Source organism: Leptospira borgpetersenii serovar Javanica, from assembly GCF_003046425.1.
Lineage (GTDB): Bacteria > Spirochaetota > Leptospiria > Leptospirales > Leptospiraceae > Leptospira > Leptospira borgpetersenii.
On sequence record NZ_QAJG01000019.1, the window covers coordinates 1 to 57,671 of the forward strand.

At 40.8% G+C, this 57,671-nt stretch carries 50 protein-coding genes, 1 tRNA gene and 4 pseudogenes (1 of these 55 running past the window's edge); 38 read left to right on the forward strand and 17 right to left on the reverse strand.

The annotated features are described in order from the left end of the window. The first annotated feature begins 839 nt into the window (after window positions 1-839). The gene (locus CLV95_RS13875) at window positions 840-1,124 is read left to right on the forward strand and encodes a type II toxin-antitoxin system RelE/ParE family toxin (protein ID WP_002726857.1); all 285 of its coding nucleotides are present in this window, start codon (window positions 840-842) and stop codon (window positions 1,122-1,124) included. Window positions 1,125-1,133: 9 nt separating this feature from the next. After that, the gene (locus CLV95_RS13880; protein ID WP_002736063.1) at window positions 1,134-1,475 is read left to right on the forward strand and encodes a HigA family addiction module antitoxin; all 342 of its coding nucleotides are present in this window, start codon (window positions 1,134-1,136) and stop codon (window positions 1,473-1,475) included. Between the two features lie 689 nt (window positions 1,476-2,164). Here the strand turns inward: CLV95_RS13880 and CLV95_RS13890 are convergent. The 5 genes from CLV95_RS13890 to CLV95_RS13910 are packed head-to-tail and all read right to left on the reverse strand — an operon-like array spanning window position 2,165 to window position 7,841. Then, window positions 2,165-3,289, reverse strand: coding sequence for a glycosyltransferase family protein (locus tag CLV95_RS13890; protein WP_002735933.1), 1,125 nt, complete (start codon window positions 3,287-3,289; stop codon window positions 2,165-2,167). Beyond that, window positions 3,286-4,119, reverse strand: a complete 834-nt coding sequence (locus CLV95_RS13895; RefSeq protein WP_002726838.1) for a TrmH family RNA methyltransferase — start codon at window positions 4,117-4,119, stop codon at window positions 3,286-3,288. Before CLV95_RS13895 ends, CLV95_RS13890 begins: the two co-directional genes overlap by 4 nt. Continuing rightward, entirely contained in the window at window positions 4,116-5,048 is a 933-nt protein-coding gene (locus tag CLV95_RS13900) for a class I SAM-dependent methyltransferase (RefSeq protein WP_016561383.1), read from the reverse strand. The genes CLV95_RS13895 and CLV95_RS13900 overlap by 4 nt, the downstream gene beginning before the upstream one ends. Continuing rightward, a complete protein-coding gene (locus CLV95_RS13905) occupies window positions 5,005-6,513 on the reverse strand; it encodes a class I SAM-dependent rRNA methyltransferase (RefSeq protein ID WP_026054067.1) in 1,509 nt (502 codons plus the stop codon). The genes CLV95_RS13900 and CLV95_RS13905 overlap by 44 nt, the downstream gene beginning before the upstream one ends. Window positions 6,514-6,551: 38 nt before the next feature. Next, a complete protein-coding gene (locus CLV95_RS13910; protein ID WP_002726840.1) occupies window positions 6,552-7,841 on the reverse strand; it encodes a citrate synthase in 1,290 nt (429 codons plus the stop codon). Window positions 7,842-8,146: 305 nt separating this feature from the next. Here CLV95_RS13910 and CLV95_RS13915 point away from each other — a divergent pair, with 305 nt between their 5' ends. After that, a complete protein-coding gene (locus CLV95_RS13915; RefSeq protein WP_002736030.1) occupies window positions 8,147-8,272 on the forward strand; it encodes a PF13711 domain protein in 126 nt (41 codons plus the stop codon). A gap of 42 nt (window positions 8,273-8,314) precedes the next feature. Here CLV95_RS13915 and CLV95_RS13920 read toward each other — a convergent pair whose 3' ends face one another. Further along, window positions 8,315-10,567, reverse strand: coding sequence for a lytic transglycosylase domain-containing protein (locus tag CLV95_RS13920; RefSeq protein ID WP_002726855.1), 2,253 nt, complete (start codon window positions 10,565-10,567; stop codon window positions 8,315-8,317). Between the two features lie 57 nt (window positions 10,568-10,624). Here CLV95_RS13920 and CLV95_RS13925 point away from each other — a divergent pair, with 57 nt between their 5' ends. The 8 genes from CLV95_RS13925 to CLV95_RS18945 all read left to right on the forward strand — a co-directional run bounded on the left by CLV95_RS13925 (window position 10,625) and on the right by CLV95_RS18945 (window position 16,926). Next, complete coding sequence (locus CLV95_RS13925) at window positions 10,625-11,929, forward strand: hypothetical protein (RefSeq protein WP_002735977.1); 1,305 nt, start codon at window positions 10,625-10,627, stop codon at window positions 11,927-11,929. 279 nt (window positions 11,930-12,208) lie between these two features. Then, window positions 12,209-12,520, forward strand: coding sequence for a hypothetical protein (locus CLV95_RS13930; protein WP_002736604.1), 312 nt, complete (start codon window positions 12,209-12,211; stop codon window positions 12,518-12,520). 665 nt (window positions 12,521-13,185) lie between these two features. Continuing rightward, window positions 13,186-13,953 (forward strand): hypothetical protein, encoded by a 768-nt coding sequence (locus CLV95_RS13935; protein WP_107694988.1) that lies wholly within the window; start codon window positions 13,186-13,188, stop codon window positions 13,951-13,953. A 113-nt stretch (window positions 13,954-14,066) separates the two neighbouring features. Continuing rightward, window positions 14,067-14,507, forward strand: coding sequence for a bactofilin family protein (locus CLV95_RS13940; protein ID WP_001229815.1), 441 nt, complete (start codon window positions 14,067-14,069; stop codon window positions 14,505-14,507). Between the two features lie 59 nt (window positions 14,508-14,566). After that, the gene (locus tag CLV95_RS13945; protein WP_002735971.1) at window positions 14,567-15,517 is read left to right on the forward strand and encodes a PdxA family dehydrogenase; all 951 of its coding nucleotides are present in this window, start codon (window positions 14,567-14,569) and stop codon (window positions 15,515-15,517) included. 22 nt (window positions 15,518-15,539) lie between these two features. After that, complete coding sequence (locus tag CLV95_RS13950) at window positions 15,540-15,983, forward strand: hypothetical protein (protein WP_002728240.1); 444 nt, start codon at window positions 15,540-15,542, stop codon at window positions 15,981-15,983. Window positions 15,984-16,002: 19 nt separating this feature from the next. After that, entirely contained in the window at window positions 16,003-16,503 is a 501-nt protein-coding gene (locus CLV95_RS13955; RefSeq protein WP_002728247.1) for a tetratricopeptide repeat protein, read from the forward strand. A 246-nt stretch (window positions 16,504-16,749) separates the two neighbouring features. Next, window positions 16,750-16,926: a hypothetical protein gene (locus CLV95_RS18945; protein WP_016749053.1), complete on the forward strand. Its 177-nt coding sequence runs from the start codon at window positions 16,750-16,752 to the stop codon at window positions 16,924-16,926. 63 nt (window positions 16,927-16,989) lie between these two features. On the opposite strand, the gene CLV95_RS13960 is transcribed toward CLV95_RS18945, so the two are convergent. Next, window positions 16,990-17,061: transfer RNA gene (locus CLV95_RS13960), tRNA-Arg, on the reverse strand. Between the two features lie 133 nt (window positions 17,062-17,194). Between CLV95_RS13960 and CLV95_RS13965 the strand changes: the two genes are divergently transcribed. Then, window positions 17,195-17,581 (forward strand): LIC10421/LIC12816 family protein, encoded by a 387-nt coding sequence (locus tag CLV95_RS13965; protein ID WP_002728259.1) that lies wholly within the window; start codon window positions 17,195-17,197, stop codon window positions 17,579-17,581. A 183-nt stretch (window positions 17,582-17,764) separates the two neighbouring features. Here the strand turns inward: CLV95_RS13965 and tmk are convergent, their stop codons facing one another. Further along, window positions 17,765-18,382 (reverse strand): dTMP kinase, encoded by a 618-nt coding sequence (tmk, locus tag CLV95_RS13970; protein WP_002735931.1) that lies wholly within the window; start codon window positions 18,380-18,382, stop codon window positions 17,765-17,767. 60 nt (window positions 18,383-18,442) lie between these two features. Between tmk and CLV95_RS13975 the strand changes: the two genes are divergently transcribed. The 6 genes from CLV95_RS13975 to CLV95_RS14000 all read left to right on the forward strand — a co-directional run bounded on the left by CLV95_RS13975 (window position 18,443) and on the right by CLV95_RS14000 (window position 23,233). Then, window positions 18,443-19,129: a trypsin-like peptidase domain-containing protein gene (locus CLV95_RS13975; RefSeq protein ID WP_002728223.1), complete on the forward strand. Its 687-nt coding sequence runs from the start codon at window positions 18,443-18,445 to the stop codon at window positions 19,127-19,129. Between the two features lie 218 nt (window positions 19,130-19,347). Beyond that, complete coding sequence (locus CLV95_RS13980) at window positions 19,348-20,514, forward strand: S1C family serine protease (protein ID WP_002728292.1); 1,167 nt, start codon at window positions 19,348-19,350, stop codon at window positions 20,512-20,514. Further along, window positions 20,515-21,540, forward strand: a complete 1,026-nt coding sequence (ruvB, locus tag CLV95_RS13985; protein WP_002728286.1) for a Holliday junction branch migration DNA helicase RuvB — start codon at window positions 20,515-20,517, stop codon at window positions 21,538-21,540. Beyond that, on the forward strand, window positions 21,515-22,432 hold the full coding sequence (locus CLV95_RS13990) for an energy transducer TonB (protein ID WP_002735942.1): 918 nt from the start codon (window positions 21,515-21,517) through the stop codon (window positions 22,430-22,432). Before ruvB ends, CLV95_RS13990 begins: the two co-directional genes overlap by 26 nt. Before the next feature lie 55 nt (window positions 22,433-22,487). Then, window positions 22,488-22,784 (forward strand): type II toxin-antitoxin system Phd/YefM family antitoxin, encoded by a 297-nt coding sequence (locus tag CLV95_RS13995; protein WP_002736032.1) that lies wholly within the window; start codon window positions 22,488-22,490, stop codon window positions 22,782-22,784. Window positions 22,785-22,795: 11 nt separating this feature from the next. Further along, window positions 22,796-23,233 (forward strand): PIN domain-containing protein, encoded by a 438-nt coding sequence (locus tag CLV95_RS14000; protein WP_002736005.1) that lies wholly within the window; start codon window positions 22,796-22,798, stop codon window positions 23,231-23,233. 13 nt (window positions 23,234-23,246) lie between these two features. Here the strand turns inward: CLV95_RS14000 and CLV95_RS14005 are convergent, their stop codons facing one another. From CLV95_RS14005 to CLV95_RS14020, 4 genes are all read right to left on the reverse strand, one after another. Beyond that, complete coding sequence (locus CLV95_RS14005; RefSeq protein ID WP_002735997.1) at window positions 23,247-25,073, reverse strand: sensor histidine kinase; 1,827 nt, start codon at window positions 25,071-25,073, stop codon at window positions 23,247-23,249. After that, the gene (locus CLV95_RS14010) at window positions 25,074-25,775 is read right to left on the reverse strand and encodes a response regulator (RefSeq protein WP_002736594.1); all 702 of its coding nucleotides are present in this window, start codon (window positions 25,773-25,775) and stop codon (window positions 25,074-25,076) included. It abuts the gene before it with no gap. 278 nt (window positions 25,776-26,053) lie between these two features. Next, window positions 26,054-26,461 carry an LIC12806 family lipoprotein gene (locus CLV95_RS14015; protein WP_002728276.1) on the reverse strand — a complete coding sequence of 136 codons (408 nt, stop codon included), beginning with the start codon at window positions 26,459-26,461 and terminating at the stop codon, window positions 26,054-26,056. A gap of 15 nt (window positions 26,462-26,476) precedes the next feature. Next, entirely contained in the window at window positions 26,477-27,475 is a 999-nt protein-coding gene (locus CLV95_RS14020) for a hypothetical protein (protein ID WP_002736051.1), read from the reverse strand. Between the two features lie 97 nt (window positions 27,476-27,572). Between CLV95_RS14020 and CLV95_RS14025 the strand changes: the two genes are divergently transcribed. The 6 genes from CLV95_RS14025 (at window position 27,573) to CLV95_RS14055 (ending at window position 35,908) form a co-directional block, all read left to right on the forward strand. Beyond that, window positions 27,573-27,773 carry a hypothetical protein gene (locus tag CLV95_RS14025; RefSeq protein WP_002728274.1) on the forward strand — a complete coding sequence of 67 codons (201 nt, stop codon included), beginning with the start codon at window positions 27,573-27,575 and terminating at the stop codon, window positions 27,771-27,773. Next, window positions 27,770-28,339: a hypothetical protein gene (locus CLV95_RS14030; RefSeq protein ID WP_002728280.1), complete on the forward strand. Its 570-nt coding sequence runs from the start codon at window positions 27,770-27,772 to the stop codon at window positions 28,337-28,339. Before CLV95_RS14025 ends, CLV95_RS14030 begins: the two co-directional genes overlap by 4 nt. Window positions 28,340-28,343: 4 nt before the next feature. After that, the gene (locus CLV95_RS14035; protein ID WP_002728288.1) at window positions 28,344-28,988 is read left to right on the forward strand and encodes an RsmD family RNA methyltransferase; all 645 of its coding nucleotides are present in this window, start codon (window positions 28,344-28,346) and stop codon (window positions 28,986-28,988) included. A 135-nt stretch (window positions 28,989-29,123) separates the two neighbouring features. After that, window positions 29,124-31,577, forward strand: coding sequence for a sulfatase family protein (locus tag CLV95_RS14040; RefSeq protein WP_002735941.1), 2,454 nt, complete (start codon window positions 29,124-29,126; stop codon window positions 31,575-31,577). Window positions 31,578-31,618: 41 nt separating this feature from the next. Then, window positions 31,619-34,939: a carbamoyl-phosphate synthase large subunit gene (gene carB / locus CLV95_RS14045; protein ID WP_002728238.1), complete on the forward strand. Its 3,321-nt coding sequence runs from the start codon at window positions 31,619-31,621 to the stop codon at window positions 34,937-34,939. A gap of 396 nt (window positions 34,940-35,335) precedes the next feature. After that, window positions 35,336-35,908, forward strand: coding sequence for a DUF1564 domain-containing protein (locus tag CLV95_RS14055; protein WP_016749056.1), 573 nt, complete (start codon window positions 35,336-35,338; stop codon window positions 35,906-35,908). Window positions 35,909-36,770: 862 nt separating this feature from the next. Here the strand turns inward: CLV95_RS14055 and CLV95_RS14060 are convergent. Beyond that, the gene (locus tag CLV95_RS14060) at window positions 36,771-37,445 is read right to left on the reverse strand and encodes a hypothetical protein (protein ID WP_002735965.1); all 675 of its coding nucleotides are present in this window, start codon (window positions 37,443-37,445) and stop codon (window positions 36,771-36,773) included. Window positions 37,446-37,498: 53 nt separating this feature from the next. On the opposite strand from CLV95_RS14060, the gene lp30 reads away from it, so the two are divergent. The 8 genes and pseudogenes from lp30 to CLV95_RS14100 all read left to right on the forward strand — a co-directional run bounded on the left by lp30 (window position 37,499) and on the right by CLV95_RS14100 (window position 48,600). Beyond that, window positions 37,499-38,341 carry a plasminogen-binding receptor Lp30 gene (gene lp30, locus CLV95_RS14065; protein ID WP_002736046.1) on the forward strand — a complete coding sequence of 281 codons (843 nt, stop codon included), beginning with the start codon at window positions 37,499-37,501 and terminating at the stop codon, window positions 38,339-38,341. A gap of 595 nt (window positions 38,342-38,936) precedes the next feature. Further along, entirely contained in the window at window positions 38,937-39,488 is a 552-nt protein-coding gene (locus CLV95_RS14070; RefSeq protein ID WP_107694990.1) for a thioredoxin family protein, read from the forward strand. Window positions 39,489-39,492: 4 nt separating this feature from the next. Then, on the forward strand, window positions 39,493-40,752 hold the full coding sequence (locus CLV95_RS14075; protein WP_002728231.1) for a hypothetical protein: 1,260 nt from the start codon (window positions 39,493-39,495) through the stop codon (window positions 40,750-40,752). Between the two features lie 476 nt (window positions 40,753-41,228). Further along, a pseudogene (locus CLV95_RS14080) lies at window positions 41,229-41,938 on the forward strand (hypothetical protein). Between the two features lie 732 nt (window positions 41,939-42,670). Beyond that, window positions 42,671-44,194, forward strand: coding sequence for a flagellar hook-length control protein FliK (locus CLV95_RS14085; protein WP_107694992.1), 1,524 nt, complete (start codon window positions 42,671-42,673; stop codon window positions 44,192-44,194). Window positions 44,195-44,209: 15 nt separating this feature from the next. Beyond that, a complete protein-coding gene (locus CLV95_RS14090; RefSeq protein ID WP_016749057.1) occupies window positions 44,210-45,025 on the forward strand; it encodes a flagellar hook capping FlgD N-terminal domain-containing protein in 816 nt (271 codons plus the stop codon). A 36-nt stretch (window positions 45,026-45,061) separates the two neighbouring features. Then, complete coding sequence (gene flgE, locus CLV95_RS14095) at window positions 45,062-46,456, forward strand: flagellar hook protein FlgE (protein WP_002735986.1); 1,395 nt, start codon at window positions 45,062-45,064, stop codon at window positions 46,454-46,456. A 161-nt stretch (window positions 46,457-46,617) separates the two neighbouring features. After that, window positions 46,618-48,600 (forward strand): GAF and HD-GYP domain-containing protein, encoded by a 1,983-nt coding sequence (locus CLV95_RS14100; protein ID WP_016762568.1) that lies wholly within the window; start codon window positions 46,618-46,620, stop codon window positions 48,598-48,600. A gap of 659 nt (window positions 48,601-49,259) precedes the next feature. On the opposite strand, the gene murD is transcribed toward CLV95_RS14100, so the two are convergent. Then, window positions 49,260-50,648: a UDP-N-acetylmuramoyl-L-alanine--D-glutamate ligase gene (murD, locus tag CLV95_RS14105; RefSeq protein WP_002728282.1), complete on the reverse strand. Its 1,389-nt coding sequence runs from the start codon at window positions 50,646-50,648 to the stop codon at window positions 49,260-49,262. 78 nt (window positions 50,649-50,726) lie between these two features. On the opposite strand from murD, the gene CLV95_RS14110 reads away from it, so the two are divergent. The 3 genes and pseudogenes from CLV95_RS14110 (at window position 50,727) to CLV95_RS19435 (ending at window position 52,924) form a co-directional block, all read left to right on the forward strand. Next, window positions 50,727-51,059, forward strand: coding sequence for an STAS domain-containing protein (locus CLV95_RS14110; protein WP_002556323.1), 333 nt, complete (start codon window positions 50,727-50,729; stop codon window positions 51,057-51,059). Window positions 51,060-51,066: 7 nt separating this feature from the next. After that, a complete protein-coding gene (locus CLV95_RS14115) occupies window positions 51,067-51,825 on the forward strand; it encodes an indole-3-glycerol-phosphate synthase (RefSeq protein ID WP_002728266.1) in 759 nt (252 codons plus the stop codon). 184 nt (window positions 51,826-52,009) lie between these two features. Beyond that, window positions 52,010-52,924: pseudogene (locus CLV95_RS19435) on the forward strand (Rpn family recombination-promoting nuclease/putative transposase). 128 nt (window positions 52,925-53,052) lie between these two features. Here CLV95_RS19435 and CLV95_RS14130 read toward each other — a convergent pair. Continuing rightward, the gene (locus tag CLV95_RS14130; protein ID WP_002735913.1) at window positions 53,053-53,727 is read right to left on the reverse strand and encodes a hypothetical protein; all 675 of its coding nucleotides are present in this window, start codon (window positions 53,725-53,727) and stop codon (window positions 53,053-53,055) included. Window positions 53,728-53,892: 165 nt separating this feature from the next. Here CLV95_RS14130 and rlmN point away from each other — a divergent pair, with 165 nt between their 5' ends. The 3 genes from rlmN to CLV95_RS14145 are packed head-to-tail and all read left to right on the forward strand — an operon-like array spanning window position 53,893 to window position 57,012. Then, window positions 53,893-54,948, forward strand: a complete 1,056-nt coding sequence (gene rlmN / locus CLV95_RS14135; protein ID WP_026053945.1) for a dual-specificity RNA methyltransferase RlmN — start codon at window positions 53,893-53,895, stop codon at window positions 54,946-54,948. Between the two features lie 30 nt (window positions 54,949-54,978). After that, a complete protein-coding gene (locus tag CLV95_RS14140) occupies window positions 54,979-55,263 on the forward strand; it encodes a Cys-rich protein (protein ID WP_016749058.1) in 285 nt (94 codons plus the stop codon). A gap of 12 nt (window positions 55,264-55,275) precedes the next feature. After that, a complete protein-coding gene (locus tag CLV95_RS14145; protein ID WP_002727019.1) occupies window positions 55,276-57,012 on the forward strand; it encodes an ArnT family glycosyltransferase in 1,737 nt (578 codons plus the stop codon). Between the two features lie 237 nt (window positions 57,013-57,249). On the opposite strand, the pseudogene CLV95_RS20125 reads toward CLV95_RS14145, so the two are convergent. Both CLV95_RS20125 and CLV95_RS19440 read right to left on the reverse strand, forming a co-directional pair. Further along, window positions 57,250-57,373, reverse strand: a pseudogene (locus tag CLV95_RS20125) (IS481 family transposase); the annotation flags it as partial. 135 nt (window positions 57,374-57,508) lie between these two features. After that, window positions 57,509-57,671, reverse strand: a pseudogene (locus CLV95_RS19440) (hypothetical protein) (its annotated part continues 135 nt past the right edge of the window); the annotation flags it as partial.

Genomic DNA, 57,671 nt, shown 5'->3' on the forward strand with positions numbered 1-57,671 from the left:
ATAAGTAAAAGCTATCTCAAAAATATCTTAGAACGATTGAAATCGGCGTTTTAAGCAAAGATAAAGTATTTTTGAGATAACTTCTCATGTTTCATTCAATGATTGAATTCGTTAGAGAAGATGTACGATAAAGGAAAAATACTTGTTGGCGAGAGTGTTGAAGCAAATTTGAATTTCAAATTTGACCTTCGTTTTTAGACTAAGAACAGCTCCCGATGTATAGATTATCCTGCGGTATCCAACCCGCGAATATCAGTCTGATCAATCGTCGCGAATGCTTTTCTCTAACGAGTTAAATTATTGGGTGATTAAAAAAAATGCGAAAAAATATTTACTGCTCCGGATGGGGGCGCCATATCAGAGCCAGTCTTAAAACTGTCTTCTGTGGGAGCGGCATTGCCGCGACTCTGTCCTCAGTCCTCTGAATGTGAGAGTTCCCACAGAAACCGTCGTATTGAAGGTTTTTCCTGTCGTTTAAAATTGTAATAGTTCTTACATTCCTAAGGTTTTGAGATGGGTTCTTAGTTCTAATATAGGAGAAGTTCTGCGGTTTATTGCTGCATTCGGAATCGCTAATGCAACCTTCACTTCGGCTTTGCACGTTAGCTTGTCGTTTCTGTTCGCGGACCGCTTGTTAAGGCTCGTTCGTGCCGATCCTTGCGAGCGTTAAGCGCGCTTCTGGGCCGCGGCGACGTCGATACTTGGTCGTTAGACGCCATGAGTTTGGCGACTTTTCTTTGTTTATTTCCGGACGTCCGTTCGGGATTAGTAGAACTTGGATTTTATTAATTTTTATCGTAAAATCGCTTGACTATACTAATCAATATGGTAAGTATAGATTGGTGATAAGGTCTTTTAAAGCTAAGGAGACTCGGGAAATTTGGGAAGGTCGTTTTTCAAAAAAATATCCGCCTGATATCCAAAAGAAAGCACAGATGAAGCTTGGAATGATCAACAACGTTGTGGATGTGATGGAGCTTCAAGTTCCTCCTGGAAATCGACTTCATAAATTATCGGGAGACAGAGATGGGCAGTATTCGATTTCGATTAACTCGCAATGGCGAATCTGTTTTAATTTTGAAAACAATCATGCATTCAACGTCGAAATAACTGATTATCATTAGGAGAAAGAGATGGTAAGTAAAAAGCTATTGAATGTTCATCCTGGTGAGGTTTTGCAGGAAGAATTCTTAGAGCCGATGGGTATTTCTGGCTATAGATTATCTAAGGAAACAGGCATTCCTGAATCGAAGATTTCGGATATTATCCATGGAAAAAGAAACATTACCGCTAGTATCTCTATAAAATTCGGGAAGTTTTTTGATTTGAATCCGCATTTTTGGATTGGTCTTCAGAATGATTACGATATTCGAGAAGAGCAGCACAAATTAGCAAAAGTTCTCAAAAGTATGAAATCTTATAAAGATTTTTATAAGGATCAAGACGGTAAAAAAGTGAAGCTTAATGTTTTGTAGCAGCGCCGGCTTATAGGCGCCTAACTATGATTAATCGCTTTATTCTGAATCGTTAATGCAATCTTCATTCCGGCTTTGCACATTCGGTTTTTGCAAGACGTTTGTTAAGGCTCGTTCGTGCCGATCCCTGCGAGCATTAAGCGTGCTTCTGGACCGCGGCAACGTCGATGAAGCTCTTTCGCTTTTTGTTTATCCGCGTTTTGTCAAATGTGTTTCTTAAAGTCGGGCGTAGGAGCAGTACATTTACGTTTTCTTGATCTATCGGTTACACATCGGTGTAACATACTTGAAACTAAAGTTTGATCGGGAATTCCGATTTCCAATACTTTCATTTTTCATAGCTTTAACGTGAGCTTGGTATAAGAAAGTTTGGACGAATCGCTTGCGAACTGAAATACTTTCGTAAAAAGTGTTTCACCGAATTTTTCAAACTAAAATGTTGTTTTATGGATTGCATCATAATAATCGCTTTCGCATTTGTTAACTCACGTTACTCTCGCGATTCTGATATTCATTTTTGGAATTTGTCCCAAAACCTTAAAAGTAATCAGCACAATCATTTTATAAGTTCGTAATAAAACGTGGGAATTCCCGCAGATTGATGATTTATAGATTTTCTAACGGGATTGTATCGTTGGAACACTCTGGTAGGAGTTCCAACATCTGAGGTTTTAGGACAAGTTCTTATTCTAAATCAACTTCAAAAAAACGGAGACTGCGTGTTTTACATCTTCTCTTCCATCCCTTTGAAAAAGAGACGAAGGTTTTCCTTTCCAAGAGAGAACGTTTGCGATCGATGGGTCGAATCGAAATGAGAATAATTCTTCGTTAGAGATATATGCGGAGGGAATTTCTTCGTTCAAATTTTTACGAAGATAAGGAACTTCGGGAAAGTTTCCGCGATCCGTGTAAAGAAGTGGAGTTTTCGCATAAACGGATTCACTCATGATTCCGTAACCCGGTTTGGTGATCACGTAGTCGCAAGCGGTTAAAAGATCCGGATAATGAATTCCGGAAAGTTGGACGATTCCGGTTTTTTGTTTTTTAGGAATTTGTGTTAAATCGAAATCAGTTCCCGAAAGGACGATCGTGTATTTTTCCGGATCGAATCGTTCCCAGTGAAACCGGGAAGTTTCCACACCGTACGCACCGAACGAAAAGAGGAGATGAGTTTTATCTTTGGGAAGTTGGAAAAGTTCCTTTGCGGCTTCTTTATTCAAGTACGGTTTTCTTCCTACGAGTCCGATTTGTTTTTGTTCGGCCAAGGAAGGCGCAGGGCAGGCGAAAGGAAGAAGTAAGCCGAACGTGGCATGGTAGTATTCCTCGTAGAGTATTTTTGCGGTTCGTTCAAAGACCGGAGATTCTTTTGCATAACCGGAATAGATGAAATCCCAAGTGAAATTCCCCACGAATAAGGAAGGAATTTTGATCTTGTCCGCAACCATAAAGGGTAGTGAGGCCGAATCGGAGACGATCAATTCTGTCTCGAAATCAAGACAGGATTCAATTTCTGAAATTTGAATATACTGTTTCTGTAAATCGAATTCCTTAAGTTTTTTTTCTGTAGCTCGGATATCGATGGAAAGGGAATCCTTCTGAATCATTCCCACGTCCACGTCTTTTTTGCGGACGCATAGACGTTCGAGATTTTTGGAATCCTCTTCCGAAAGAGAAAGTGTGGTTAAAAATTTTTCCCGAACGGTTACGAGATCGATTTCCAAATCGGGAAAACTACGGAGAAGATGGAGAATGATTTCCATGGATCGGCTAATATGACCAAATCCGTGGCCGCTTACGTAATATGTAATTTTCATTTTTCGAAACCCTGTCGAATGACTTCGTACATTAAGATTCCTGCAGACATTGCGAGATTGAGAGAATCCGCTTCCCCGAGCATTGGAAGAGAAAGATATTCGTCGGAATGATTTCTTACGTAAGAAGAAAGTCCGTATTGTTCCGATCCAAAGACGAGAGCGATCTTCCCTTTGAGGTCCGCGTCAAAATAAAATTTTTTTGCCTCCGGTGTTACGGCTAATGTTCTGTAATGATTTTTCTTCAAAATCCCGTAGATCGTTTCGATTTCTCCGAGATAAACGTCCAGAGTGAACAAAGCTCCGGTGGAAGCGCGGATCACGTTCGGATTGAACAAATCCAACTTTGGGTCGGATACGATTACCGTATGGAACCCCGCGCCTTCCGCGGTTCGAAGGATCGTTCCGAGATTTCCCGGTTTTTCCACACCTTCGATGACTAAAATCGGTTTCAATTTTTTGAATGTTTCTGATTTTTTCTCAAAGAAATCCAGTCCTATCGGAAAAAAGTGTGCAGTTGCGATAAGTCCGTCCGGTCTATCTCTATAGGAAATTTTTTCGAAGACCTTTTTTGGAACTTTGATGTTTTTAACTCCGATCGAACGGATGAGAGAAAATTCATTTTCACCAAGGAAACATTCGGGAGAATAGAGTACGTTTTGAAACCGAACCTTGCCCGATTTTTGCGCCCTGGAAATTTCACGGTACCCTTCGATAAAAAAAAGACCCGAAGTTTCCCTGTGTTTTTTTTCTTTGAGATTGGAAATATGTTTCAGTTTCTCGTTCGAAAAACTGGTGATCTCTAAAAACGAGATTTCTTTTTCTTCGTTCAAAGCGACAGTCTCTCTGAAGCATAGATACAATTCGAACCGGCGGGATAAAGTCTTCCGCTTCCTTCCGGAATGGAAAGTTCTCCAAGATAAAAACGACCTTTGTTGCGGATTCTTCCTTCTAAAATTCTTTGAAGGGCTAACGGGCTAAAGCCCGTGGAGTGACAGGTAAGAACAATAAAATCCGGTTTGTTTCCGCAGAGCCGCATAAGAAGATCCATGAGTTCAGGAAGGTCTTTTTCGATCTTAAAAACTTCCCCGCTCGCACCTCTTCCGAATGTGGGAGGATCCAAAATAAAGCCGCGATAATCTTTGCCTCTTTTGATTTCCCGTTTTAAAAACTTCAAAACGTCTTCCACCATCCAACGGACCTTTTTATCCGCTAGACCAGAAACGCTTGCGTTGTCCCGAGCCCAGTCTACCATTCCTTTGGAGGAATCCAGATGACAAACCGAAGCTCCTCCGTCTAATACTGCCAAGGTGGAAATTCCGGAATACGCGAAGAGATTCAACACTTCCTCTTCCTTTTTTAGTCCGGAGGAAAGCTGTTGGATTTTCCTCCAGTTTTCCAGCTGCTCGGCGAAAATTCCCAAGTGTCCAAAAGGAGTGAATTTTATTTTAATAGAATATTCTAAAATTTGAATGTAAAATTCTTCGTCTACTTTTTTGCGCCAGTTCCAGGTCCCGCCACCCTTGTCCGAACGGACGTATTCTCCGTCGGCGTTTCCCCATAAATTTGGCTTTGTTGGGGGCCAGGCAGAAACGGGAGAAGGGCGAATGATTGTATAAGGACCGATTTGTTCGAGTTTTTGAAAGTCCCCGGAATCGAGTAGTTTATAGGAACCTGCTTTGTGGCTTTGCGAGGGGTGTTCCGGCTTTTTTAGCGAGTTAGTTTTTGATCGCTGAGGTTCGATTTTTTTTGCAGTTTTCATAGATATGCACCTTAAAATAATTTCCTTCCGGAAAATTCTTTCTTATCGGATGATCCGCTTCCGGTTTTAAACTCGTAAAGCGTTCAAACGTCCAGCCTTTTGCTTTTAGAATATCCTGAGCGAGTGATTCCAATTCTTTCGACCGAATTCTACCGGAACAAGAACAAAGAATGATCGTTCCCGCTGTTTCCAAAGATGCAAGACAACTTCCGAACAGATAAGAATAGGATCTGAATGCGTTTTTTCTCGATTTTGCGTCCGGCGTGAGATTGGGTGGATCGATTACGATCAGCCCAAATGTTTTGTTTCTTAAAATGTCTTCCAATTCTTGAAAAAGATTTTTCTGGATGAAACTATGTTTACAACAACTTGTATTTTTTTTTAAACTCAAAACTCTTTGAAAAGAATCCAGAGCCTGTTTCGAACCGTCCACTGAAAGAACGGAAGTTGCCCCAGCAACTTCCATACAAATCGATGTGAGTCCAGTGTGGGAAAAAAGATGAAGGCAGTTTTTATCTTTGCTGAGTTTTTTGTTTTCGAGGAGAAATTTGCGTAGGTTCCTAAGATCTAAAAAGATTCCTCCCTTTTGTCCCGGAAGTTCAACCGGAAATCGGATGCCGTAAAGTTGGATCGTTTCTCGGATTCGAAGCGTTTTTTTTTCGGATTTATCATTTCGTTTAACGGAGTTCCGGTTGTTTTTTGTCGGGTCGATTTTCATCTTGATCGGTTCGCACTTTCCTCTCCAAAGCCTCTCTCCGATCCGTTTAGTCGTATCGGATAAATTCGATTTTAATAATACAGCATTTTCTGATGTTGGCGGAAAATCCGATAAAACCGGATCCCGTAAGGGTTCTGAAAAATCGGTTTTGAGATTTGGCGTGAAAGGGGTGAAACTTTGGGGAGAATTAGGTATTCCAAATTCCGAAGAAAGGTAAGTTGTCGATATCTCTCCGGAATTGTGTCTTCGAAGAACGAATTTGTCGTCTCCGATCTTTTCGGCGGGATCGAATAAAATCCGTTTTGGTTGTGGTTCTCCTAATTTAGGATTTTTGCATATATCGTAGAGATTCCAAACGAGCCATCGTCCATACCCAAGCAAGGAGGATGAATAAATCCGAACGACCCAGGTTGAGTTTAATCGATCGATGGTGACTCCCGGAAAGAAGTCGTTCTCTCCGTGTAAAATTCTATATGCGTTAGTGGTTTTTCTAAGCTCGTTTCTTTTTTGTAGGGCGTGGATTAAACTTTCTCGAATCTTTTCCTTGGAAAAGGAAGGTGAAAATTGTATCACCCGAATCGCGACGAGGCCTATGTTCGAATAAATTCCGGTTGCTACCGGTAAATTCTCCGTAGAGAAAAGGCTCAACCACTGTCCGTTGACAAAAGAGGAAGTTGCCGAAGAAAGATTTCCGCTAAAGATCCAGGGATGTTTACGTCGGATGGAAAGTTCGCTTTTCCGGTTCAGCTGGTATCTGCGAAACCGGAAGTTTGTCATAGGAAGGTTCAGGTTTTTTTCTTGGCCTCTTTATAGGAAGTTTCGGTGGCACCTGTGTAGATCTGTCTTGGACGACCGATTTTCATATCGGTCGATTCAATCATTTCCTTCCACTGAGCGATCCAACCGGGAAGGCGACCCATCGCGAACATCACCGTGAACATGTTCACGGGGATTCCAAGTGCGCGATAGATGATTCCGGAATAGAAGTCTACGTTCGGATAGAGTTTTCTTTCCACGAAGTAAGGATCGTGAAGGGCGGTTTCTTCGAGTTCTTTAGCAATATCTAATAAAGAATCTTGAACTCCGAGCCTTTTTAATACGGAGTCGCAAGCCTTTTTGATAATCTTTGCCCTTGGATCAAAATTCTTATAAACCCTGTGGCCAAATCCGGAAAGACGAAAAGAATCGTTTTTATCCTTCGCTTTTTCCACGATCTTTTTAACCGGCAGGCCGCTTGCTTGAATCTCTTGGAGCATTTCCAATACTTCTTGGTTTGCTCCACCATGTCTTGGCCCCCAGAGAGCGCAGATGCCCGCGGATATCGCACCGTATAAATTTGCAAGAGAGGAACCCACCAAACGCACCGTAGACGTAGAACAGTTTTGTTCGTGATCGGCGTGAAGGATCAATAATAAGTTAAGCGCCTTTACGATTTCTGGATCGATTTTGTAGTCTTCGCTAGGGACGGAGAACATCATGTTCATGAAGTTCGCGCAATAGTCGAGACTGTTTAAAGGATGGATCGTAGGTTGTCCGATCGATTTTTTATAGGCGAATGCGGCGATTGTAGGGAATTTTGCGAGAAGACGGATCATGGAAATATGTCTGTGTTCCGCGTTTTCGGGATCATAAGAATCCTGATAGTAAGTGGAAAGAGAGCCAATCATAGAGGACATGATTGCCATCGGATGGCCATCTTTCGGGAATCCGTTGTAGAGACGTTTGAGATCCTCGTGAATGAGAGTGTGCATCGTAAGCTCGTCGTTCCACGTCTTTAGCTCCGTGTCCGACGGAAGTTTTCCGTAAATCAATAAATAGGCCACTTCGGTAAATGTGGAACTTTCCGCAAGTTGTTCGATTGGAATTCCTCTGTACCTTAATATGCCGAGTTCTCCGTCGAGAAAAGTCACCGCGCTAGTACAGGCTCCTGTGTTTAGGTATCCGTTGTCCAGGGTTACATATCCTGTCTGTTGACGAAGTTTTGAAATATCGATTGCTTTTTCGTTTTCGGTACCTACGATGATCGGGAGTTCGTATTCCTTCCCGTTGATTTTCAGAATTGCTACCTCTGCCATGTTTTTCTCCTAAAAGTATGTTTGTTGTTTTTACCAAGTTATCAATCGTTCAAAAATTGCGCTCTAAATCGTTTCAGATTCCTATCCTATTCCTTCCGTTAGATAGACAATCTAAAAAATCAGAATGCCCCAAGAACTTGATTGAAGATTTTGTTTTCATTTTAGAATTTTGTAATGCTATACAAATGAATAGCATTCGGTTGTAAAGAATTTGATAGGATATAAAATCGAAATATGCCGAGGGTGTTTGAGATTAACGGATACGAATTCTTCTTTTTGCAAACGAAGGAAATCCTAGGAAACCGTTGCATATTCACGTTCGCAAAGTGGAAAGAGTTGTAAAATTTTGGATTCAACCCGAAATGCTCTTAGATGAAAACTGTGGTTTTTGTTCTCAAAGAAGAGTCTACGCTGGATTCAAGAAGAAATAGAAAAGAATCAAGTGTTGATACAAGCAAAATGAAATGATTTCTTCAAAGATTCTTATACTTCCGTAAATTCTGATAATTGTAATAGTTCGAACTGACAATTCTACAGTAGTCTCTCGGTTCTTTGATCGGGAGTTCTTCCAAGAAATGATTGAAGTCTCCGCGGTAATGGTTTCGTTTCCATTTACGGAGATTTCCCGGCCCGCCGTTATAAGCGATCGAAGCCCATTGAAGACTGTTTCCGTTGGAGGCGACGAGATAGCGTAAAAATCTCGCGCCCATTTCGATGGAAACTTCCGGATCAAACAGGGAATAGGAATCGAGATTCATTCTTTTAGCGATTTCTTTTCCTGTCGGCCCCATGATCTGCATCAGCCCTCGCGCATTCGAAATCGAAGTTGCATTCTCTTTAAAAAAAGATTCCTGACGCATGATCGCATAGACGATGTCCTCTTCGATTCCGACGTTTTGAGAAACGGAAGTTACGAGTCCTCTATGTGGTCTCGGGTAAATTCTTGCGGCGAGTTTGGATGGAAGAAGGATGACATCGTCGCTGAGTTTTTCTTTTTTCATCAGGGATCTTGTGTAAAAGACGGTCAAGTAAGGAGTTCCGGTTTGTTCTCCGAGAGCCGCGAGAATTTCTTCCTTTTCGTTTTCTCCGATTCCTTGTCGGACTTTGTACTTTTGAACTAAGGAAAGCGCGTAAGCCATCTCTCCGACTTCCAGGTATTCCTTTGCCGATTGCAGATAACGGTTCCCTCGAATTGTGGAATGAGCGCCGTCGATCCTAACGTTCAATTGAAATGCCGCGGCTTGCGTTGCAAAGTCCAAATCCTTTCCCAGAATTTTTCCTGAAAGTTCCGGAATTCCCGCGGTTAAAGAAAGATACTCGAAGAGATTGTCCTTGTTCCAAGTCGGATTGGAAGGAAGCGGAAAAGAGGAAATTTCCTCCTGGAATTCCTCTCTGATAACGCGAGTGTAGTAGGAGCCCGGGATATATCTGTAATAAGACTTAAGCCAGGAATTCAGTTCTTCGGTTCTTCCGTTTTGTTTTAAGAAACGAAGATACCAATATACGAGTCTTCCTTTGACGGGAAGATCCGGAATTTTACGGAGGGCGTCCTTCCAGTAAGCATCCCCCAAAAAATGTTTGTGACCTCCGGTCAGAAGATCGATAAGTTCGTCTTGTCGGATTAAATTTGTGGGGCTTTTTTCGAGAGAGTCTATTAGATTTCTGAAATATAAATTCTTGTTTCCCCGTTTTTTATAAGCCCTTGCGTAACTGTAAAGAACCTCTTCGTTTTTTTCAGGATTCACGTCGTTTAATAAATTCAAAGCCTTACCGGAAAGATTCCGGTTTGTGAGTTCTCTCGATATTTCGGCCGTAAAATACGGATTGGACTTTGCGAGATTCACATTTCTTTTAAAGAAGTCGGGGAGAACTTCCGGTTCGAGGGTTATGAGAGCTCTTGCGGTGTTACGAAACGCTTCTCCTTTGGAAAAGGAAACTTTTTTAAGATCTTTCGATAAGATTAGATGTTTCCTTTCGGAAGAATCCAAATGCGGGAGAAACAAGGCCGCCCGTTCCGGAGTCAAGGAAGTATAAAAGGAGTTTCCTTTCCAAATTTGAAGATCCACTTGGATAAATTTTTTGACGGAGGAAAAAACGGAGGAATCTTCCAGAATCGAATAGAAGATGGCCTCGGCTTTTTCTGTGTCCCCGGATTTATAAAGAGATTTCGCATAACGGTATAAGATCATCGGGGAAAAAATCTCCGACTTTTCCCGGTCGGAAAAACTTTTGACGAATTCCAAACATTCTTGGATCATACCGGCTTCGTAATAGATTCTGAAAATTTCCGAGATCGCGTTTTGACTTAAAGGATCGTTTTCTCTGGGAAATTTTTTTAAAAGATCGATTAATTCCCCCCTTCCCAAAATTTTTCTGTGTGCACTTTCCTCATAGAGTTTCCAGAGAGACAGTTTTGTAATAGCAGAGGTAGAGGGTAGCGGGGAATGGAGAATTTCCAGAAGATCTTGTCTTCCGGGCGAGAGCACGATTTTTCCTTTAAGAAGAGAAACCAGGTAAGCGAATTTTTTATCCCGACTTCCATTCGGATGTTCTTCATGGTATCGGATTAACGCGTAGGTCTCAGATTCCGTACCCGGGTGCCTTTCCCGAAAAATGCGGTGGATTTTTTGAAGACTGTAAGATTTGATCAGATATTTGAGATCATCGTTTGCGTAAAGGTTGCCGAAAATGAATAAGAGTAGGCTGGTTAGGGCTAATTTTTTCATTCGTATTCTTTACTTACCTTTTCGGCCTAAGGATTCAATCGCAAAAAGGAAATTCCCATGCAAATCCTGGAAAAAGAAAAAACGGACCGTCTCTGGCCGGAAATCACATTGTCTTCTTATTCGGAGCAGTTTCTCATCAGGAAAAAAAAGCCAAAGGGCCCGATTTCCCGTAATTCGGAAATCATCAGACTTAAATCCAAAATTTTGGAATATTTTTCCGGAGCCTTAAACAGGATCCATTCTCCTTTCCATAATCTGAGAATCGACCTATTCGGCGAGTTTCGTTTTCAAACCGACGTTACCTCTCCTTTCGAAGAGGAAGGACTTTCCGAGCGGGAAAAAAATCTTCTCAAGATTTTTTTCGAGGAGCTTTTGGATAAGGCGCTTGAGGAACACCAAGCCGATCCCGAGGTTTTTCAGATTCTGGAATCTTTTCTATTACACGAGCAAAAACTGGACGAATATCTGGAATTAATCGGTGTCTATGACGAGGATCTTCCGTTTATCGAGGAAGCAAAACAATTCTTAGCGCTTATGGGAAAAATTGAATATTCAACTTCTTTAAAGAATAAAGAGATTTCCCGTTTTCAGAAATATGGGGCTTTGTGGAAATTTGGAGGCCTCCAGCTTGAAGATAGGGAGATGATCTACGATCTTGTTGTGACGGGCGAAGAGCCCGGTTTATTAGGACTTGCGTGGCTCCTTTTCAAACACGAGACCACTGGTTTTCGAACCGTTTTTCCGATTGAGAGAAGGATCCTTACCCTGATCGAAACGTTTAGCTCCGAAGAAAAAGAATCCTTTTTCAAAACTTATTCTTCCCGTCACGGTTATCTGGAGAATTATTTCGTTCTGAGGAGAATTCATCCGATAGAATACAGAAAAGCCTGGCTTGAAGGAGAAAAAAGAAAGAACGGCAGGTCGGTTTTATTGGGCTCTTTACAGGATAAGATTTTAGAAGGTCAAAACGAGTCCTTGGAGAAACGTTATGCGATCTTGAAGCAAAATCATCTTGTTTATACTTTGAGTCCTTTCGAACTTTTGATTCTTTTGAATTCCACCGAATCCTCGAACGTTCAAAAGGAAATCGAAGGTGTGGAAAAACGACTTCCGGATTCTTATTTAACGAGAAGGGCCAAGGCGGTTCTTTATTTTTTCAAAAAGAACTTCGAGGAATTTTTGAAGTCACTTGAATATTGCGGTCGTTTCCGATTTTCTCCGGAGATGCTTTATCTTCAAGGTTCGGCTCTTGTCGAAATTGGTAGAACCGGAGAAGGAATCGGACTTTTAGAAAGTCTTTTGATGAAGTTTCCCGATGCCGATTATCTCCGTTTGGTTTTAGAGCGTTATAAGAAGAATTGAAGTTTTACGTATTTATTTTGTCCGATTTTTGATTTTATTACTCCGACGTATGAAGAAGAATACCGTAATAAGTTCGTTTCAACAGTTGGAATTCTTCTTCAAAAAAGCCGACATCCCGGATCGGTATGATTTTATGAGGACTTCTATATTTTTTCGAAATGTGATATTCTTGAATTGACGAAATCAAGAAGGCCGGTAGAGGAAACGAAAGCATAACGCGCTCCCGACGGGTCGCTGGACAGATTCTTATAGTTGAGATACGAAAAGAGTGAAGTTATAATGAAAAAAATCACACCGTTTTTAATTTTGTCGTGTTCGTTGTTGTTTGCGAAGGACTCAAAGATCGAAACGTCGTCCGGACAAAAAAAATCGAATCCCTCCGTCTTGGAAATTTTAATCCAATTGAAATCGATGGAAGGAAATCTTAAAAAATTGGATTTGCATCAAATCGGGAATTTGGATCGTTTGAAAGAATCTTTAGCATATAAGAGTGGAAAAGCGGTTAAGGAATATATGAAGTATCATGCTGACGATTTTTATTATTACGAATCTGCCGCGCGGTTTTTTATAAACAATTTAACGCGAATATGAGTTTGCTTCATAGAGGTGCTCGAAAAGAAGAAGTTTTAGGATTTTTAAAAACCGTTTACAAATAGGATCGATTGGCTGAGGCCGAAAACTATTTGTTCGATCCGGAGTCGATTCCAATTGCATCTAAAAACACGGTTTATGGAAAATACTTCTGCACGGAATATACAAAGTATTTATTTTACAAAGTGAACTGTAAAAAACGATCCACGAAGCATCTGGACAGGATTGCGGTCCTTAGCCGGAATATGAAGAAGAACTGAATCGTATGTTGAAAAAATATAAAGTCGAAGACGTTTTGCCCTTGGAAACAAATTGCGAATGTGTAGGTTGTTAAAAACACAAATCCGTAGGCGTCTGTAGAATTAGAATTTCTTGACAGCTTGAAAGAATCAGCTTACTTCTACTATGAATCCTAACAAGTTTTAGGGAAAGTCATAAAACTCCGGACGGAAAAAAAGAAAATGTGAAGTATGATTTTGGAATGGAAAATTTACACTCTACGAGCGGCTTACAATTTGCAATGACTCTTGAAGGTAATAAAGATGACATTCGAAGTTCATTGTGCTACTGAGAGGAATTTACGCATAAAAAAGTGGAATTTAACGAATGTAAAGATCGCTGGACTCAGTAGAATGACATAGTTGGGATATAGGGACGAAATTAAAATGGCAATCAGTCACGAACAAATTCTTGAACTGCAAAAATACCAAAAGATGATCCTCCAATTAGAAAAAATCGCAAAAGAATCTCAGAACGACGAACAACGATATCGAGTTTCCAGGGATCTGGAAAAATACAAAACGAAGATGAAGGATATTTCTCCCGAAGGGATTCCGGACAATCTCGACATGACCGCGGAACAGATCAAACGATACAAGGAGAACCCGAATGAGGCCGGAAGGGTTCTGGCAAAGTATCCGATCATGAAAATTTCTCCGAATTCGAATGATCCCGAAGTCAATCAGATTGGAACTTGGATCAACGTAATGGACCGGGAATATCTGCCCGTGTTAAACGAAACTCACGTCCGTTTCGACTTTTCACATACGAACGAAAAAGACGGGGTCGTAAAATATATGGAGAACATTCGAAGGAACGTTAAGGTCCCCACAGAAACGATAGAAGAATTTCACGCTGCGGAAAAACAGGAATTCAGAGAACAGCTGAGTAGGATGAAAAACAAGCAGACCCGGATTTTTATTGCGGAAGCATTTGAAATGTTTCAAAAATTCAACGAATTTTTAAGTAAAGTAACCAGGGAGGCCAAGGAAGTCGGAGGAGTTATCATGAACTTGGAAGATTCGATCCGATTTAACCCTAGATTCGAAAGAGCCACCGAATTGGAGGGAAAGAGTATTATGGATGCTCTTAAGGAATTCCAGGAATTTACTTCCGAGGTTTTAGATAGAATCAACGTTCCCAATATTCGTTGATTTTTCGTCCTCTTTGTCAATTTTCAAAATGAAGCTTTGAAAAATCCTTTTCCGATTGATGGTATCTGCATATTTAGTGAATTTAACTCCCTCCGAAAAGGATACACAGGCGCATGGCACTCGTTAAAAATTCATCCGAAGTTACGAACTCCACGATCGGAGAAAATTCCTACTTCAGCGGCAAATTTTTTATCAATGGATCTCTTAAGATTGACGGAAAATTCGAAGGTAAATCCTTACAGGCTGAACAACTTTATATCGGCGTTACAGGCAAGGTAAAAACTAATATCACGGCGGCCAGTGTTATCATCGAAGGAATCGTAATTGGAAACATTACTGCAAGAAACAGGGTAATGCTCCTTCCTACTTCTAAAATTCTCGGAGATATCCGCACACCAGAATTGATCATTCAGAACGGAGTCATCCTTGAGGGACGTTGTATGATTTCGAATGATCTCAAACATTCCGCGAAAGATCTAATTGACCTTGAGTATTCTAAAGATTCTCTCAGCGTCGAAAAAATCTTCGGAAAACAATCTGGAGCGAGAGAATAATTCGAAAGGTTTTCCTTTCGGAAAAAAATTTCCGGAATAAAAGCCGATTTCCCGAAACAGTGAAGCGGATCTTGATTACGGAAGGCGATCCTTGTGGAATCGGTCCAGAAATTTTCGTTCGTTCCCTTTTTCTTTTAAGAAAAATCTCCAAAATAAGACCGATCGTTTACTTTCATTCGGGTAAGTTTCCTCTCCCGAAAGAATTCGTTTCGATTTCTTCTTCCTCCGAAATCCTAAAAAAGGGTTTGTTTGCGATTGGCCACGATTCTCTTTCCAAAAAAGAAGTCTCTTCTTTGAAATCCGGTAGACCTTCCGCTTTGTCGGGAAAATCTGCGTTAGCGGCTCTTTTACTCTCGATAGAGTTTCAAAAAGAAGGCGGAGGGGATTTGATTACTCTTCCCCTCAGCAAAGAATGGGTGATTGCGTCCGGTGTTTCCACGTTTCGAGGTCATACGGAATTTTTAGCGGAGGCCTATCGGACAAAAACGTTTATGCTTATGTCCGGAAACGATCTTCAGGTACTTCCTCTCACGACTCATATTCCTCTTGTAAAAGTTCCCGAGTTTTTGAAAGAGATCGATCTGAAATCGCTTGCAAATTCTATTCTTTCCTGCGAGAAAATCGATCTCCAAAAACCGATCGCATTTCTCGGCTTGAATCCGCATGCAGGGGAAGGTGGTAAAATCGGTAAAGAGGAGGAAGAAATTCTAGTACCGATGATTCGATCCTTAAAAAGGCAAGGTTTGAAAGTGGAAGGGCCTCTTTCCGCCGATTCTGTATTCGGCGAGTCCGCACGAAAAAAATTCGGTCTGCATCTTGCTTGTTATCACGACCAGGGTTTGATTCCTTTCAAAATGTGGGAAGGAAAAAAGGGCGTGAATCTAACTTTGGGTCTCCCGTTTATCCGAGTTTCACCGGATCACGGAACGGCCTTTGACATTGCCGGGAAAGGGCTTGCAGATTCGACGAGCTTTATGGAATGTCTGAATCGGATTTTACAATATTCATGAATCGTATTACAACCGAGGTTTTATGCCGGGACTTTTAGAACAGATTGTATTTCCGATTTTTCTTTTTTGGTTCTGCGGACTGACTCTACTTTTGTTTCGTTCCGATTTCGAGTTCGTCTGGAAGATCATTTTTGTTTTCGTTTTTATCTTTTATTTCTTTCAATACTTTCCTGAGTTAAAAACGAGTTATGAGCGTTTGACCGTCGGTTATCCTGTGGAAATTATTTCTTGGATTTACGGGATCGGAAAAGGTTTCTATTTCTTTCTGTTGTTTCTTTGGCCCATCGCTTTATTTCGAATCTTTTATTCTGCTTCTCCCCATGCAAGTAAGTCCCTTGTAAAGGCTCTTGTGAGTGTGACTTTGATTTACTGGTGTGGCTTTATTCTATATAACAATTTTTCTCCGGAGATAGACGGCTTTTTAAATACGACCTTTCTGAAATTCTTGAATTTTTCTGTGAAATAAATCCCGTCTAAAGTGTAGAATGAATCCACTTTATTTACAATCTTTTGGAGAATCCGAAGATGCGAAGAAGCATTTTTTGACTGCCTACGAGTATCAAACCAAGGGAAATCTCAAACTGGCTTCCAAACATTATAGAATGTCCATCGCAGCAAAACCTACGGCGGAAGCTTGGACGTTTTTGGGTTGGTCTTATTCCCTTGCCGGTAAATTGGATCGTGCGATTGAGTTCTGTAAAATCGCGATCGAAACGGACCCTACATTAGGAAATCCTTATAATGATATCGGGGTTTATCTGCTTCAACAAAAACGTTTCGAGGAGGCGCTTCCTTGGTTTGAAAGGGCGAAGTTCGCTCCTCGTTACGAGGTTCCCGTATATCCGTACTTCAACGCAGGTTCTTGTTTAGAAATTTTAGGCCATATTGAACTCGCTCGTTTGGAATACGAAAAAGCCATTCAAATTCAGCCGAATTATCCTCCGGCAAACTTCGCTCTAAAACGGATTTACATTCGTTATAACTGACAATGTAAAGTCCGAATTCTTGCCGGGAAACTCAGCAGGTTTCTCCCTTAACTCAATAGCGTTCCCTATCATAACGTTACCCACAAATATTTGGATCTCAATATAAATCTGTCGGAATTCCGACAAATCCACTGTAAAACTTACACCTGCAAATGATTTATAGAGAGCGTTGCATGAGTTTTCCCTAATTTTGGGAGGAGGAAAGAAAGGCTTGGAGGACTTTCCACTATCGGAAAATCATACTTCTTGCAAGTAAAAAGCCTCATTCTTGTCGGAACACTTGAAAAAATGTGCGTTTTTGATCCTTCCTATTCCAAAACCCTATCTCAACTTGTGGGTAAGGTTATGCTTCCTATGGGTCCTCTATCGGGCAGAACCAATCTGTTCCTCGGAAGCATTTCTTCGCTTCTTACGGAAGCTTGAAATGCTTTACCAAAGCTCGCTTCGAGTCCCGGTAGATCAAACGGTGGAAATGGAATATTGCAGTGTACCTACCGGGACTCGAACCCGGACCCCAGGCTCCGGAGGCCTGTACTCTATCCGTTGAGCTATAGGTACGTTTATAAGTGAGTCTTTTGAAAAGGTTTGGGATGTCAAATGTAAATCCTGAAGAGGGTTTGGTAAAGGAAAGTCCTTGAAAAATGAATCGTATAAGAAATCGTTCTCCTAAAAATTAAAAATAGAGGTAAAGATGAAGGTTTCGTTTCTGAATTTATGGGAAGGACTTTGTTTTCGGAGGGTCGTTTCCATTTTTGTATTGGTTTGGGTATGCGGAATTTTAACGCCGATTTTTTCGGTCAGCGAAGAGGAGGAAGCGAGGCTTTTGGAAAAGGCTCTCGTAGAAAGTGCGGTGACGCCGGGACAAAAACAAGCGATCGCGAATTATCTCAAGGCGACTGCGGTAGCCAAAAGAGCGAGAGCAAATGAACTCAGAGAATTGGCGAAACTTTCCAGAGGAGAGAAATTTCTTCAGGCCAGGGTTCGCAAAGAGAAACTTTTTAAAATGGCGGATTCTCTGGATCGCCAAGCAAATCGTCATGAAACCACTCTCAAGGAATTTCAAATCGAAAGTCACTGATATTGTATATCAATGAAAACTGGTAAATTTTGATAGTCGTTTAAAAATGTAGTCTCTGGCAATTTAAATTCAATACTATGAGATTGTTTGCAATTGACTGCTATCAAGAAGCCCTTAAAAATTACGTTCACCAAACGACGGTTTTACGCTGAAATTGGATTGGGTGATGCTTTCTTTCGGATTTTATAGGAGTTTTCTATTGAAGTTTCTTAAAAAAATTTCCAGACATTCCTGAACGATTTCGTCCGGGCCTTTTACGCCGTCTATTCGGATCGTTTCTTTTGGAAGAATTCTATCGTAGGCGGAACGAATTTTTTCAAGTTGAGCTAACGTTTCGAATCTTTCTTTATTTTCTTTTCTTTGACTTAGTCTTTCGAGTGCGATTGCTGGATTAAGATCTAGATAAAATAGAAGATCCGGGATTTTAAAGTTTTTCTTTAGATTTTTTTCGATGATTGTTTCGGGAAGAAGATCGTCGCCGCTTTGATAAGCGGCGGTGGAATACATATAACGATCCAGTAAGACGTTTTTTCCGGATTCTAAGGAAGGAAGGATGTTTTGTCTTAAAGATTCTTCTCTATCGTTTAAAAAGGCATCGATTTGTTCTTTTCTTTCAAGATCGATTTCCCCTCTTAAGAATTTTCGAAGATACTTTCCAGTTTCAAAGTTTGTGGGTTCGGTAAAGTTTACGGAAGGAATTCCCCGTTCTGTAAGTTTTTCGGTTAAAGATTTGCAAAGAGTTGATTTACCGCTTCCATCGATTCCTTCAAAAACTACAAAGATTGGTTTTTCGATCTTCATTTTTACGGTTCCGATTCAATTCTTGACAAAGAGAGATTTATACGAAATCATTTTATCTACATGGATTCTTTGGGAAATCGAGAATCCAATGAAAATTTCGTTATGGGCTTATATTTTTCGATTTTGAAGTTTTTCGGAGTGATTCTTTATTTCGGGTTATTTTATTTCTCTTGTTTTTCTCCGATTGCACAAACAAAAGAGACAGAACCGGAAATCGAAAGCAAACAGGAGATTCTTTCCGGAGAATCTGATCATCATTCTTCTCTTTTGCGCCATCCCAAAAATAAAGTGCGAGTACATCATATTTTTGAAGAAGTCTATCCGAGTTCTTCCGCAAGTTCGGTTTCGATTCTCGCCGAAAAAACGACCAAATCTAAACTTCTTCATTCTAAGGGCGGGCATTTTCTGGAAAAGATTTTGATTACCCTCGGCTATGGAATCGTTCTCAATCCGCAGGGTTATATTCTTACGAACGCTCATGTAATTGGGACTTACGATCATCTTTTGGTGAAGTCAAAATCAGGTAAATCCTACGAAGCGGTCATCATCGGTCAGGATAAAAAAATCGATTTAGCGATTTTGCAAATTACTCCGGATGAAGATATCATTCCCGTGGAAAAGTTGGATTATTATACTCTCCAAAGGGGAGAAGCGGCGATTCGAAAATATATCAATGCAAAAATTCAGATCAAAAAGAATCGAGAATCCACTCAGCCAAAATCCAAAAACCGGACTTCCGACTTGTAAATCTTCTCGAATTTGTCGGATGAAAACGGAAACTCTTTTCTTGGTGGTCTGGTCTAAAGAGTGAAAACGGAAGGATTCTCCCTTTCGTTTAAATCCAACTTATTGAATCGAATGTGTACCTCTAAGGACTAGCTTTCAAATCTAACTTGACAGTCATAGAAGCGAGCCGATTCTTTTAGATACCAAATGGAAATTCATTTTCAGAGGGATAGAATTCAATGAAAAACATGGAAAAACTGAAGTATGTTGCAATCGTAAGCATTTCACTTCTGCTCGGAGCGTTCTTGTCTCCCGTCATGTTTTGTGGAACCGGTCGAAGCAATCCTCTTTTTTTAAATGCTAAAGGTGATAAGGAACCTAGTCCGGCGACTCGTCAGGCGATCACGATTCAACAAGCCTTTGAGGAAGTTTATCAAACCGCTTCTCCAAGTGTAGTTTCCATCGCTACGGAAAAAATTCAAAACGTTCCCGTTCATTCCGGGCCTTTCGGAGATCCTTTCTTTGATCAATTCTTCGGCAGAGGTCAAGGCGGAAGCGGAAGAGTGATGAAACAAAAACAAACTGGGCTCGGTTCCGGGATTATTCTCAATACTCAGGGATATATTTTAACCAACGAACATGTGGTTCGTTCCATGGATAAACTTACCGTTCGTTTAAAAACGGGTAAGACATTTAACGCAGAACTCGTCGGCTCTGATCCTGTGATTGATTTGGCTCTTTTAAAAATCAAGCCGGACGGTGAAATTGTTCCGATCGAACTCGGAGATTCTTCCGCGGTAAAAGTCGGGGACTGGGCGATTGCAATCGGGGCCCCTCTGGGTTACGAACAGTCTCTGACCGCGGGGGTTGTCAGTGCTGTCGGTAGAACCGGAATCGATAACAGTGGAGTTCATTATCTTCAAACGGATGCTTCCATCAATCAGGGGAATTCCGGCGGTCCTCTTCTCGATATCAACGGTCGTGTGATCGGTATCAATCGTATGATCGCTTCTCAGAGCGGGGGTTCGGTGGGAATCGGATTTGCGATTCCGATTAACGAAGCGAAAGCGATCATGGAAGAATTAAAAACCACCGGTAAGGTCAAACGTCCCGCACAGCCTTGGCTTGGAGTCGGAGTGGATTATCTTCATGAAGAGGACGCGAAGAAGTTGAATATTTCGGGCGGTGCGGTTGTCGTTCAGATTATGAATGATTCTCCGGCGGATCGTGCCGGAATTCAGCTGATGGATGTGATCACTGAGATTTCCGGAACTAAAATCAATTCTCCGGAGGAAGTGGTCAGCACGGTTAAGAAGAGTAAGGTGGGTGATCGTATCACGGTTACGGTTATGCGTCAGGGAAACATTTCTAGAATTTCGATCCAGCTTAAGGAAAGACCGAACTGATTGGCAAAATCCCATACGCTTAATCCTGAGGAAGAATTTGAAGAAGAGTCGGGTTTACGTCCTTCTCTTCTTTCCGAATTTATAGGTCAGAAGGAAGTTCTCAATAATCTTACGGTTTACGTTCAGGCTGCTAAGAATCGAAAGCGTGCGCTTGATCATATTTTGATTTCCGGTCCTCCCGGTCTCGGTAAAACGACTCTTGCCGGAATTGTTTCCAACGAACTTGGGACCAGGCTTACCATCACATCTGCTCCTGTGATTACCAAAGGCGCCGATCTTGCCCGTCTTCTTACGAGTATGGGAGAAAATGAAATTCTATTCATAGATGAGATCCATACTCTTCATAAAAAACTCGAAGAGATTCTCTATCCGGCGATGGAGAATTATATGATCGATCTAGTGATTGGAGAAGGAGTAACCGCGCAAATGGTTCAAATCCCTCTCAAACCGTTCACCTTAGTCGGGGCTACTACCAGAAGTGGACTGATCAGCGAACCTCTCAAAAGCCGCTTCGGAATTCAATTGAGGCTGGATTATTACAACGATGAAGAGATGAAGGAGATCGTTTTACGTTCTTCTCGAATTTTGGGAGTTAAGATCGAAGACGATGCTGCCTTGGAAATCGGAAAACGTTCTCGTAAAACCCCCCGAATTGCAAATCATCTTTTAAAGAGAATTCGGGACTTTAGCGAAGTAGAGGGTAATCTTTCCGTAAAAAAGGGTCTTTGTCTCAAAGCGTTCGAAAAGATGGGGATTGACGACTTGGGATTGGACGGTATGGATCGACAGATACTGAGTTGTATGATCGATCGTTATAAGGGAGGTCCTGTCGGTTTAAAGGCGATTGCTGTCGTAGTCGGAGAAGAAGAAAAGACTATCGAAGATACTTACGAATCATTTATGGTTCGGATCGGACTCATCAATCGAACTCCCGCCGGTAGGGTGGCGACCGAAAGGGCCTATCGGCAATTAAAACGAATGCAAGATTTTTCCGAAAACCATGGACAAGACCCGACTCTATTCTGAATATTCCGGAATTCCCGAAGACGATCGAAGGTTGATCTATGCCTCCTTTCTAGTTCTTGTACTCGCGTCTTTTTTTACCGCACATTTGCTCACACGTAACATGCTCTGGAAAATTCTCGGAAGCGAGCCCATGGTCAAAATGGAAAGCAATGAGGAAAAAGAGAAAATTTATGAAGTTCTTCTGGAACAAGATTTTGTGGATAAGAACATAAAGGACGAATACAAGGCTCTTTCCAACGTGGATGCGGCGGGTGCAGGCGGGATTACGAAGAAGGAAGGATTTCACTCTGCGAGCCCCTTTCGTGAATTTATCATGGGCAGTATGGCGAGAAGGCCTTCTGAAGCCCAGAAACAGGAAGCTAAAGAAAAGAATGACGAGAAGGTTTTCGAAGTAGGAATTTATAAGATCGACCCAGTGCAAACCACCAATACGGAAGAAACTAAACAAAGCTCTCAGACCTACGGAAGAATGACGAAAATTCCGTTTAACTATCGATTCGAACAGGACTTTCTTTTTCGTTGGGACGGAAATCAAGCCCTTTCCATTCCTAGAAAAAAACTCGCAGGTTACGAATACTTCAAACGGATGCTGAAACAAATCGAAGGCAGTTTTGCTCCTCCCGGCGGAGGCAATTATGCGTATCGAGATATGGCGGGAACCGTAGTTCGAGAGGGAATTCTACCCGGACAGGTCAAAGTTCTTTTTATGCTAAGCGAAGGCGGCCAGGTTTTGGATACGAAACTCGTTTCGAGCCAGGGACAAGACGTTGTCAGTCAAGCTTGTGTCGATTCTATTCGAGGACAAAATTTCGGGAAGGTTCCCGATGAAGTCAAAGCACAAGGAATGATTTTCGGAATTAACTTTATCTTTCCGATGATGCGGACTCGCTGATTTTTTTGGTAAAAACCGGTTGACTTTGTCGTAATTATTCTTACTTTACTGAGGTATGAAAGCTGTCGGGGTCAAGAATCTTAAAGAAAACTTGAATACGTTTTTACGCCTTGTAAAAGAAGGTGAAACGATTCTCGTGACCGATCACAGTCGAATCATTGCCGAAATCAAAAAACCCACTTCCGATATTTTAAATTCGGATCTAGCCGTCGAAAGTTATATTGAGAAAGAACAAAAAAGCGGTCTTCTCTTAAAAGCAAAAAGAAAATCTACCGTTTTAAAGCCTCCGTCCAAAGTAAAAGAAAAGTTTCAGTTGGATTGGATGAAAACATATTATGAAGATCGGGATTGATTTCCCTCTTCATGCCGGTTTATATCGATACTAGCTTTTTTCTTTCAATCATTTTTGAAGATACCAATTACGAACTATCGTATGAAAGTTGGATAGGGGACGATTACAGATTTTCTTCCAGCCTACTCGAAATCGAATCATTCGTCAATATTCATAAAGTTTATAGGGAGAATCGAAAAGTTTTGAATAAACGTTGGTTGGACGAAAGTCTGACTCGACAAAGAGAGCTTCTTACGGAGATCAACTTGAAAAGAATCGGCTCTGAAGTTTACGAGAAAATTCAAAAAACGGAAAAATTGACTTTTTTAAAATCTCTGGATTCGATCCATTTAAGCACCGCTTTATTGATAGCCGATTCCCTGAAAAAGAAACTTACGATTTGTGCATACGATAAAAATATTAGGAAAATTGCATGCGATATGGATTTTAAACTTTGTGAAATTTTGTGACGGAAAATTCTTATTAGGAAATCGGAATGTTTAGTTCGAACGAATTTTCCGAACCTTTGGAATGGAAAACGTAACTTGCTCCCAATTTTTCGGATCTCATTCGAATGTTGCTCATTCCGATTCCGGAGACTTCTTCCGGATTGATCTCGAATTTTTTCCCGTCGTCTGTCACTTTTAGAACCAGATTTTTTCCCTCTTTTTTCCAGAAAATTCGTATCTTCTTCGCTTCGGAATGTCTGAGAATATTGGAAGCGACTTCTAAAAAGATCTTTTGAATGTGTAGACATTGATCCAGATGTATGAAATTGGAGACGTTTTCAATTTCCATTTTAACTTCTATGGTTCCGGTGCGTTGGATTCTATCCCCGTACCTTTTTATCACTTCTTCCACGAGTTCTTGGTTGTTTCCCTGATGGTGCATGAGAAATACGATGTCTCTTACATTCGAAATGAGATGATTCACTTCCGATTTGAGTTTTTTCAATGTGGAATCGTTTTTATCTTTGGATTCCAACTCGAAAAGAATCGCTGTAAGCTCGGACCCTATGGAATCGTGAATATCCGAGGCGATCCTTGCTCTTTCCTGTGCTTGTAGCTTTAGTTGTTCGTTATATCTGATTTGAAGTTGTGCGAATTCTTTTGCTCTTTCCAGATTTTCCGCGAATCTTGAGGAAATAATATAAGAATTTAACGCAACAAAAGCGATAAGACCCAAAGGAAAGCTGTACGGATATAAGGTATAAATCTCGTATAAACCGTAAATTCCGTCGTTCATCATCGTAAATGCCAGAACAAAGCCAGTGAAAAGTTCTCTGGCTTTAAAAGTGTTTGCCGTGCCTAGAATCAAAACCAATGCATAAAGCGGGGGAAAATACATAAACCAAGAATAAAACCAGACTATATTTCGTTCGTTGAAAGCGAAAATTCCGAAAAAGAAAATCGTACTTGTTCCAATTGCGGTTTGAATCCATTTCCGGTTGAACTGAAGCGGGAACATCTTACGGAGCATCAGGAAAGAAGTAGGGAAAAATGCGATCTCACAAAAAAACTTTATTCGTAATCTGAGATCCAGGGAAAGATCCGAAAGAGCCATAAATTGAATTTCGGAGGTGATGAAAGTATATCCGGAAACTAAAAAACAAAACAGGGTGAAATAGAGAGGAATCGGATCTTTTCTGTAGGAAAAAAAGAATACGAGGTGATAGATTCCGAAAGAAAAGATAACGACGATTAGGACCATCTCCCTCCATTCTTCTCTTTTTGTCTCCAAATCGATCGCCTTTCCTGATCCGATTTGAAATGGCTTCCGAATTCCACCTTTAAGATAATTTCCTTTGAAGGTGGAAACGGTTACGGTGATATAAAAATCCTCGGAGGGCACGACGATATTCGTCATCAATGGATGAGCTGAAAATACCGTATCTAAAGGACCGGTTCCGGCAAAACCGTTAGAATAAACTTTATGGTCGTCGAAATAGACTTCGTAAACTCCCGGAAGCCTGGGAATTCTGATCTTTAAATCGGGATATTGATCATCGCATAACACGCGCAGGCGATAGGTCGCATAACCTTCCGGAGTGAAGTTCGGATCGTAGTCCCTCCAAATTCCGGGGACTGGAAAATAAGTGGAGGTTTTTGGGATCGGATGATTGCCGTGTGTCGATTCTTTCCAATGAAATTCCCAGTTTCCGTTAAGCGTAGTAATGTTTTCGTCGAGATTAAAATTTCTGAGGTCGATGACACCTTTTTCCGCGATTGGCTCGTTCTTGGAGCTGCATCCCGTCGAAAACAAGGTAAATATAATAAAAATAGAAAATACGAATATTCTCTTTGCGGGCATTTAAGGGTATCCTGGAACGTCTCGTATAATCCCCATTCTTCTTCCTCGGATGATGGCTTCGGATTTGGAATGCACTTCCATCTTTTTATAAATTTTTTCGATATGTCTACTGACCGTATGGCTGGAAATATCGAGTTCGTCCGCGATATCTGCAACGGTCATTCCAAGCGCTACGAAATTGAGAATCTGAAGTTGCCTTTTTGTAAGTCCCAGGGTATTTTGAATTGGCGGATTTTGGTTTTCCTCTTTTTTTGTGAATTCTCGGATGATCTTGTCCGCAATTCTAGGAGTAAGTGAAGCGCCTCCCAGTATGATGACTTTGAGTTCGGCAAGGAACAGTTCGGGAGGAGTGTCCTTCAAGAGATAGCCGGATACCCCTCCTTGGATCGCTTCCACTATTTTTTCTTCGTCTTCAAAAACGGTGAAGATCACATATTTAGTGTTAGGCGTTTTTTCTTTAAGCTCTTTGAGACATTCCAATCCGTTCTTTCCGGGAAGTCCTATATCTAAGATTACGATATCGGGAATATTTTCCGGAATATCTTCGATCGCTTTTTGAGAGTCGGGATAGTGCCTTAAAAATTGAAAATCGGAGGAATTGGAAAGAAGTTCCTGAAGATTGAGGGCAGTGTGTCGATTGTCTTCGATGATGGAAACCAAATAAGGGGGTTTGGTTTTTTGTGAAGTTTTCGAATGTATCATCGACTTTGATTATACGAATTCGTTTCGATTGGTAAATTGTTTTTTACTCGCGTTCATTTTGTTTACTAAAAGTAAATTCTTAAGTTGCGGAGCTAAAACGTGCTGATAAAAAACGTTTTTGTTTGAGCCACAAACCCTTTATAAAGCCGTTTTTATTCAGTTTAGAAAGGGATTCAAAGTTTGTACTTTTCGTTGAAGTTCGCTTTTTGAGCTCGGTACATTCTTTGGTATCTTGTTTTCTAGGAATCGTTCGAAAATAGTAGTATAAAACGCCCTATTCATTTGAAAAGTTCATCCCATTCTTCCTTTGCTTTTTCCCATCTTCGTTTGCGTTCTCCTTGATCCTTGATCTTAAGATACAATCTAGGTTCTTTTTCGGGAAAGGTAATCCTCACTCTATGCTCATGAAGAACTTCTATGAGGATGTTTTGTTCGTTTTCAATTTTTAGATCATAAAGAACTACGTTTTTCATCCGCAGAGGAAGCGGTCCTTGGCCTAGGTCCCCGATTCCTTTTCTGAAATTCAACTCCACACATTCAACTGGTTTATGCCAGACGTCGCAGAACTTTCCTTCGGGAGGGGGAACAGGTCTGAGTCCGCAAGAAACGATGCAAGTTGTAACTAAGGATACGATAAATCCTTTGAAAATTTTCGGGATAGGGGGAAACTTCGCTTCGTTTAACATTGATTTCTAAAAATTTTACCGAACCGATTCTAGATCGAGTTTCGTTTTCAGGGTCGGCTTTTCATCGACGATTTCTTTTGCGAGTCGGATAATTTCTTCCCTTCTCTCTTCCATCTTTGGATAAAGTTCCTCTAAAATCGCGATTGATTTTGCATGTAGATTTTGAAGTCTGAAAATTTTCGCTTCTAAAATCCAAGATCCGATCGTGATAAAATCTTCGTTTGCATTTCTAACTTTGCGAATGAAATTGAGGGAAGAGACATACTGGCCTGCGCGGAATTCGGAAAGTCCGGTTAAAAAAAGAGCTTCTCTTTCGGTGAGAAGAATCGATCCGCTGGATTCCGGACTTGCAAGATTGCGTTTTAAAAATTCAGTATCTCCCGATAAGGACGCTCCTAAGATGGCAATCCACGTATAGCTGATTTTAAATTCGGGACTGATCTTGTCGTACGGAATCGAATTCAAAAGATGAGTGAGGGATTTTTTGGAAAGATGCTGTTTGACTGTTTCCCCGAATGCAATCATCACTTCGTTATCCGGATTTTCGCCGATTGAGGGATCTATCGCCTTTGCACGAAGCGCGTTTCGGTACATTTCTTCCAGAATCGGAAGATACGACTCGTCTTCCTGGAGAAAATCGTTGAATCCCGAATAGGCGAGTTTTACCAAGGTCCCCGAGTCGAAAGAGAATCCGTTAAGCAAAAACGAATTATAATTCCCTAATGCAATATAAAAATATCCCAATTCATCCGAAGGATTCGAGTGAACGTAATCTTTGGCGGCGTTTTGGAAATTTTTCACGGAACCTTCTTCCAGAGTTCCCGAATAGATTTGTTGTTGGATGTTTTTTCTTTCTTTTTCGAGAAGAATTTTTCTATCACCCGCGAATAGGTTTTTGATACTCTGCTGGAAAAAAAATCCAGTTCCACCTAAAATCAACATAAGAGCCACGAGAATATAAGGTTTATAACTGGTTTTCTTTTTATAACTTTTCAGGCCGGATTGATACAGCATACTTCGTCGATTTTTTATAAACCTATTCTGGGTTCACGTATTTTTTGAATCTCCTAAAACTTGACACCTAAGCCTCCCCTGATTCCGTTGGATTTCTATGCCTTACGATTACGATTTTGATGAAGATTTTGAAGTTGAGACCGGTTACGATGAGGATGTAACCGGAGAAGAGGTATTAACGTTTGCTTGTGAAGATTGCGATCATCGTTGGGAAGAGGACGTTTACGAAGCCGAAGACTACGGTCTTGAAGGGGCGATTTGTCCGATGTGCGGTTCCTCTGTAGTGATCGAGTTTTGAAAAATACCGGGCCGGTTTGGCAATTCGCCAAGAATTGTGTCGACCGGTTCCTAATATCCGTTTTTGTTTTATTTCCACAAAGTTCGGTCTTACCGACCGACTTCAACGACGTTTACGATTTTTACAAAAAGGGAAATTATGATACCTTAGTAAAGGTTTCCCGGGTCGCACTTCGAAAAGAGGAGATTGATTATAGGATTCTACTTTTATATACCTCCGCAGAAAAAGATCCGGAAGAAATCGACAAAACTTTGAGAAGTATCTATGAAAAGAAAGGATCTCATCCCGGAATTTTTTATAATTCCGTGTTTTTGTTTCTAGAACGTTGTCTGGTATTGGAAGATGAATCTTCCGGGATTTATTGGGGAAAAATTTTTTCCGAAAATGGAACATCCTCGGTGCGTTATGCGGAAGGGCTTTACACCTATGCTTGCATTTTATACGAGGCCGGAAAATTTTCGGAGGCAAAACAAATTCTTATCAAACTTAGAGAATTGAAATCGGCTGAAAAGTTAGCGAAAAAGATTCGGATCTTGGAATTGAGCGTCGAAAAAAAAACGGAGTAAAGATGTGAAAGCACTCAAGGTACAGGCCGGAAAGCTTAAAGGTAAGTCGATAGAAACGCCTATTGCCGTTGCGGGAAACACGAATTTTACTCCCGCGATTTTAAAAAAATCCGTTTTTGATATCGTCGGCTCCTTGGTTTTAAAAGGAAGATTGATACTTGAGAAATCCGTGTTTGTGGATTTTTTTGCAGGTTCCGGACAGATGGCTTTGGAAGCAATGAGTCGAGGATTTGCAAGAGTCGTTTTATACGAGTTGGCTTGGGAAAGATCGGACAACCTTCGAAAGCTTTTCGCAAAATTTAGCGACAACTACGAGGTCAGCAGAAAAGACGTATTTCGCTTTTATAATAAACTCGATATTCCCGAAAAATCGAAGATCTATTTTTTAGATCCTCCGTATTCTTTCTGGGATAAGAAAAAGGAAAAAATTAAATCTCTTTTGGACTTTTTGTTAAAGGCCGATGCTACTGTAGCCGTTTTTGTCCAGTCTCCGATCGATCCAAACTGGTCCGGTTTTGAAACCCGCAAGTTCGGAAAGAATTTTTTAACTTTTCGTGTCAACGGAGTTGGGGATGTTTCTCGACTTCCGAACGAAAATGCGTCCGAGATTTCGGAGGATATATCTTCATTTCATCAAAATGAAGATTGAATATTCGAAAAGTTGAATTCTCTTTTGAGAAATCGATTCGAGTCCGACTTTTCTTTTTGGAGTGAAAGAAAGTGCTTGTCGAAAGCGGGATCAGATTTTCGAAAACGCTTTTAAAATGAGAATTGCGGAAAATCTATGTTGAAGATGGTCACAATTTTATTGGTGGAGAAATCCGTAAGATTATATCTTCGATTTTTTGCGATCGGAGTGGGGATTTCTTTTGCGACTTTGATTTTAAACTCTTCGTTTCGGTTTATGGGAGTGGATCTTTCCGAATTCAAGTCCCTATTTTTATCCATTCTGCCTTTGTTCTTAAAAGATTATATTCAAATTTTGATTGCGAGCGGAATTCTGTTCGGTGCGATCGGTTTGCTCCTTTCTTCTGCGCAGCTTGGGAATGAAAAAGAGGTTTCGACCGACTCGTTTTTTATCGGTCCTTTGTCGGAAGATGGGGCTTTATCGGTTCAAGGTTTCGATTCTTTTGTCAAGAAGAATATCGAGGTTGAAAAGGAAAACTCTTATCGAAAAGTTTTTTGGACTTTCGGAGTATTTGTATTTCTTCTTTGGTGTCATTCTGTGATTTTTTATCCCCAACTCTATGGGGAATTCTTCTTTTATCGATTTTCATTTCTGCGTTTCTTTTTGTTTTTCCTGACGGATTGGGTTTCTCCCTGGATTCCATCGGCGATCGCGCTCGGAATTTTAGGAGCTTGTATCGTAAAACATTCTGTTTTTTTAATATTTAAGAGAAACTGGTTCGGTTTTATCTTTTTCGTTTTGTTTTGTTTTTTACTCTTTTGGTTTCATTCTTGCGGAAGTCTTTTGGGGATTTTGAGTGCGACTATCTTTTATCTTTCCGCTCGAGTTTTTGAGAGTTCTCCGATTTTTGATCTAATTCGGATCGTGACTTTGAAAAATGTAAGTCGGAATCGAATCGTTCTCGTTTTACTTTTTATTATTTGTACTTCTCTGATTTGTTTTGCTTTTTCGAAAAGTCGTTTTGGAGTTTTTACTTTAGCTCCGAGTCGAAGCGAAAAAGTTCCGGAAAATATCGCCCTGAGTGCGGAAGGTGTTCCGAACATTCTGATTCTGAGCGCGGATAGTCTTCGTTATGATAAAATGGGATACGCACAAGGTAAGGAGGGATTGACGCCTCATATCGATTTACTTGCGAAGGATTCCGTAATATTCCAAGATCATCATACTACGATTCCCAGAACTTTTCCTGCCTGGGCGGATTTGCTCACGGGACAACCCAGTTTCATACACGGAATTCAAGATATGTTTCCGGATATAAAGGATCGGGAAGGTTTGAACGGTAATGTTTCTAAAACACTTCCGAATATTTTGTCGCAACTCGGATACAAGACGCACGTCGTTTCTTCGTTTGCAGGGGATATTTTCCCTCGAGCTGATTGGGGGTTTCAATCCGTAAACGCTCCGATGTTTCACGCGGAAACTCTCACGGCGCAAAGGATTTTAGAAACTCAGATTTTTCTTCTTCCGATCTTGACCGGTTCGATTCCGGGCGCGGGAGAATATTTCGGGGCAATCCGCGGATTTCCAAGTTTGGGGGACGATTCTAAAATTCTTCCGGACCTTTTGGCCGGATTAAAAAAGGAAGAAGGTCCGTTTTTTACTGTCTTTTTTTCCTCCGTGACGCATTTCCCATTCAGTCCTCCGTATCCGTATTACAAGATATTTACAAATTCTGAATATTATGGAAAATTTAAGTATTTCAAATTTGTGAACCCGAGCGATTCTTCCGAACTTTCGAACGACGACCGGGAACAGATTCGAGGACTTTTTCAGGCTTCGATTTATTCTTTTGACAATTCGGTCGGAAAGATTTTGGAGCACTTAAAAAAAGAAGGGATTTACGATTCCACCCTGATCGTTTTAACGAGCGATCATGGGGAATCCTTGTTTGAAGCCGATCATAGTCACGGGCACGGGGAACATTTGAGAGGAGAGGGTGTGACTCATATTCCTCTGCTCATTAAATTCCCTCGAAATGTAGGCGCTGGTCGGAGGTTTACCGGAATTAGCAGCTCCCTGGATCTGTTTCCAACTTTACTTTCGTTCGTTTCAGATCGGATTCAAGATTTTTCCTTACGAGAAAATTTGCGGAACGAATTGAAAAATCGTTTCGGAAGGGATTTGTCTGCAGGTTTGAGTTTTCAGACTTGGAAAGATTCTAGAAATGTCTACGGTGAAACCGGAATTTGGTTTAGTGATTTAGGAGATCATTTTTATCAAAAGGAACGAATTTACTATCCCGACATTCTTCATTTGCATTCGATTGAATCGGGAGAATTTCCTTTTATTTCGATCGGAGATTCTTACGCGAAGGAGAGTGTGATCATTTCCAAACATAGGATGTTTCAGAATACGGCCCGTAAACTCATCTACATCCCTTCGGAGAACGGTGTGCTTTGGCGTTGTTACGATCGGATTGCCGATCCTTGGAACGAAAGGCCGCTTGCGATCGAAGAGTGTTCTTCTCTGAAAGATTCCCTCATTTCGTTTCTGGTCTCTTCCGGAAAATTCAAGAAGGCAGGAGAGTATTTGCTCCCTTTGTCGAATTGATGCTTGAAGGATAGGGCTAAACTAAAAACCTGTGTTTTAGTATGCCTAGAAGAGAAGATATACGTTCTGTACTTATTTTGGGTTCCGGTCCGATTGTAATCGGACAGGCATGTGAATTTGATTATTCCGGAACTCAAGCCGCCAAAGCCCTGAAAGAAAAAGGGATTCGTGTCATTTTACTCAACTCAAATCCTGCAACTATCATGACCGATCCGGATCTTGCGGATGCAACTTATGTAGAGCCGATGACGGTTCCAGTCGTTCAAAAAATTCTTGAGAAAGAAAAACCGGATGCAATTCTTCCTACGGTCGGAGGTCAGACCGCTCTGAACCTCGCCCTTGCTTGCAACGGCGCGGGGCTTTTGGAAAAGTATAACGTGGAATTGATCGGTGCCAAAGTGGACGCGATCAAAAAAGCCGAGGACAGAGAACTTTTCAAGAAGGCGATGGAAAAAATCGGTGTGAGAGTTCCCGCATCCGGCCTGGCGAACAATCTCACAGACGCCGCCGAAATCAAAAAAAAACTCGGGCTTCCTCTCATCGTTCGTCCTGCGTTTACTCTCGGCGGTACCGGGGGGGGAATTGCTTACACCGAAGAAACTTTTGAAGAGGTCGTTTCAAAAGGTCTTAAGGCTTCTCCGATCAGCCAGGTTCTTTTGGAAGAATCGGTTCTAGGTTGGAAGGAATTCGAACTCGAAGTGATGCGTGATCTAGCGGATAACGTGGTTATTATCTGTTCGATCGAAAACATCGACCCGATGGGGGTTCATACGGGCGATTCCATCACCGTGGCTCCTCAACAAACTTTGTCCGATAAGGAATACCAGAACTTAAGGGATATGTCGATCGCGATCATTCGGGAGATCGGAGTGGAGACGGGTGGTTCCAACATTCAATTTGCGGTCAATCCGGCAAACGGAGACGTTATCGTAATCGAGATGAATCCGAGGGTTTCTCGTTCTTCGGCTTTGGCTTCCAAAGCGACCGGATTTCCGATCGCGAAAATCGCCGCTCTTCTCTCCATAGGATACACGTTGGACGAAATTAAGAACGATATCACACGAGTGACTCCGGCGTCTTTCGAACCTTCGATCGACTATGTCGTAACAAAAGTGCCTCGTTTTGCCTTTGAAAAATTTCCGGGTACGGACGATACTCTCGGGGTTCAGATGAAGGCGGTCGGCGAGGCGATGGCGATCGGAAGAACGTTTAAAGAAAGTTTTCAGAAGGCACTGCGTTCTCTTGAAATCGACCGTTACGGTTTCGGCTCGGACGGGTATTTTCAAGAATTATTATATACAAGAAGTTTAAATAGTGATCAAAGAAAGGAATGGATCGATTCCTTTCTAAAACGTCCGAACGATAAGCGTATTTTTTACGTCAAACTCGCCTTCGACGAAGGTTATACCGTGGAACAAATCCACGATCTTTGCAAGATGGATCGGTGGTTCCTCTGGCAAATGGAAGATCTTCTCAAATTGGAAAGGGAATATTCCGAAAAGGGAGATTCCGTTCTTGCTAAAATGAAACGGGCCGGTTTTTCCAACAGACAACTTTCGTTTTTAAAGAATAAAAAACGAATTTTGGATCTTCTCGACAGCGATCTCAGAGTTGATTTGAAAAAAACGGAAATTCAAAATATTCTAAAAAAATCGGAAGAGGAGATTGAAACCGAACTCGGTTCTGAAAAAATTCTTCCCGTTTACAAAAGAATCGATACTTGTGCCGGAGAATTTGAGGCTTATACTCCTTATTTCTATTCTTCTTATGATGAAGAGGACGAGTCCGATGTGACTTCTACTAAGTCCGTTATGATTCTTGGTGGGGGACCGAACCGGATCGGTCAGGGAATCGAGTTCGACTATTGTTGTTGTCAGGCTTCTTACGCTCTTCAAGATTTGGGAGTCGAATCCATTATGGTCAATTCGAATCCGGAAACCGTTTCGACGGATTACGATACGTCGGATCGTCTCTACTTCGAGCCTCTGACTTTGGAGGATGTATATCGTATTTATCAAAACGAGAAGCCGGAAGGTGTCATCATTCAATTCGGAGGACAAACTCCTCTCAAACTCGCAAAGGATCTGGAAAGAAAAGGGGTTAAAATTCTAGGAACAAGTCCGGATTCCATCGATCGTGCCGAAGATAGAAAGCGCTTCGTCGAAGTATTAGAGAAATTGAAACTACGTTCTCCGGAAAGCGGGATCGCAACTTCTATGGAGGAAGCGAGAGAAATCGCACAAAATGTCAAGTACCCCATTTTGGTCCGTCCAAGTTACGTTCTCGGGGGAAGAGCGATGCTCATCATCAATGAAGAAAAAGAGCTCGATCGTTATATGGAAAAGGCGGAAGAGATTTCGAAAGACAGACCGCTTTTGATTGATTCCTTCTTGGAGGATGCAGTGGAAGTGGATGTGGACGCTCTCTGCGATGGAAAAGAGGTTTTCGTTACCGGCATTATGGAACACATCGAAGAGGCTGGGATTCATAGCGGAGATTCGGCTTGTATTCTTCCTCCGCAAACACTTTCCAAAAATATGATGGATGAAATCCGTAAAGCGACCGTGGATCTTGCTTTGGAACTTCAAGTTAAGGGGCTCATCAACATTCAATATGCGGTAAAGAATGAAATCCTTTATGTCATCGAAGTAAATCCAAGAGCCTCGAGAACCGTTCCGTTTGTCTCCAAGGCTCTTGGTCATCCGATCGTAAAGTATGCGACTCGGGTTATAATGGGAGAATCTTTGAAAAACCTCCCTCTTCCGAAAGAAATGGCGTTCTCTCAAGTTTCTGTAAAAGAAGTCGTTCTTCCGTTTAATAAATTTCCAGGAGTCGATACGATTTTAGGTCCAGAGATGCGTTCCACCGGAGAAGTTATGGGAATCGCTTCCACTGTCGGAGAAGCATTTTTGAAATCTCAATATATGGCCGGTGACGAACTGCCTTCTCAAGGGACGGTTTTTGTAAGTATCAACGACAAGACGAAGTCGGAGCTTCTTTCTTATATCAAGGATCTTTCCGATCTCGGTTTCAATTTGATCGCGACTTCGGGAACTCATAAATTTCTTTCGGACAATGGAATTCTTTCTTCCAAGATCAACAAGGTTTACGACGGAATATTTCCCACGGCCTTGGATTATATCAGAGAGAATAAGATTCATCTTATCATCAACACTCCTCTTTCGAGAGTTACCAGAGACGATAGTTTTACGATCCGCCAGGCGGCGATCCGTTTTAAGGTGCCTTGTTTAACCACATCTAACGCCGCTAAGGCCCTCATCAAAGGAATGGTGGAAATGAAAAACAAGGGCTTTACGGTCCATTCTCTCCAAGAAATCCACACAATGCCGAAAGTTTTATAGATTCTATTGCTTGAGAATTTTAGAATATTTTAATTATTTTGCGATATTTTTCTTGTATGAGTTTTTGGTCGTCATTTTGTTTTTTTTGAGAACCACGATTCTAAAAATTTGCCTCAAAATCTGCCGGATGTGATCTACTCTGATTTCTTTTTAAGTTTGAATTCTCGTATTGCAATTTGGGATAAGTTTATGAGTCTGTCCGAAAACCTGAAGGGCAATTTTTTATAATTATTCCGTAAGTTCGTAATAAAATTCTGACATCTAAAAAAGTTCGTACATTTATCCATTTTACCGGTCGTTCCGGCTCGACAAGTTTTCTCATGATTGATTGGCTTTTTTACTTCTTCTAATATAGTATGGAAAATTGTCAGTAACTCTTCGTTTTTTCTAAAAACCATGTCCTTGAGAGCGATCTTCGGAACCGTTTCGGTTATGGACATTCTTTTGTTGAGCTCCGATAAAAAGATTCAATCCGCTTTGAATGAAGGTGTGGTCGGATCTGATTCTCTTTTGGTTCCTATGAGTTATTGGGATCAGTTGGATAAGTTCCAAAGAAAAGCTCTTTCTAGGAAACTTCCATTTTTGCTTAGGAGATATACGAAATACGTTGTTTCTTTGGATCGACTTCACTGGAGAGGTGGTAAGATCAAATACAATTGGGGCGTAGGGGAACTTAAGAAGATGACGATTCATGTGAATTCGGGTGTATGGACCGTTTTGGGAGCTTTGGCTGCTGCACATGGAGTTTCGAGGTGTTATCTTTTCAACTATTTACTTTGGCTTGAAGAAATGGGAATCGGAGATTCTATAGAAAATACTATGAACCGAGGAGTTCCTCAGTTTTATGATATTTACAAAATGATCTGGACTTTGGACCTACGGAAAAATCTAGTATCTAGGGAGTTATACTTCGAACCAAATCCGTTAAAAAATAAACACACTAATACATTTCCGAAGCCGGACCTGTAGAGAAGTTGCCTATGTTATCATCAGTTCAAACAATATTGAATTTATTATATATTCAAACTAAATAATGTTTTAAACTATTTATAACGTAAGGCGATTGGGGGGCGTAGGGAAACTAAAGCCAAACGCTCTCTCGAGCTCAAGTCTCTTGCTTCTATTGGCGCCTGACAGATAGCGTTCTATAATAAAATTGTAACTAAAGACGAAATATCGTATTGCATTTCTTTCATACAATTTATTGACTGGGCTTGCCCGAACTTTTTATATCGAATTCACATTGGATTAAGTTGCCTCTTGATAAACTAGGAGTGAACGATTTTTATTTTATTATCATTGTCATCACGAATACAAGGTTCTGTCCCAAAACTGGGACAGAACCTTGCAGCTTGATCTTTCTGACAAAGTAAATTGGGTTTTTGGGACGCGCTGTAAAGAAGTTCGTAGGAATCGTACATAATTATCCGCAATTTTTCTAAAAATATCGATGATGAAAGTCGATTTATGAATGAATAAATCCGACACAGGCAATGAATCAAAACCGTTTTTACGTTAGAATGTTTATGAAATCTTGTATTTTACTTCGGGAGAACATTGTAAGGGTTTTTGAAAACTGACTTCTTGAAGCTTTTCGTCAATATCGTGGCTGTGATAACATAACACGGTCCAACTCGGATATAAAGGGATTCCGAAGTGAGGTATGAAAGTAAAACAAAGAGCTCATCTCAAAACTATCTTCTGTAGGAGTGGCATTGTCGCGATACTGTATAGTCCACTGAATGTGGAACTTCCACGTTTTTTAGAAACTTGCCGGATCGTTAGAGATATTTTTAAAGATTTTGGACGGATTCTAAGTTTCAAACAAACATTAATCATCCAAAGGAATCAATTTTTGGGAATAGATTACCGATGAGGCTAATTGGAAAAAATCGTAAAATTGAGCATAACGACCAAATATGCTCTTTTCGTTAAATAAACCGAAAAAGAGAAAGATATGAGCGTATAGCGTAAATTTTCTGTCGTATTTGAATGTCACAGGATGTTGTAACTTTTCCGACTCCACTGTGAATTCCACTTTCTTTATAATAGAATTCCATGTAGGGACTAATCCCAAGGTGAACGTTGTCAATAAAATTGTTCCGAATATAGTTTTATTGTCATTATAATCTTCTAATTTAACTCGAATGACATTTTTGTATTTTTTTCGGAGAAGGTCCAAATCGTCGATCCCTTTGAAAGCGATCACAATGTTTTGAAAACAACGGCATTGAGCAAAAGCGCTTGCGAAATTTCTTTTTGCATAACTGGCAATCAAGGGGTTCCGAAATTTCTGAAGAGAGTTTTCCCCCGTTATGGAAGAATTTTCTTGGTCTACGAGTTCCGGGTTCACGTTGCTCCAAAATTCTTCTATAATCACCAACGTTTCTTCCAATCTAGGAAGGTGATTGCCGAGTTCAATTTTGGGAGGAAGTTCTTTTTCTGTTACCGTTAGGCAACCTTGTAAAAGCGAGGATATAAGAATAAAAAGAATTTGATTTTTCAAAATGGTTGTCTATTCGGGCGGAATTTATCTCATTGCTTAAGGAGAGACTCGTAATGTCAATTTTTTTAAATCGAATTGTGTTCATAGCGTATTTTGTATTCGTTTCGAATTGTACGAAGGAAGTGGTACGTGTATATAATCCTATAACGGATAAAGATAAAAAATCATATGGGGTAATGGCTTTCGGGCTTTATGCTTACAACCAAAACCACAAAGATTTATTGAATTTATTCGGTAAAGATTCAGGGACGGTATTTGCTGAGCTTGGAATGTACGGGGTCAAGTTTTCCGAGATCGTTTCAAAAGACGCCCAAAAAAATTCTCTGGCTGTAAGTCCATATCCGATTGAAGGACCGGCGATGGTGGAAAAAGTGGAATCGACTCAGTATCTTGAAGGAAAAACCGGATATCTTTCACCGTTTTATCTTTTACTCTCACTTGATCCTGCAAAGGAATATGCAATAACCGGCGTAACTTATACTTACCAAGTAAATTGTGGTCAGAAGTGTAGACGAGTCGTGGTTCGGGATTTTTCGGTAGAGCCATCCAAATCTTTTAAGGCATTTCCTATCAAAACAAAAGCGGGGGATATCACATTTGGTGGGATTTTGATGGCAAGGGTGGCTCCGGCTTCTAAAGACGATCCTTATGGTCTTTCGGATGATGTTCCGGGTCTCAGCGAACTTTTTGCCGGAAATAAAGTATTGGTAAATCTAGAATCTGGAGAAGAGTATATCAAAGGAATGGAATCTTCTTATTTAAAGAAATTATTTTACGGTGGGGAGGTAAATCAGAAGAACGCGGAAAAATTATTCTATGAGAATTTAATCAAGGCATATCCGGAAGGTTATTGGAAAACACTTGCTGAAAAAAAGAGAGCGGCTTTAGGCAATTAATTTTGAAACCGAACCCAGCAAAATGAATTCGAAAAAAAGTTTGGAAACTTCTTTACTTGTATGAATTGTAAAATAAAGTATTTATAGTATTCCTATTAAACAGCCCTTTGAAAGTGGGATCGCCAAAAAATACTAAAAAGGATTGTGATTTGTTTCCAACGGAATTGGAGAATACGGTTATTGCTTTTTGTCATCTTTTGTGAGGTGACTGTTATGTATGTTTTACGAAAATTACAATAGAATCCTAACCACATTCTATCTAATATATATGTCTTCTGTTTAAAACTTTGATGAGCGGGCCTTTCCGAAGTCTATTTCTTATAGAAAAGAGGAGATTGAATACCGAGAGGGCGGTTTTGGGAAACTAAGAATATTCGAAAGAATTTGAATGGCTTTCGATAAAAACTTACAGCGCGTCCCAAAACCTGCGGAGATGATCCTTAGAAAGCGAGATACTTTAGTTTTCTGCTTTATTAGAAAGATCGAGTTGGTAACTCAAGCGTCTCGCTTCTATTGGCGCTCGACGGGTCCTTATTGTTTTTTATGAAAAAATAATATCGTGAAATAAAATGGATTTCACTTTAAGATAAAAGTAATGTCTCTTCTTGAATCTGAAAAAATACCCTTAGGAAGTTTACTCCCTGAATTTCGTTTGGAAGATCCGGATGGGAAAATGTATTCTTCCGATCAACTATTTGGTTCGACGGGATTGTTGTTGGTCGTGACCTGTAATCATTGTCCTTATGCCCAAGCGATTTGGCCGAGGCTGATTCGTTTTGCCGTAGAAATCCGATCTCTTGGGGTCAGGACGGTCGCAATCAATCCGAATATCCACCCGGATTATCCTGACGATTCTCCTCAAATGATGCTTTCGAAAATAAAGGAATGGGGGGTTCCCTTTCCTTATTTGGTTGATAAGACCCAGGGGGTCGCAAAAAAATTAAGTTCGATGTGCACGCCGGATATTTATCTTTATGATGAGGAAAAAAAGCTTTATTATCATGGAAGAATGGATGATAACTGGAAGAACGAAAAGCAGGTTTCTAGAAAGGAACTGGAATACGCGGTTCATCAACTTGTAAAAGGAAATCCCGCTCCTATCAATCAAATGCCTTCGATAGGATGTTCCATCAAATGGAAGGAATAAACTCTTGCCCGCAATAACGCCTGACCATACTTCAATTTCCGCAGAATCTTTTCAAAATGCGGATTTTGTCAATAGACATTATCGTGAGATCGAAACGAAAGCTCTGGATCATTTTAGAGAAGAGTTTAGAAAAAACGAAAGTTCTTTGGAAAAAGTATCTACCGTTACTCTGACTACTTTCCTGAGAAAGAGCGGCGGTCTGTATCAGGATTGGAGAATATTAAAAAAGAATCTAACAGATAAATACGAGGAACTTCAGAGAAGTCGGAATTCGGAATACGAGCTGGTATACCGTAGTCTAGTCGCAAATAAAGATCATAAGAAGTCGGCCACTTTAATTGAGGATATCTTTCAATCGGCGGTTGATGGCGTTTTGAATACCGTATATACTTTATTTGATTTGGACAAGAAATCGGAATTTCAGCCTTCACAGAAACCGATAGACACTCGCGATTCAATTGCAAAGGACGACGAACTTAAAAGATACTATCGAGAGATGATTCAGAAAAAACTGAAGGAAAGAGATCGAAGTTTTTCTCTTTTTCAGGATTTGCTAAAGGGATCGGCTTTGAATTGGAACCGGACTTATCGGAGGAAATTTCATCAGAGCCTTGCATCGACCACGGAACGACTGGAGTCGTCTAAGGCGAATAAGGCGGAAATTTTAAGCAATAAAAAGATTGCTAAAAAGGCGGTTTCTGGTTTCCAAGAAGAGGATAGGATCCAAAAATATTCAATTTTTATGATAGACTATTTTTTCGATCGACTTCTTAAAAATGAGCCTATCGTTGAAAGCAAAATCGCCGTTTCTGACGAATTAGAGAATACGAAACTGGAAGAAAAATCCCAAAATCGGAATAATGAAAAAATCGTCGTTCCAATTCCGAATTCTACCGGAAAAGAAATACAAAAGATGGCCGATCGAACCATGATCGAATCCGATCGGGTCAATGAAAGATCGAATTTTTCCGAAAAAAATTGTCCGATCACCGATCTTCCCGAACATTTGATCAAAGAATGTTATTCCGACTATTTGATTGTGGATTTGTCCACCCAGGAAAAACGTCTCGAATTACACCGAATTCGCTTAGCAAAGGAAAATCAAAATACAAGAGCCGAAGCAATTGAATTTTTCAGTGATTGTACAAACAAGGATCCTTTTGCAATTACTTTGGCGGAGTCGGTTCTGAAAAGGCATACTATCACCCAAGAAGAAGAGGATCGGTTGAGTGCAATGATTCGGAAGCAAAAGGCTTGCAAGTAGTGGTCATTGGGAAAAATCCGATGCAGACTTGTCTTGACGCGAAGAAATTAGAATCCGTCTCAAAACCTTAGGAATGTAGGAGCTATTACAATCTTAAACGACGGGAAAAACCTTCCATATGAAGGTTTCTGTGGGAACTCTCACGTTTTTTAAAAACTTGCCGGATCGTTTAGAGATATTTTTCTTCAGGTTTTGAGACCGGCTCTTAGCTAAGAATAAATATCTCGACAACTTACAATTTTCGTAATCGACTTTAAAAGAGTGTAGGATCTTATTTTAGCTATTACAGATAAGAATTAGAGTTGTTGAAAAATTAATTTTCCATCTGTTTCTATTTCATGAAAGCGATCGATTGAAGCAGTTTTGTTAAACTGAACTATGGAATTTTTCAACAACTCTATTGAACACGAAAAACTATTCGAAATTCCATAACCGCTTTTATATGGAAATCGATGATGGAAGGATCCGGGTAGTATATGAGTCATCTTGAAAAAATCGTCGATCGATAGGTGGATGGAAACTTTGGGATCGTTTGGATTTTGTGGAATTTTATTTCCGATATTTGGGCGGCCCGCTACCTCTATTGAAAGGTCTCGGTAAAACTTTCGGTAAATACGGCAACGTGAGAGTTTTTCCCAAGAAGTTCATTGCTGAATTTTTGGAATATCCGGCTCCCGGAAAAAAAATCGTATTCCAAAATGGTAAAGTAAGAATCTTTAATGCGGATGATGATCCGGACACATTCACGATCTCTAATTATAGGGACAGTTTTCGAGGCTTACGAAAATACAGGCGTTGGAATTCTCTAGATGCTTCGTATTTTTTCGGTTATGCGGTCACTCAGTATTTGAGTGTGCCCTTTATTCTGAAAGAATACACGGTTCGAGAAGTTGAACTTGCCGACGGAGGAGTTCACATTGATGTGGAGTTCCCGCAATATCTTCATACACATTGTGAAAAACAATCCTATCGTTTCGATAAAGAGGGGCTTCTTGTTCGCAACGATTATACCGCGGATATTGTCGGACCTTGGGCTAAGGGTGCACATTTTACGACTCACTTTCAAGAAATAGGTGGACTTCCAATTCCGACAAAAAGAAATGTGTTTGTTCGTTTGGGAGGTTTCGTGACTCCGATTCCTGTTTTATCGGCGGAACTGAAACCTTTGAAGGTTCATTTTCGCTGAAATTTTTCCTTGTAGTTCGTCGTTTGGCGTGGAATTTCTGCTGCCTAATGATTTAAAAATCCATAAACTTCCTACATTTAATAGGTACTTCTTGTAAGCGCTTATCGCAGGGATTCCTTGCATTTTCAAAAAACTTGTCTTAATGTGAATTCGATATCAGAACCCGTCGAGCGCCAATAGAAGCGAGACGCTGAGTTTCCCGAGCGCCAATAGAAGCGAGACGCTTTAGTTGCCAGTTTGATTTTTCTGACAAAGCGAAAAACTCAAGCCATCTAACTCTCTAAGGGGCGCTCCGCGGGTTTTGGGACGCGCTGTAAAATACCAAAGCTTGAACTCGTGTCGATCCCTTTTGCATTCGTTACACCGAACTCACGTTATTTTACTACTCGGACCATGGGAATGGTACTAAAAATGAACGGGTGATTTTGTAAAGATATGGAAACCTTCGTAAATTGCACTGAAGTTGTTGGCTTTTTTGAAGAAGATCGCATATTCTACTTTTGAAATAAACTTAACGGCATTCTTTTCACGTATCCGAATGGTAAAGCGATTAAAGGGACATAGTATAGTAAAGAGAGTGTTCCGACAAAATGATTCAATAAAGAATTGCTTCTGTTTTCTAATCGGGGCCCTTGCGGCAGTGTTTTTATATACGAAAGAGAATTAGAATATAAAAACCGTCGTAATTTAAAAAATCTTCAAGGAATTCTGTGAAAGATCGATTTTAATACTATGAATATCTCCGGTGACTTATCCATTTCAGAATTTAAGACGGAGCGGCATGCCGAAGCCGTTCCCACAAGGAATTTGGGAGGAGGATTTGTCAGAAAAAATTCCTTTCTTGATTTAATGAAAACCTTACAAGGTGCTGTACAGAAGGAATTGGATGAAACTCTGACTGAAATTCAAAATACGTTTTCAAAAACGGAAGATGCCACAGTTCCAGAAGAGAATGTGGAAAACATAGACGAGAAAAGGACCGAGTCTATGCCTTCTGTGGAAGAGTCTGAATCGGAGGTCGGAGAAAACTCACAAGAAGGGAAAAAAGAACCCCGGGTAATTGAAGAGGCGGTTAACGCAGTTGCATTACCTTGGTTTCTCGTTACGGAAGCGAAACCGAACGAAATCCTAGATTCCGAAGTCGAATCGGAGATTTTTGACGGACTTCAAGAAGAAATCGTAAAGGAAGTTTCCACCGAAACCTTCAAACAATCAACTTCCACGAGCGAACTAATCGAAAACATTTTTTCAAAAAAGGAAAGTTTGTTCGATGTGAAGGAAGAAACCTCCGTTTCTCTTGAAGATCCGAAGGAAATCCAAAGCCGAATTTCGAAAAAAGAAAGTTTGGTCCGAGGAGTGGAATCGAAATTATCTGAAATATCTAAATTTAACGAAACCGGCATAAAAGAATTCCAGGAGAATGGTAAGGGATTTTCCAACAAAGAAATCTCTTTCAAAGGTATGGACGAAACCAAAACGGAAGTTTCTAAAGAGCTGATTCTCGATTTGGAAAAGTGGAAGATCGATAAGGATAAAAAAATGGATTCTTATGCGAGTTTGAAATCTTCCGGAAAGGAGGAGATTAAAACCGCAATATTGAGTCAATTCTCCGAAAATTCCTCAGGAAGGTCGGGACAGGAACAATCCTTCCGTTCTGGAGGAGATTCTTATGCATCTCTCGTCAAAGGAGTTGGAACTCCGACTGTTTCCGGAAGGGAACCGAACACTCTCGGAAAAGAATTTTCCGTATCAAAAGAAACTAATGTTCTTTCTAAGAGAGATATCCAGCAAAATTTTCAAAGTCTGATCCGTTCCGCCCGAGTTCAAATTCTTGAAAACGGAAGAACGGAGGCGAGCATCCGAATGAATCCGAAAGATCTCGGACAAATGTCCCTTTCGATTTCCACGGACAAGGATGTCGTGAGAGGAAAACTTCTCGTGGAATCTGATACCGTTAAACAGCAGTTAGTCGCCGAACTTGCAAGTTTGAAACAGGATCTAAAAGCGAACGGACTCGAACTCGAATCTCTCGTGATCGAAGTCAAAGAAAGAGAGGAAGCCTTTGCGTTCAACGAAGGATCGGATCAAAACGGAAAAGATCCGTATTCTTTCCAGGCTGCTTTCGGAGAAGACGACTTTAAAAATTCTTTTTACGAAGAAGACGAACCTTTCTTTGAAGAAAATTCTTCCGAGTCTCATGCTTTTTCGGAAAAAACCGAAAGGAAAACCGAGAAACTGCTCGATCTGAAAGTATAGGCCTCGGAGGAAATCATGCCAGAAACGACAGGCGTAAGTCAACAAGCGACCATAAATCGTTATCTTGAAGGAGACAGAAGTTTCAATATTCGGAACCACATGGAAAATTTGGAGCGGGAAGAAAAGAACGGTCTCAAAGGAATCGAAATCCGTTCCACTGTAAAGTCTCTCGGCAAGGATGATTTTCTTAAACTTCTCATCACGCAATTGTCTTCTCAAGATCCGACCAACCCGGTCAAGGATCAGGATTTTATCGCACAGATGGCTCAGTTTTCTTCGCTCGAACAGATGAATAACATTTCCACCGGGATTCAAAAAATGGGGAACCGTCAGAGTTTTTCTCTCGTCGGAAAACTCGTTTCCGGTCCCGATTTTGTAACCGGTGAAAACGTTGCGGGAATTGCGGGCGCTCTTTTTTTCGATGGGGAAGGCAAAACTTTCGTTCGTGTGAACGGAAGATCCATAGATGTAGAACAAATTTCCTTAATCAGCGATCCAGTCGTTTTAAAAGAACAAGAAGCCGTCTACAATCAGAGTCAATCACAGCAGCCCTCTCCGGTTCAAACATCGACTCACGCTCCGGAAATTAGGACTACCGTTCCTTCTCAAGAATTTCCCGCCTCTAATGTGTCGCCTAACGCCTCGCGAACGGAAATTGAAAAAAAAGAAACGGTGTCAACAATCGAGAAACGGGAAGCCGCGACGGTTTCGACCGATGCGGAAAGTGCGACAGAGTTGAAGGACAAAACGTTAAACGACAAAACCGCAACCGAGGAAAAACCTTCCCATTGGAAGTTCCCGGGAAAAAACAAAAGCAATTCATACGAATAAAGAAATAAACAAAAGGATAATCGAGGTAACAGCTTTATGATGAGGTCACTCTATTCCGGTGTATCCGGACTTAAGAACCACCAGGTCCGAATGGATGTCATCGGTAACAACATATCCAACGTGAACACGCACGGTTTTAAAACCGAACGAGTTACGTTTCAGGATATGATTTCTCAGGAACTCAGAGGAGCTTCCGAGCCTAAGGAGAATATAGGAGGTGTGAACCCTCAACAAGTAGGTTTGGGTTCTTTGATAGCAGCGATCGATAAGATCATGACTCAAGGTTCTCTCCAAAACACGGGTAAGAATACGGACGTCGCGATATCTGGAGAGGGATTTTTCATCGTTAAGGACGGGGACAAACAATTCTATACGAGAGCCGGAGCTTTTAACCTCGATAAGAACGGCTACTACGTAAATCCCGCGAACGGACTTAAGGTTCAGGGTTGGAATGCTAGACTGGACGACAAAGGAAACAAGTTCATCAACTCCTCGGCTTCGATCGAAGACATTATCATTCCTATATATTCTAAAGAGCCCGCAAGAGCGACTTCTCAGATCGATTTTAAATCGAACCTGGATTCTTCCGCACCTGCGGTTCCTCCGGATGCGACTCAGGAAGAGATCACCGCGATGATCAACGACCCCGATCCTAAGATGAGAAGGGGACACGTGACTACGATCAAGACCTTCGACGATCAGGGAATTCAGAGAGAATTCAAAATGGAATTTTACAAAGTCCGCGATAACACTTGGAAGGCGCGTCTGAGTATGACCGATGCGACTCAACTTTCGGCGGATGTTTCTGGAACGGGAGGACAAAACACACAACTTCCGGGTAACACCGAGCTTGAGTTCGGATTTACTCCTGACGGAAAACTCGTCTACGTTTCCGACGGAGTCGATTCGATGAACAGCGGGAAACTGAACGCGAAAGTCTCCTTTAGAATCGCCGGTAATCCTGCGGTGCAGAGTTTCGATCTGAATCTCGGAGAGGCGGGAATGGTGGACGGAATCACTCAATTTTCCTCCGACTTTACCACCAAGGCGGTCAAACAGGACGGTTATACGATGGGTTATCTGGAATCTTTTTCCATCGATAACTCCGGAACGATCACCGGGGTATTCTCCAACGGAGTCCGTCAGCCTCTGGCAAGAATCGCGACCGCAGTTTTCAATAACCCGGCCGGTTTGGACAAAGCCGGAGATACCATGTTTGCGTATTCCATGAACTCGGGAGAACCTAACATCGGTGAGGCGGGAGTTCAAGGGAGAGGTAAGATCAATGCGGGACTTTTGGAAATGTCTAATGTGGATCTTTCCGATCAGTTTACGGATATGATCGTTACACAACGGGGTTTTCAGGCGAACTCGAGAACGATTACCACTTCCGATCAGATGATTCAGGAAGTTTTAGGACTGAAACGTTAACTTTTTAAATGATTTCCTCTTCGATGATCGATTAAAGTGAGTCGGAGAGGAATTAAATCTCATACATCTCAAGTTATAGATTTGTTATCTTTTTTTGTAAAATTCGGGGAAAAATTCTCTTTCCTATAAATTCCGGTACTGTTTGATTGATTCCTGGTAAGATGGGTCAGGAATTTCCTAAATATATAGTCACGGACTTTCGTTCTATCGTTAAAAGGTTGGATCCGATCGTTCTCCGTTTAGGAATACAATTTTTAAATCTTAAAGAATTCATCCAGTCCGAACCTATTCTCGATTCCATCGGATTCTTAAACGTCGTTTTCTATTTGTCGGCTTCTCGTCTCAAAGAAACTCAAAAAGAAATTCACGAACGGTTTCAGAAAAATCCGTTGATTTTAAGCCGTTTCATTTTAAACGAAAACTTGGATTATGTTCACTCGGAAGACCTAAAAATCGAGGAAGACCTGATCTTTTCGATCCTGCCGGAATCGTCTTCGGATATGATCTTAAATAAAACCTTTCTCAACGCATTTACTCAGCTTCAGATGATCACGGATCAGTTTGATCTTCAACACAAAGTAAACACTACGAAGTACGAGATCTCAAAGCTGACTCAGATTGGAATCAATCTCGCGGATGAAAAGGACATCAATAAGCTTCTCCGGGAAATTATTTTTAGCGCGAGGGAAATAGCGATCGCCGATTCGGGATCTTTATACCTCGTGGAAAAGGACGAACAGGGGGTTGTGCGTAATCTTAGGTTTAAAATTTCGTCTATGGATATCAATACGGAGGAATTTTTACTTCCGATTAATAAATCCAGCGTTGCGGGTTACGTTGCCGCTACGGGAAAAATTTTGAACATCCCGAACGTTTATGATCTGCCGAAAGACGCGGAGTATACATTCAATAGCAACTTCGACGTTCTTTCCAATTATCATACGAAATCCATGCTTGTAGTTCCTATGAAAAACCATAGAGATGAGGTTGTGGGAGTCATTCAACTTATTAACAAAAAAAGGAATTTCAATCAAAAATTGACGATTGAACAGATGAAAGGGGAGGACATTTTTCCTTTCGATGATTATTCCGCTCAGCTTGTGATGAGCGTCGCAGGACAGGCCGCGGTCGCGATTCAGAACAATCATCTTTTAAAGGAGATTGAAACTCTTTTTGAAGGTTTCGTAACGGCATCCGTAAATGCGATCGAAGCCAGAGATCCTACGACGAGCGGTCATTCGTTTAGAGTCGCCATTCTGACGGTCGGTTTGGCGGAAACGGTGGATTCCATCCGGGAAGGTAAATACGGACAAACTCAATTTTCGAAGGAACAAATCAAAGAAATACGTTATGCATCTTTGCTTCACGATTTCGGAAAAGTGGGAGTTCGGGAAAAGGTCTTGGTTAAATCCAAAAAACTGGAAGATTACGAACTCGAGCTGATCCGTTGGAGATTCGAATACATCAAAAAAGACATCGAATCCAAAACACTTCAAAAAAAGATGGATTACTTAAAAAAAAACGGGAGTGTCGGCTTCTCCGATTACGAGATCTCTCTTGAATTCGAGCTCCAGGCGGAATACCAAAGGCTCGATCGAATGTTTCAGGTTGTTGTCAGTTCCAACGAACCATCCATATTAGAAGAATCTAATTTTCAAATGCTGGAAGAAATAGCTCAGGTGAACTATTTCACCACGGGAGGGGACAAGTTGCATTTGATCTCTCCATATGAATTCGGTTTTTTGACGATCAAAAAAGGATCTTTGGATCTAGCGGAAAGAAAGGAAATTGAATCTCATGTAGAGCATACGTTTCAGTTTTTAAGTATGATTCCTTGGACTGGGGACCTGAAAATGGTTCCTTCCATCGCGCATGCGCATCACGAAAAATTGGACGGCACCGGTTATCCAAGAGGACTGACAGCCGATTCGATTCCGGTCCAATCGAAAATTATGGCGATCTCTGATATTTTCGACGCGCTTACCGATAAGGATCGACCCTATAAAAGGGCTGTTTCTGTGGAAAGAGCATTGGATATACTACAAATGGAAGCAAAGGAGAATCATGTTGATCCGGATCTTCTCAAGATTTTTATCGATGGGAAGATTTATGAAAGTTTATCCAGCTCGGGTTATATCCGTTAATATACAAGAAAAATCACCGCTTTTTTTCGATCGAGATGATTCTGTAATTTTGACTGATGTTTCCTCTTGTAAATCGAAGTATCCTTGAAACAATCGTTTCAAAATTCATTTATTTGATTTAAAAGTTAATCACCCGGGATGGAGTCTTGTATTGTGAAAAGTCGTTTAAAACCGCAAAAAGAATGTAAAAAAGGATGATTGCTCCCATACTGCTCAAGACAACGTTATAGTTGCACATTCATTAGAGTTGTTGAAAAATTCCATAGTGACGATTAACAAAACTGCTTTAACCGACCGTTTCTATGAAACAGAAACAGATGAAGAATTAATTTTCGGGCAGCTCTATTCTAATTTTTACACAGTAATCCCCACGGATTATTTGCGGAAAAATCAGGATGGTTATTTATATCCAACTCACGTTAATTAACGTGAGTTGGGCGTAAGAAAGTTTGGGCGAATAAGAAACTAAAGTGTTACGACTCCCTATGAGTCGTCGTCGCAGCTCGCGAATTTCATAGATAAAATAACTCGCGACCGCGCTTTAACTCAATGTTGCTGCCTAAACTCAGTGAAACGGCTTCCTAAGGGGCGCCGTTTCAGGTCGCAACATAATGCTCCAATTCCTTCGGAATTTCCACTACAATCGCTTTCGCATTTTGTTATATCCAACTCGCGTTATTTAAGAAATTTTCTACCAAAGAAAGGAAGTGGTTGCCTCTTTCTTCGAAGTTTTTGTATTGATCGAAACTGACGCAGGCCGGCGAGAAAACGAAATACGAAATTGTGATTTCGCTTGAAAGGCGAATTTTGCGGATCTCGGGCGATTCCGAAATAACATTCCATTTTTTGAATATTTTAAATGCCTCATCTAAGTTTTCGACCGAGAATAGTTTTTCTCCGATCACGTTTCGGATCCCTTTTTCCCAGACCGAACGCGCTTCTCCGATTAAAACTACACAACCTATTCTCCGCATTAGAAAATCATAAAGCGGTTTCGGGTCTTCCTGTTTCGGTCTACCTCCGAGGATCAGACAGGTTCGATCTAGATTCTTCCAAGTGGACATTCCCGCGAGCATGCTGTGTAGGTTTGTGGATTTGGAATCGTTGATAAACGAAATACCTCGTTTTTCTCCTGCGATTTGAAAACGATGGGGAAGTCCCATAAAAAATGGAATCTGCGCTTGGATCGATTCCGGTTTTCCTCCGATCGCTTCCGATGCAAGAATCGCCGCTGCTAGATTTTCACGGTTATGAGTTCCCGGAAGATAAAATCGAGAGATGTCGTAGATGAATTTCGAAGTTCGTATCTCCGATGAACTCTCATCTAAAATCGCCTCCGATGTCGTAGCTCTTCCAAAACTCAATAACTTACACCGAACGGAAGTGGAATTTAGAATTTTCTCCCTGATTTTTTCGGAGACGATCAATGAATGATTCGGATTTTGAAGATCGGCGATTTTAAGTTTTGCACGAAAATAATTTTCCATCGTTTCGTGTCTTTCTAGATGATCGGGAGCGAGATTTAGGAACACGGACACATTCAAATCAAGCGGAGACGAATCTTCGAGTTGATAACTGGAAAGTTCTAAGACGGCTAAGGAAATCGGTTCTTTGCAGAAGGAAGTAAATGGGATTCCCAGATTTCCGCCTTCTTTGAGATCGGAAAAATCTTTTTTTAGAAGATGAGCAACCAGAGAAGTTGTCGTCGATTTTCCGTCCGTGCCTGTGATACCGATGATTTTCCCTTTAAAAAAAAATCTGCCGAGATCAATTTCGGAAAACACGGGAATCTTCTTTTCGACTGCATAAGAAAGAATCGGGTGTGTCGGTAAAATTCCGGGAGATTTGATGATCAATGAAATTTCAAAAAAAGATCGTGGATCGATGTTGTCGTGAAAGAAAGGGACGGAGATCGTTTCGGGTTGATTTCGATCACATAGAATTGGTTGTGCTTCTTCGGAGATTAAAAAATCAAGTGCGGAGTTTCCGGAAATACCTCCTCCCAACACAAGAATCTTTAAGCCTTTCAAGGACTCGGGAAATTTCATTTTTAAACCGTTGAACAGTGATTGACAGGGTATTTTCGTCCTCGATAGTTGTCAGTAGCAAAAACTAAGGATGTTCCCTTGCTTGAGCATAAAGTACAAGACGACGTTTTGATTGTATATCTCAAAGGACGTTTGGATGTTTCCATCGCCAATGAGGTTGAGGAAAATCTAAATGATCTGATTGACAATCAAGGTCATAAAAAAGTGATTCTGAATATGCAGGAAGTGGATTATATGTCTTCGTCCGGTTTCAGAGCTTGTATTTCCACTCTTAGAAAATTAAACTCGAAAGAAGGTGTATTAAAAATTAGTAATATCAAACCGGCAGTGAAACGGATTTTTGACGTAATCGAACTCACCTCTCTTTTTGACATTCGTGAAACCGAAGATGAGGCTTTGAAATCTTTCTAAACCTCTGATGTCCTCATCTCAACTTCACCGGGTCCTCCGGGAAATTATCGCAACGAAACAGAACGAAATCGAAAAAATTCGAAATTGGGATCCGGTTCCTTATCAAGGACTTGGACTTAGAGAATCTCTGAAAAGTAGAAGTTTTTCCATCATCGCGGAATGTAAGCACAAGAGTCCTTCTGCTGGAGAGATTTGTGCCGATTATGATCCCGTTCAAATCGCTAAAACATACGAGGCTTTAGGAGCTTCTGCGGTTTCCGTTCTTACCGATCGGGATTATTTTGGAGGATCTTTGGAAGATCTGAAAAATGTTTCTTCCGAGTTGAAAATTCCGATTTTAAGAAAGGATTTTATCCTGAATGAGATTCAGATTCGGGAAGCGAGAGCATTCGGCGCCTCTGCGATTCTTTTGATTGTGAGAATCTTAACTCCCGAACAGATCAAAACGTTTTTAAAGTCAGCTTCTTCTTTCGGTATGGATAGTTTGGTTGAAGTTCACACACCGGATGAGGCGAAACTTGCTTTAGATTGTGGGGCCGAAATCATCGGAATCAATACGAGGGATTTGGATACGTTTCAGATTCATCAAAATCTTGTCGAAGAAGTAACCGCTTTTTTACCGCGTAACGTAGTAAAAGTGGGAGAATCCGGAGTAGGGAGTCGTTCCGATTTGGACCGGTTTCGAAAACTGGTCAACGCGGCCCTGATCGGAACCTATTTTATGGAAAAGTCGGATATCCGTAAAGCTTGGTTGGAACTATTTTAGAATTTTCGAATTTATTAATGTATTTCTTTATCTCTCGGTATCTTAAATTTCATTCAGGATCGTGTGTATAAAATTGGCTTAGGGCTGTCCTGAAATCTGAAAAATGTAGGTTTTTTAAGCCTTGAACTTGAAATGGATTCCCGAATACAATTGACCGAGCAAAACGATAGCCCCAAGATAACGGATGAGCGAAGTGAACAATCCTCACGATCGACTGATCCGAGAAACTTTTCAGGACAAAAAAGAGGCGGCTACTTTTTTTAAAAACACGTTACCGCCGGAAGTGGTCGAACTACTCGACTTGGAAAACTTGGAATTGACCGAATCGAGTTTTGTATCCGAGGAACTAAAACAAGAGCAAACGGATCTGTTGTTTCAAATCCCACTCCAGTCCGGAAACAAGTCGAATGTCTATTTACTTTTCGAACACAAAAGTTATTTAGAAAACACCATCTATATTCAATTATTAGGATATTTAACGGAAATCTATCGAAACCAACAAAGAAACGGAGAGCCGCTTTCCGTAGTCATTCCGTTCGTGTTCTATCACGGAGAAAAGGAATGGAAATTGGGAGATCGATTTTTGAATCAGTTCGTATTAACAAAACAAGAAACGGACGTGTTTCAGGACTTTATTCCCGATTTTAAAATAGACTGATTCGATTTGAAAGAGGTAGAACTGAAGAAGAAGTTGGAAAGTATCACGTTTCAAGTCACTCTGGGAGTGGTTCAAAGAATCCGAGAAGGGGATTTAGAATTTGTTTCTCACTTACCGGGGTTATTTTCCCTATTACTTGGAATCGAGGAAGAATCGAAAAGGGTTGCAATCCTGCGGAAACTGTTGTTGTATATTTATTGGGCCCGTGATTTAAAACCTACGGAACTCAAAAGAGTTTTGGCAATATCAAAATTGGAACAATACGAGGAACTAACGATGACTACAGCGGAGAGACTCATTTCAGAAGGGATACAGCAAGGTATTGAACAAGGCAAGATTGAAACGGCTCGAAATATGCTTTCCGAAGATATTCAGCTAGAAGCAGTTCTTCGTATCACTGGTCTTTCTAAACAAGATTTAAAAGACCACGGAGTGATTTAATCTATGTTCTTCATCAGCATTTAGCCCTTTTTATTCCTCATTTCGTTCATCAAGCGGTCTGGTTTCTAAAAACTTGATTTTAGAACTTTATGGTTCTTAAGGTTCCGGTTTTCAAAAATGTACAGAAATCACATCTCTTTCGTAATTACGATTCTCCCCTTATTTTCAGGGAATGTGGCGCAATTTCCCGTACAGGTGATTGTATATCCGCCTGAGAAAGTGGAGAATGACGTAAGGAATAAGGATCGTCTTAGGCTTCCGGCCATTGCCGTGTCTGTGCATATAACTTGGCCGACTCCGCGTGTGGTGATGCAGACGGGAGGATTCGTATCAAAAGGAGTTCTGTAATCGTACGGAATTAAGGCGAGTTTATTTTGATAATCGGAAAATTGAATGGACGTTACTCTTTCTATATCTTGTTTAAGAACTGCACCGATTGTACGGCGGGCAGCGCCTTCCTTTTCATTCAAAATTTGGATCTTATAATTTCCGGGTTCTGGGTAATCAAACGTCGCATAAACTCCTGTTCCACTGTTTAGCGATTCACCGTAGCAAAAATTTGTTCCATCAATTAGTTTACCGATATACGGGCTTGTATAATAATTCACGTGGCTGGAGTTTAACCATACGAAACTGTCGGTGACCAGACCCGATTTGCAAGTTGAAGTGAGCGCGAGTTGTAGAAGGGTCAATACTTTCAAATCATCGGCCGTATCTTTTTCCTTTTTTTCGATTGTGTTTTCTATAACGAAACAAGATAGAGATGAAATTAGAAGGAGGAGAACCAGAGTGATTCTATTCATAATTTTCACTTTTTACAGAATAAGATCAAGATTTTGAACCCTTGAATTTTGACAATGAATTCAGCGGATACAAAGACGGAAAAGCTGAATTGGAACATGAGAATCCGTAAAATGAGACTGTCCTCTATGGGGGGCTTGAAAAAAATCGACAATAAGGACATCCTTATGACGCAAGAGATTCTCGGAGAAGTTCAAACCGGAAAAATTCCGTTAAAAGGAAGAACCTTAAAGGAACTTTCCGAGATCATGGTTTCTCTCGGAGAAAAATCTTTTCGCGCAAAACAGATCTATCACGGATTATACGTAAACCGTTATGAGTCTTGGGAACAATTTACCACATTCTCCAAAACGTTAAAGGAGAAGTTAGAGGGCCTTTGTTCTCTGACACAACTTACAGTTGTCAAACATCTTAAATCCGTGGACGGAACTCAAAAGTTCACGTTCGCATCCGAACAAGGAAAGGAATTCGAAGCCGTTTGGATCCCATCCGGAGACGGAGGAAGAAAGACGATTTGCATTTCTTCCCAGGTCGGCTGTACTCTCAATTGTAAATTTTGTGCGACCGCAAAGTTGGAATTTCAAGGGAACCTAAAGGCCCATGAGATCGTGGACCAGGTTCTCCAGGTGGAAAAAATCGTAGAAGACAATGCGACTAACGTTGTTTTTATGGGAATGGGGGAGCCGTTCCACAATTACTTCAACGTGATACGCGCGGCTTCTATTCTTCATGATCCCGATGCGCTTAATCTGGGGGCCAAAAGAATTACGATTTCGACATCTGGAGTAGTCAACGGTATCAGACGTTTTATCGAAAATAAGGAACCTTATAATTTTGCGATCTCTCTCAATCATCCGGATCCGAACGGAAGATTACAAATCATGGACATCGAAGAGAAGTTTGCTCTTTCCGAACTTTTACAAGCTGCAAAAGATTTTACAAGAGAGTTAAAAAGAAGAATCACTTTCGAATATGTGATGATTCCCGGAGTCAACATGGGACCCGAGAATGCAAATAAGCTCGTAAAAATCGCAAGATCTCTTGATTGTAAGATCAATGTGATTCCGCTTAATACCGAATTTTTCGGATGGAGAAGACCCACAAAGCAAGAGGTCGCGGAATTCATAACTCTTTTGGAACCGGCCGGAGTTCCGATTCTCAACAGAAGATCGCCCGGAAAAGATATCTTCGGCGCTTGTGGAATGCTCGCTTCAAAAAGTTGACCTCGGTTTTCGTTTCTGAAAAATGGGGCAATGAATTCAAAAAGAACTTTTATTCTTTTTTTATGTCTTTTTTCTTTCGTTTCCTGCCAGGAATATGTTCAGCAAAAATGCAGTTCCGCTTGCAAGTTCTTCGTGCAGTGTGCCGTAACGAAGTTCAAAAATTCGAAAATTACGGAAGTTGAAAAAAGTCAAGCGATGATCGATTGTGAGAGTGGTTGTATCCGGGAACAAAGTTTCGTCCTTCCTTGTTTTGAATCCGAAACCACATGCAAAGGTTTTAATGCTTGCGTGATGGAATCCGGGTTTATGGATTAAAAAGGAGTTTTTATGAATCAAATTTTCGTAGATGATAAACGACCGATTTCCATACGAGTTCTTTTCGTCCTTCTAATCGTTTCCGTTCTTCCTTTGATCCTAACTCTTCCTTTGGACGTAATCGATATCGATTCTTCCCAGTACGCGGAAATTTCAAGAGAGATGGTGGAGGGAGGAAATCCTTTTTTTATCCGGGACAATGGAAGAAAGTATTTGGATAAACCGATTCTTACTTTTTGGAAAATTTCCCTTTCTTTTTTCGTGTTCGGTTATCAAAATTTCGCGTTTCGTCTTCCGGCTCTTTTGTTCACTTTTCTTTCTTTCTGGGGAATGTTCAAACTCACAGAACTTTATTCGGGAAGTCGATTGAGGGCTTGGATCGCGGTGTTTTTGTACGCCCTTTCTCCGGGACTTTATTCTATGGTAGTGGACCCTAAAATCGACGTTTATCTGACTCCCTATCTGATATTGGTTCATACCTTTTATTATTTGGGTTTTAAAAAAAATAAGAATTACTATTATGGAATGTATTTCGCGATGGGCCTCGGTTTTATTACGAAGGGACCGATTGCGATGGTGATTCCCGGAATTTCGATCGGAGGTGATATATTATTCCGAAGAGACTGGAAACGACTTTCGGAAATGAAACTCTTTCCAGGAGCATTTCTTGCGCTTTTCCCGCCGCTTTTGTGGTCGATTCCCTTGTATCTTGAATTTCAAACTTACGGTCCGTATTTCTTCTTATGGATTCAATCCTTCGGCCGCTTTTACGTGAAGATGTACAATCAGAAATTCAATCCTTTGTTCTTTTACTCCAATTTCTCCTGGGCGTTCGGTGCTTTTATCCTACCGTTTGCCGGATTCGTTTTCGAGCGGGTCCGATTTTTTCTTAAGGAAGGGCAAGTAAAAGGTGTATTCAAGAATATTCTAAAAAATGAATATACAAATCGGGATTTTGTTCCCGGTTTTTGGTTGTTCTTATTCTTATTTTTGATCAGTTTTTCCAGATACCAGCTTCCTCAGTATATCTATTGGTGTCTTCCTGCTGCTGCGGTAATTGGTGCGGGGGTTTTGGAATCGATTCTTTTGTCTGCCAAAGATTCTAAAAAAGGTAGTTCTATTGATAAGGTCCGTTTGAGCCTTCTTCTGTTTACCGCAGGAGCTTTTTTAGTTCCGATTTTTATTTTGCCTTCAATCAGTATTCAGGTTGGTTGGAGTTATCTGATTCTTCCTTTGATTTATCTCGGGGTTTTTCTTTGGGTGTATTTTCGGTCCGAAAAGGAAGGAAGGTTGCTCGCATATTGGATTTTTCCGGTTTCCCTCTTTTTCTCGATCGTGAGTTTATATCTCTATCCTATGCTCACATCGTATCAACCCTCTAAGGAGATCGGGACTCTCATCCGCGAGAACGAACCGGGTAAGGAAAAGTTATTTCTTTTCGGAGTTCCCGCTTCTAAAAGGTCCTATGCTTATTATTCCAGGAGAATCTCAAGGACACTTTTTGATCCCGCAATCTTGGTCGAGGCGATTCAAAAAGACGGACAACGTTATTTGATCGTTCAAGACAAATGGCTTCCGAAGATGGGCGAGTTCTTTGGCGACGATATCGAATTTGAAACCGTCAAAGAATTTCCTTCCTACAAGGTCGCGACTCCGGAAGGAAAATTCTTTTTGAAAGCTTGGAGAGATCGGATCGTGGGTAAGGTGATTTTGATGAAAGCCACCTTAAAAAATTCTCAGAAAAGATGAGGGTTTTCGAAAAAAAAGATGAGGGGAATCTCGGCTTTCACCCGAAAAATGAATTAGGCTAAATTGTGAGCCTGGTTTGGTTTTGGTCCCTGGGTAAAGCCGGGGACTGCTTTTCCTACCTTTGTGGGTTTATTTTCACTTATTTTTTTAACGAATTCACTTTTATCTGAGGAGTGAATGTTCCGAAAAAAACCTTCCATTTTAAATCCGTCTTTATACTGATACGAATACTACATTCACGTTAGAATAGGAGTCGATAAAGGTTTTCTGGTAAATCTTTTCTACACCTTTGATTGTGCTTACGTTATACGTATTTTGGCGTCCTAAATATCCGGGATGTTTTAGTTTCTATTTCTCCTTCAACTTGTTTCTCTAATTTTCTTCTTTCTGATACCTGCATTTGGGATTCGGTAAATACGGGAGAATTACCTTGAGCATAAACTCTTCTAACGCCTTCAGTCTTTTTGGAAAGATCTCCAAATCGTGACGAACCCATAATACAACCAAAGAAAACGTATTGATACGATTGTGCTTTAACATCTATGTCTTTCAAACCGTGGCTCCAGGAGTCGATTTTAAAACATCACGAACCGATTCTGCTATGCTATTCGTGTACCAACGGGTAAGCAAAAAGCGCAATCGCTTCCCGTTACATGAAT

Coding starts and splice junctions, on each gene's coding strand:
- CLV95_RS14000 (WP_002736005.1), top strand. CDS start 22,796: ATGCCGGTTTATATCGATACTAGCTTTTTTCTTTCAATCATTTTTGAA.
- CLV95_RS14100 (WP_016762568.1), top strand. CDS start 46,618: ATGGGTCAGGAATTTCCTAAATATATAGTCACGGACTTTCGTTCTATC.
- CLV95_RS13930 (WP_002736604.1), top strand. CDS start 12,209: ATGAAAAAAATCACACCGTTTTTAATTTTGTCGTGTTCGTTGTTGTTT.
- CLV95_RS13890 (WP_002735933.1), bottom strand. CDS start 3,289: ATGAAAATTACATATTACGTAAGCGGCCACGGATTTGGTCATATTAGC.
- CLV95_RS14005 (WP_002735997.1), bottom strand. CDS start 25,073: ATGCCCGCAAAGAGAATATTCGTATTTTCTATTTTTATTATATTTACC.
- CLV95_RS13920 (WP_002726855.1), bottom strand. CDS start 10,567: ATGAAAAAATTAGCCCTAACCAGCCTACTCTTATTCATTTTCGGCAAC.
- CLV95_RS13950 (WP_002728240.1), top strand. CDS start 15,540: ATGCCGGGACTTTTAGAACAGATTGTATTTCCGATTTTTCTTTTTTGG.
- CLV95_RS14115 (WP_002728266.1), top strand. CDS start 51,067: ATGTCCTCATCTCAACTTCACCGGGTCCTCCGGGAAATTATCGCAACG.
- CLV95_RS13995 (WP_002736032.1), top strand. CDS start 22,488: ATGAAAGCTGTCGGGGTCAAGAATCTTAAAGAAAACTTGAATACGTTT.
- CLV95_RS14130 (WP_002735913.1), bottom strand. CDS start 53,727: ATGAATAGAATCACTCTGGTTCTCCTCCTTCTAATTTCATCTCTATCT.
- CLV95_RS14020 (WP_002736051.1), bottom strand. CDS start 27,475: ATGCTGTATCAATCCGGCCTGAAAAGTTATAAAAAGAAAACCAGTTAT.
- CLV95_RS14055 (WP_016749056.1), top strand. CDS start 35,336: ATGTCCTTGAGAGCGATCTTCGGAACCGTTTCGGTTATGGACATTCTT.
- CLV95_RS13925 (WP_002735977.1), top strand. CDS start 10,625: ATGCAAATCCTGGAAAAAGAAAAAACGGACCGTCTCTGGCCGGAAATC.
- CLV95_RS13990 (WP_002735942.1), top strand. CDS start 21,515: ATGGACAAGACCCGACTCTATTCTGAATATTCCGGAATTCCCGAAGAC.
- CLV95_RS13975 (WP_002728223.1), top strand. CDS start 18,443: ATGGATTCTTTGGGAAATCGAGAATCCAATGAAAATTTCGTTATGGGC.
- CLV95_RS14145 (WP_002727019.1), top strand. CDS start 55,276: ATGAATCAAATTTTCGTAGATGATAAACGACCGATTTCCATACGAGTT.
- lp30 (WP_002736046.1), top strand. CDS start 37,499: ATGTCAATTTTTTTAAATCGAATTGTGTTCATAGCGTATTTTGTATTC.
- CLV95_RS13965 (WP_002728259.1), top strand. CDS start 17,195: ATGAAGGTTTCGTTTCTGAATTTATGGGAAGGACTTTGTTTTCGGAGG.
- CLV95_RS14090 (WP_016749057.1), top strand. CDS start 44,210: ATGCCAGAAACGACAGGCGTAAGTCAACAAGCGACCATAAATCGTTAT.
- tmk (WP_002735931.1), bottom strand. CDS start 18,382: ATGAAGATCGAAAAACCAATCTTTGTAGTTTTTGAAGGAATCGATGGA.
- CLV95_RS14015 (WP_002728276.1), bottom strand. CDS start 26,461: ATGTTAAACGAAGCGAAGTTTCCCCCTATCCCGAAAATTTTCAAAGGA.
- CLV95_RS14070 (WP_107694990.1), top strand. CDS start 38,937: ATGTCTCTTCTTGAATCTGAAAAAATACCCTTAGGAAGTTTACTCCCT.
- CLV95_RS14025 (WP_002728274.1), top strand. CDS start 27,573: ATGCCTTACGATTACGATTTTGATGAAGATTTTGAAGTTGAGACCGGT.
- CLV95_RS14040 (WP_002735941.1), top strand. CDS start 29,124: ATGTTGAAGATGGTCACAATTTTATTGGTGGAGAAATCCGTAAGATTA.
- CLV95_RS13910 (WP_002726840.1), bottom strand. CDS start 7,841: ATGGCAGAGGTAGCAATTCTGAAAATCAACGGGAAGGAATACGAACTC.
- CLV95_RS13940 (WP_001229815.1), top strand. CDS start 14,067: ATGGCACTCGTTAAAAATTCATCCGAAGTTACGAACTCCACGATCGGA.
- CLV95_RS13935 (WP_107694988.1), top strand. CDS start 13,186: ATGGCAATCAGTCACGAACAAATTCTTGAACTGCAAAAATACCAAAAG.
- CLV95_RS14140 (WP_016749058.1), top strand. CDS start 54,979: ATGAATTCAAAAAGAACTTTTATTCTTTTTTTATGTCTTTTTTCTTTC.
- CLV95_RS14085 (WP_107694992.1), top strand. CDS start 42,671: ATGAATATCTCCGGTGACTTATCCATTTCAGAATTTAAGACGGAGCGG.
- flgE (WP_002735986.1), top strand. CDS start 45,062: ATGATGAGGTCACTCTATTCCGGTGTATCCGGACTTAAGAACCACCAG.
- CLV95_RS13880 (WP_002736063.1), top strand. CDS start 1,134: ATGGTAAGTAAAAAGCTATTGAATGTTCATCCTGGTGAGGTTTTGCAG.
- rlmN (WP_026053945.1), top strand. CDS start 53,893: ATGACGCAAGAGATTCTCGGAGAAGTTCAAACCGGAAAAATTCCGTTA.
- CLV95_RS14010 (WP_002736594.1), bottom strand. CDS start 25,775: ATGATACATTCGAAAACTTCACAAAAAACCAAACCCCCTTATTTGGTT.
- murD (WP_002728282.1), bottom strand. CDS start 50,648: ATGAAATTTCCCGAGTCCTTGAAAGGCTTAAAGATTCTTGTGTTGGGA.
- CLV95_RS13900 (WP_016561383.1), bottom strand. CDS start 5,048: ATGAAAACTGCAAAAAAAATCGAACCTCAGCGATCAAAAACTAACTCG.
- CLV95_RS13955 (WP_002728247.1), top strand. CDS start 16,003: ATGAATCCACTTTATTTACAATCTTTTGGAGAATCCGAAGATGCGAAG.
- CLV95_RS13980 (WP_002728292.1), top strand. CDS start 19,348: ATGAAAAACATGGAAAAACTGAAGTATGTTGCAATCGTAAGCATTTCA.
- carB (WP_002728238.1), top strand. CDS start 31,619: ATGCCTAGAAGAGAAGATATACGTTCTGTACTTATTTTGGGTTCCGGT.